Annotated in this window: 54 protein-coding genes and 4 pseudogenes (1 of these 58 only partly in view); 32 read left to right on the top strand and 26 right to left on the bottom strand. The window is 71.2% G+C overall.

What is annotated here, in order from left to right:
• Positions 1-434 carry the end of a hypothetical protein gene (locus ACFU97_RS34850; RefSeq protein ID WP_384264591.1) on the top strand. Its footprint begins 1087 nt before the window's first position, so the window shows 434 of its 1521 coding nt (coding positions 1088-1521); its start codon lies off the left edge, out of view; it ends in the stop codon at positions 432-434.
• A gap of 417 nt (positions 435-851) precedes the next feature.
• Here ACFU97_RS34850 and ACFU97_RS34845 read toward each other — a convergent pair whose 3' ends face one another.
• Entirely contained in the window at positions 852-1832 is a 981-nt protein-coding gene (locus ACFU97_RS34845; protein WP_384264589.1) for a zinc-binding alcohol dehydrogenase family protein, read from the bottom strand.
• Between the two features lie 101 nt (positions 1833-1933).
• On the opposite strand from ACFU97_RS34845, the gene ACFU97_RS34840 reads away from it, so the two are divergent.
• The gene (locus ACFU97_RS34840; RefSeq protein WP_384264588.1) at positions 1934-2599 is read left to right on the top strand and encodes a TetR family transcriptional regulator; all 666 of its coding nucleotides are present in this window, start codon (positions 1934-1936) and stop codon (positions 2597-2599) included.
• A gap of 420 nt (positions 2600-3019) precedes the next feature.
• A pseudogene (locus ACFU97_RS34835) lies at positions 3020-3199 on the top strand (IS256 family transposase); the annotation flags it as partial.
• Between the two features lie 137 nt (positions 3200-3336).
• Here ACFU97_RS34835 and ACFU97_RS34830 read toward each other — a convergent pair.
• Both ACFU97_RS34830 and ACFU97_RS34825 read right to left on the bottom strand, forming a co-directional pair.
• Positions 3337-3666, bottom strand: coding sequence for a hypothetical protein (locus ACFU97_RS34830; RefSeq protein WP_384264587.1), 330 nt, complete (start codon positions 3664-3666; stop codon positions 3337-3339).
• Between the two features lie 846 nt (positions 3667-4512).
• Positions 4513-4746 carry a hypothetical protein gene (locus tag ACFU97_RS34825; protein ID WP_384264586.1) on the bottom strand — a complete coding sequence of 78 codons (234 nt, stop codon included), beginning with the start codon at positions 4744-4746 and terminating at the stop codon, positions 4513-4515.
• A gap of 484 nt (positions 4747-5230) precedes the next feature.
• Here ACFU97_RS34825 and ACFU97_RS34820 point away from each other — a divergent pair, with 484 nt between their 5' ends.
• Entirely contained in the window at positions 5231-6268 is a 1038-nt protein-coding gene (locus ACFU97_RS34820) for a restriction endonuclease (protein WP_384264585.1), read from the top strand.
• Positions 6269-6322: 54 nt separating this feature from the next.
• Here ACFU97_RS34820 and ACFU97_RS34815 read toward each other — a convergent pair whose 3' ends face one another.
• Positions 6323-6469: a hypothetical protein gene (locus tag ACFU97_RS34815; RefSeq protein WP_384264584.1), complete on the bottom strand. Its 147-nt coding sequence runs from the start codon at positions 6467-6469 to the stop codon at positions 6323-6325.
• Between the two features lie 176 nt (positions 6470-6645).
• On the opposite strand from ACFU97_RS34815, the gene ACFU97_RS34810 reads away from it, so the two are divergent.
• Together ACFU97_RS34810 and ACFU97_RS34805 are read left to right on the top strand one after the other, a co-directional pair.
• Positions 6646-7062 (top strand): hypothetical protein, encoded by a 417-nt coding sequence (locus tag ACFU97_RS34810; protein ID WP_384264583.1) that lies wholly within the window; start codon positions 6646-6648, stop codon positions 7060-7062.
• A gap of 802 nt (positions 7063-7864) precedes the next feature.
• Positions 7865-8266: a hypothetical protein gene (locus tag ACFU97_RS34805; RefSeq protein WP_384264582.1), complete on the top strand. Its 402-nt coding sequence runs from the start codon at positions 7865-7867 to the stop codon at positions 8264-8266.
• A gap of 491 nt (positions 8267-8757) precedes the next feature.
• Here the strand turns inward: ACFU97_RS34805 and ACFU97_RS34800 are convergent, their stop codons facing one another.
• Complete coding sequence (locus ACFU97_RS34800) at positions 8758-9504, bottom strand: hypothetical protein (RefSeq protein WP_384264580.1); 747 nt, start codon at positions 9502-9504, stop codon at positions 8758-8760.
• Positions 9505-10023: 519 nt separating this feature from the next.
• Here ACFU97_RS34800 and ACFU97_RS34795 point away from each other — a divergent pair.
• From ACFU97_RS34795 to ACFU97_RS34765, 7 genes and pseudogenes are all read left to right on the top strand, one after another.
• A pseudogene (locus ACFU97_RS34795) lies at positions 10024-10592 on the top strand (HNH endonuclease family protein).
• Between the two features lie 1199 nt (positions 10593-11791).
• Positions 11792-15892, top strand: coding sequence for a tetratricopeptide repeat protein (locus tag ACFU97_RS34790; RefSeq protein ID WP_384264578.1), 4101 nt, complete (start codon positions 11792-11794; stop codon positions 15890-15892).
• The gene (locus ACFU97_RS34785) at positions 15889-17175 is read left to right on the top strand and encodes a hypothetical protein (RefSeq protein WP_384264577.1); all 1287 of its coding nucleotides are present in this window, start codon (positions 15889-15891) and stop codon (positions 17173-17175) included. The genes ACFU97_RS34790 and ACFU97_RS34785 overlap by 4 nt, the downstream gene beginning before the upstream one ends.
• A complete protein-coding gene (locus tag ACFU97_RS34780; protein WP_384264576.1) occupies positions 17154-18173 on the top strand; it encodes an alpha/beta hydrolase in 1020 nt (339 codons plus the stop codon). The genes ACFU97_RS34785 and ACFU97_RS34780 overlap by 22 nt, the downstream gene beginning before the upstream one ends.
• A gap of 343 nt (positions 18174-18516) precedes the next feature.
• On the top strand, positions 18517-18741 hold the full coding sequence (locus ACFU97_RS34775) for a hypothetical protein (RefSeq protein WP_384264574.1): 225 nt from the start codon (positions 18517-18519) through the stop codon (positions 18739-18741).
• 31 nt (positions 18742-18772) lie between these two features.
• Positions 18773-18973 (top strand): hypothetical protein, encoded by a 201-nt coding sequence (locus ACFU97_RS34770; protein ID WP_384264573.1) that lies wholly within the window; start codon positions 18773-18775, stop codon positions 18971-18973.
• A gap of 166 nt (positions 18974-19139) precedes the next feature.
• The gene (locus tag ACFU97_RS34765; RefSeq protein WP_384264572.1) at positions 19140-19694 is read left to right on the top strand and encodes a hypothetical protein; all 555 of its coding nucleotides are present in this window, start codon (positions 19140-19142) and stop codon (positions 19692-19694) included.
• A 1016-nt stretch (positions 19695-20710) separates the two neighbouring features.
• On the opposite strand, the gene ACFU97_RS34760 is transcribed toward ACFU97_RS34765, so the two are convergent.
• From ACFU97_RS34760 to ACFU97_RS34740, 5 genes are all read right to left on the bottom strand, one after another.
• Entirely contained in the window at positions 20711-20962 is a 252-nt protein-coding gene (locus tag ACFU97_RS34760) for a hypothetical protein (protein WP_384264571.1), read from the bottom strand.
• Positions 20963-21178: 216 nt separating this feature from the next.
• Positions 21179-23194 (bottom strand): SpoIIE family protein phosphatase, encoded by a 2016-nt coding sequence (locus tag ACFU97_RS34755; protein ID WP_384264569.1) that lies wholly within the window; start codon positions 23192-23194, stop codon positions 21179-21181.
• Complete coding sequence (locus tag ACFU97_RS34750; RefSeq protein WP_384264567.1) at positions 23187-23729, bottom strand: RNA polymerase sigma factor; 543 nt, start codon at positions 23727-23729, stop codon at positions 23187-23189. The genes ACFU97_RS34755 and ACFU97_RS34750 overlap by 8 nt, the downstream gene beginning before the upstream one ends.
• On the bottom strand, positions 23726-23956 hold the full coding sequence (locus ACFU97_RS34745) for a hypothetical protein (protein ID WP_384264566.1): 231 nt from the start codon (positions 23954-23956) through the stop codon (positions 23726-23728). The genes ACFU97_RS34750 and ACFU97_RS34745 overlap by 4 nt, the downstream gene beginning before the upstream one ends.
• Before the next feature lie 135 nt (positions 23957-24091).
• Complete coding sequence (locus ACFU97_RS34740; RefSeq protein ID WP_384264565.1) at positions 24092-24724, bottom strand: type III effector protein; 633 nt, start codon at positions 24722-24724, stop codon at positions 24092-24094.
• Between the two features lie 127 nt (positions 24725-24851).
• Between ACFU97_RS34740 and ACFU97_RS34735 the strand changes: the two genes are divergently transcribed.
• From ACFU97_RS34735 to ACFU97_RS34690, 10 genes and pseudogenes are all read left to right on the top strand, one after another.
• The gene (locus ACFU97_RS34735; protein ID WP_384264563.1) at positions 24852-25283 is read left to right on the top strand and encodes an Hsp20/alpha crystallin family protein; all 432 of its coding nucleotides are present in this window, start codon (positions 24852-24854) and stop codon (positions 25281-25283) included.
• A 126-nt stretch (positions 25284-25409) separates the two neighbouring features.
• Positions 25410-25765, top strand: a pseudogene (locus tag ACFU97_RS34730) (DUF2267 domain-containing protein); the annotation flags it as partial.
• A 60-nt stretch (positions 25766-25825) separates the two neighbouring features.
• The gene (locus ACFU97_RS34725; protein WP_384264656.1) at positions 25826-26263 is read left to right on the top strand and encodes a DUF2267 domain-containing protein; all 438 of its coding nucleotides are present in this window, start codon (positions 25826-25828) and stop codon (positions 26261-26263) included.
• A 570-nt stretch (positions 26264-26833) separates the two neighbouring features.
• Positions 26834-26986 (top strand): hypothetical protein, encoded by a 153-nt coding sequence (locus ACFU97_RS34720; RefSeq protein WP_384264561.1) that lies wholly within the window; start codon positions 26834-26836, stop codon positions 26984-26986.
• Between the two features lie 264 nt (positions 26987-27250).
• Positions 27251-27376, top strand: coding sequence for a hypothetical protein (locus tag ACFU97_RS34715; protein ID WP_260327424.1), 126 nt, complete (start codon positions 27251-27253; stop codon positions 27374-27376).
• 98 nt (positions 27377-27474) lie between these two features.
• Positions 27475-28341, top strand: coding sequence for a JmjC domain-containing protein (locus ACFU97_RS34710; protein ID WP_384264559.1), 867 nt, complete (start codon positions 27475-27477; stop codon positions 28339-28341).
• Between the two features lie 4 nt (positions 28342-28345).
• Positions 28346-29197 carry a JmjC domain-containing protein gene (locus tag ACFU97_RS34705; protein ID WP_384264558.1) on the top strand — a complete coding sequence of 284 codons (852 nt, stop codon included), beginning with the start codon at positions 28346-28348 and terminating at the stop codon, positions 29195-29197.
• Positions 29198-29211: 14 nt separating this feature from the next.
• The gene (locus tag ACFU97_RS34700) at positions 29212-31248 is read left to right on the top strand and encodes an alpha/beta hydrolase family protein (protein WP_384264556.1); all 2037 of its coding nucleotides are present in this window, start codon (positions 29212-29214) and stop codon (positions 31246-31248) included.
• Complete coding sequence (locus tag ACFU97_RS34695; protein ID WP_384264555.1) at positions 31245-32522, top strand: YcaO-like family protein; 1278 nt, start codon at positions 31245-31247, stop codon at positions 32520-32522. The genes ACFU97_RS34700 and ACFU97_RS34695 overlap by 4 nt, the downstream gene beginning before the upstream one ends.
• Positions 32519-33286, top strand: a complete 768-nt coding sequence (locus ACFU97_RS34690) for a TfuA-like protein (RefSeq protein ID WP_384264553.1) — start codon at positions 32519-32521, stop codon at positions 33284-33286. Before ACFU97_RS34695 ends, ACFU97_RS34690 begins: the two co-directional genes overlap by 4 nt.
• A gap of 73 nt (positions 33287-33359) precedes the next feature.
• On the opposite strand, the gene ACFU97_RS34685 is transcribed toward ACFU97_RS34690, so the two are convergent.
• Positions 33360-33914, bottom strand: coding sequence for a GNAT family N-acetyltransferase (locus tag ACFU97_RS34685; RefSeq protein WP_384264552.1), 555 nt, complete (start codon positions 33912-33914; stop codon positions 33360-33362).
• Between the two features lie 80 nt (positions 33915-33994).
• Positions 33995-35005: an aldo/keto reductase family protein gene (locus tag ACFU97_RS34680; protein WP_384264551.1), complete on the bottom strand. Its 1011-nt coding sequence runs from the start codon at positions 35003-35005 to the stop codon at positions 33995-33997.
• Positions 35006-35157: 152 nt separating this feature from the next.
• On the opposite strand from ACFU97_RS34680, the gene ACFU97_RS34675 reads away from it, so the two are divergent.
• From ACFU97_RS34675 to ACFU97_RS34665, 3 genes are read left to right on the top strand one after another with little or no spacing between them, the layout of a single operon-like run.
• The gene (locus ACFU97_RS34675; RefSeq protein WP_384264550.1) at positions 35158-36483 is read left to right on the top strand and encodes an MFS transporter; all 1326 of its coding nucleotides are present in this window, start codon (positions 35158-35160) and stop codon (positions 36481-36483) included.
• Positions 36484-36536: 53 nt separating this feature from the next.
• Complete coding sequence (locus ACFU97_RS34670) at positions 36537-37247, top strand: thiamine pyrophosphate-dependent enzyme (RefSeq protein ID WP_384264549.1); 711 nt, start codon at positions 36537-36539, stop codon at positions 37245-37247.
• Positions 37248-37286: 39 nt separating this feature from the next.
• Positions 37287-38189 (top strand): transketolase family protein, encoded by a 903-nt coding sequence (locus ACFU97_RS34665; protein ID WP_384264654.1) that lies wholly within the window; start codon positions 37287-37289, stop codon positions 38187-38189.
• A 109-nt stretch (positions 38190-38298) separates the two neighbouring features.
• Here ACFU97_RS34665 and ACFU97_RS34660 read toward each other — a convergent pair whose 3' ends face one another.
• The 3 genes from ACFU97_RS34660 to nadC form a co-directional block, all read right to left on the bottom strand.
• Positions 38299-38592 (bottom strand): DUF1330 domain-containing protein, encoded by a 294-nt coding sequence (locus ACFU97_RS34660; RefSeq protein ID WP_384264548.1) that lies wholly within the window; start codon positions 38590-38592, stop codon positions 38299-38301.
• 106 nt (positions 38593-38698) lie between these two features.
• Positions 38699-39571: a PhzF family phenazine biosynthesis protein gene (locus tag ACFU97_RS34655; RefSeq protein WP_384264547.1), complete on the bottom strand. Its 873-nt coding sequence runs from the start codon at positions 39569-39571 to the stop codon at positions 38699-38701.
• On the bottom strand, positions 39559-40452 hold the full coding sequence (gene nadC, locus ACFU97_RS34650) for a carboxylating nicotinate-nucleotide diphosphorylase (RefSeq protein ID WP_384264546.1): 894 nt from the start codon (positions 40450-40452) through the stop codon (positions 39559-39561). The genes ACFU97_RS34655 and nadC overlap by 13 nt, the downstream gene beginning before the upstream one ends.
• Positions 40453-40920: 468 nt before the next feature.
• On the opposite strand from nadC, the gene ACFU97_RS34645 reads away from it, so the two are divergent.
• The gene (locus ACFU97_RS34645) at positions 40921-41883 is read left to right on the top strand and encodes a LysR family transcriptional regulator (protein WP_384264545.1); all 963 of its coding nucleotides are present in this window, start codon (positions 40921-40923) and stop codon (positions 41881-41883) included.
• Between the two features lie 11 nt (positions 41884-41894).
• On the opposite strand, the pseudogene ACFU97_RS34640 reads toward ACFU97_RS34645, so the two are convergent.
• The 5 genes and pseudogenes from ACFU97_RS34640 to ACFU97_RS34620 form a co-directional block, all read right to left on the bottom strand.
• Positions 41895-42101: pseudogene (locus ACFU97_RS34640) on the bottom strand (transcriptional regulator); the annotation flags it as partial.
• Positions 42102-42571: 470 nt separating this feature from the next.
• Positions 42572-43117 (bottom strand): nitroreductase, encoded by a 546-nt coding sequence (locus ACFU97_RS34635; RefSeq protein WP_384264544.1) that lies wholly within the window; start codon positions 43115-43117, stop codon positions 42572-42574.
• A 259-nt stretch (positions 43118-43376) separates the two neighbouring features.
• Positions 43377-43604 carry a hypothetical protein gene (locus tag ACFU97_RS34630; RefSeq protein ID WP_384264542.1) on the bottom strand — a complete coding sequence of 76 codons (228 nt, stop codon included), beginning with the start codon at positions 43602-43604 and terminating at the stop codon, positions 43377-43379.
• Between the two features lie 32 nt (positions 43605-43636).
• Positions 43637-44863, bottom strand: coding sequence for a cytochrome P450 (locus tag ACFU97_RS34625; protein WP_384264541.1), 1227 nt, complete (start codon positions 44861-44863; stop codon positions 43637-43639).
• A 55-nt stretch (positions 44864-44918) separates the two neighbouring features.
• Entirely contained in the window at positions 44919-45326 is a 408-nt protein-coding gene (locus ACFU97_RS34620; protein ID WP_384264540.1) for a hypothetical protein, read from the bottom strand.
• Positions 45327-45731: 405 nt separating this feature from the next.
• On the opposite strand from ACFU97_RS34620, the gene ACFU97_RS34615 reads away from it, so the two are divergent.
• Entirely contained in the window at positions 45732-46280 is a 549-nt protein-coding gene (locus ACFU97_RS34615; RefSeq protein WP_384264539.1) for a hypothetical protein, read from the top strand.
• A 46-nt stretch (positions 46281-46326) separates the two neighbouring features.
• On the opposite strand, the gene ACFU97_RS34610 is transcribed toward ACFU97_RS34615, so the two are convergent.
• Positions 46327-46875: a DinB family protein gene (locus ACFU97_RS34610; protein ID WP_384264537.1), complete on the bottom strand. Its 549-nt coding sequence runs from the start codon at positions 46873-46875 to the stop codon at positions 46327-46329.
• Between the two features lie 265 nt (positions 46876-47140).
• Between ACFU97_RS34610 and ACFU97_RS34605 the strand changes: the two genes are divergently transcribed.
• From ACFU97_RS34605 to ACFU97_RS34595, 3 genes are all read left to right on the top strand, one after another.
• On the top strand, positions 47141-47467 hold the full coding sequence (locus ACFU97_RS34605; protein WP_384264536.1) for a phosphopantetheine-binding protein: 327 nt from the start codon (positions 47141-47143) through the stop codon (positions 47465-47467).
• A gap of 206 nt (positions 47468-47673) precedes the next feature.
• Positions 47674-48429, top strand: a complete 756-nt coding sequence (locus ACFU97_RS34600; protein ID WP_384264535.1) for a thioesterase II family protein — start codon at positions 47674-47676, stop codon at positions 48427-48429.
• Positions 48426-49358, top strand: coding sequence for a BTAD domain-containing putative transcriptional regulator (locus ACFU97_RS34595; RefSeq protein ID WP_384264534.1), 933 nt, complete (start codon positions 48426-48428; stop codon positions 49356-49358). The genes ACFU97_RS34600 and ACFU97_RS34595 overlap by 4 nt, the downstream gene beginning before the upstream one ends.
• A gap of 144 nt (positions 49359-49502) precedes the next feature.
• Here ACFU97_RS34595 and tnpA read toward each other — a convergent pair whose 3' ends face one another.
• Entirely contained in the window at positions 49503-49739 is a 237-nt protein-coding gene (tnpA, locus tag ACFU97_RS34590) for an IS200/IS605 family transposase (RefSeq protein ID WP_384264533.1), read from the bottom strand.
• Positions 49740-49774: 35 nt separating this feature from the next.
• On the opposite strand from tnpA, the gene ACFU97_RS34585 reads away from it, so the two are divergent.
• Complete coding sequence (locus ACFU97_RS34585) at positions 49775-51007, top strand: RNA-guided endonuclease InsQ/TnpB family protein (protein WP_384264531.1); 1233 nt, start codon at positions 49775-49777, stop codon at positions 51005-51007.
• 13 nt (positions 51008-51020) lie between these two features.
• On the opposite strand, the gene ACFU97_RS34580 is transcribed toward ACFU97_RS34585, so the two are convergent.
• From ACFU97_RS34580 to ACFU97_RS34565, 4 genes are all read right to left on the bottom strand, one after another.
• The gene (locus ACFU97_RS34580; RefSeq protein ID WP_384264530.1) at positions 51021-51809 is read right to left on the bottom strand and encodes an ABC transporter permease; all 789 of its coding nucleotides are present in this window, start codon (positions 51807-51809) and stop codon (positions 51021-51023) included.
• Positions 51806-52828 carry an ATP-binding cassette domain-containing protein gene (locus ACFU97_RS34575; protein ID WP_384264529.1) on the bottom strand — a complete coding sequence of 341 codons (1023 nt, stop codon included), beginning with the start codon at positions 52826-52828 and terminating at the stop codon, positions 51806-51808. The genes ACFU97_RS34580 and ACFU97_RS34575 overlap by 4 nt, the downstream gene beginning before the upstream one ends.
• 392 nt (positions 52829-53220) lie before the next feature.
• On the bottom strand, positions 53221-54066 hold the full coding sequence (locus ACFU97_RS34570) for a DUF4097 domain-containing protein (protein WP_384264528.1): 846 nt from the start codon (positions 54064-54066) through the stop codon (positions 53221-53223).
• A gap of 85 nt (positions 54067-54151) precedes the next feature.
• On the bottom strand, positions 54152-54670 hold the full coding sequence (locus ACFU97_RS34565; RefSeq protein ID WP_384264527.1) for a hypothetical protein: 519 nt from the start codon (positions 54668-54670) through the stop codon (positions 54152-54154).
• Between the last annotated feature and the right edge of the window lie 273 nt (positions 54671-54943).

The following is a 54943-nucleotide window of genomic DNA, read 5'->3' as shown; positions in this document are numbered from 1 at the left end:
CCGTGTTGGGGGCGATGAGCCTGTGGCTGATCGCCCCCGCCCTGCTGGGGCTGGCCCAGCATCTGCACTTCATGGTCCGCGAACGATGGATCGGCTATGCCGCCTTTGCCCTGCTCTCCGCGTGGGGGCTGCTCATGGGCGCCTGGAACTTCGCCTACCTGCCCGCCGTCGACGCCGGGTTCGACGCCTCCATAGCTGCCGCCGAGGGCAAGGCCGCCCGATCCGGTATGGGTGTGCATCCTGCCTGTCGGCCCAGCGCAGAAGGTACCCGTCGACGGGGGCACCCTCGATCCGGCACTGCCCTATCTGAAAGTGGGGGACGCCGATGGCACGGCGGTCCTGGTGCCTCTCGGGAAGGAACCGGTCAAGGTGCGCATGGCATCGGTGCGCCTGGTGCCTGTCGGGACCGCCCCCGGATCCCATACCTGCCGTGAGTTCAGCGCAGTGCAGATCCCCGATTCCTGAGGCTAGGGCGGGGGCGGGACGACCTCGGTGTCGTCCGCACTCCAGCAGGCGAGCCAATCGGGGAAGTCAAATGGTGTGGCTAGGAAATCTCTTCGGCGAGCCGGTGCAGCAGCGAGGCAGCCACGACCGGTGTTGCGGATGTCGCGGCCCTGCTTGCGTTCCCGTTCCTCGACGAACAGGGCGATCAGCTTGCAGCCGGAGCGGCCGGCCGGTGGGCGGTTCATCGGCCCCTGCGGCAGGAGGGGAGCCTCCTCGGCCGGGCAGCGGGCCGGAGAAGCAGAGCTCGGCTGCTGCGACCTGTCCGCCGTCGCGCTGGACCGGATGGGATGGGCCGCCGAGCGCGGCACTGCACGGACGGGCACCTCAACAGCGGGTGGAATGGCCGCTCACGGGGTGAGGACGATGCGGCCGTCGGTGGCGTGGTTCTCGAGACGTTCATGTGCGGTCGCCGCGTCCGCCAAGGGGAGAACTTCGATCTCGGTGTTGACCAGTCCGCCCACGACCGCCTTCAGCGCGGCCTCAGCAGCGGGCTGAACGGCCTCGGGGTGGGCTGGCACGTAGCCGCCGGCGTTGAACCCGGCGACGGTGATGTTGCCCTGCCAGATGCGGTTGCCGTCGATGCCGTGGTCCCACTCGCCGCTGGCGTTGCCGACCAGCAGGAGACGGCCTGAGGGGGCGAGCAGGTCCAGGCTCTGGGTACGGACGAGCCCGCCGACGGGGTCGACGATGACGTCGAACTTCTCGTCGCCGAGCACGTCGGGCAACTGTGCGGAGTCGACGATGGTGTCGTAGGGCAGCTTGCTGGCGGCGGCCGCGCCCGTCCTGCCGGAACGGACTGTGCCGACCACCCGGGATGCGCCGAGCTGTCGGGCGATACCGGGGAAGGCGGCGGCCAGCCCACCCAGCGCGCCGTGGATGAGGACGCTTTCCCCTGCGGACATGCGGATGGTGCGGGTGAGCGCGATGTGGGCCATGAGCGCGTTGGGGACGGCGGCGACCGCAAGGGCGGGATCGATGTCGTGGTCCTGTGTCGACACGACCCGTGCCTGGTCGGTGACGTACACGGACGCGTATCCGCCGGTGCCGTGGGAGGACAGTGACACCACCTTCTCGCCGACGGTGAAGCCGGTGGCGCCCTCGCCGAGTGCGCGCACGGTGCCGGCGACCTCAAGGCCGGGAACGTAGGGCGGCCGTGGCAGTCCGGGGGCGTCCTTGAACAGGCCCTGGCGCAGGTAGACGTCGATGAGTCCGACGGCGGCGTGGGTGACGTCGATCGCGATCTGGCCGGGCCCGGGGGTGGGATCCGGCAGGTCGGTGACGGTGAGCACGCTCGGTGCGCCGAACCGGCTGGCTTGTACGGCCTTCATGGTGGTTCCCTTTCACATTTTAACGCACGTCGTGATGCGTTATCTCGACCGTACCACCGTGGCTGCAGTTAGCGCATCTCGGCGCGCGTTACGCTTCCGGCATGCACCAAAGAGCCCGGTCGGCCCAAGACAAGACACGTCGCTCGGAAGATCTGCTGAAGGCGGCGGAAGCACTCGCGCTCGACCTCGGGGGCGTCCGGTACGTCACGCTGACCGCGGTCACCGAGCGGGCCGGCCTGCACCGCACCGGCGTACGGCGCTATTTCGCCAGCAAGGAGGAGCTGCTCCTCGAACTGGCCGAACGAGGATGGGGACAGTGGCGGGACGCGATCAAGGCCGCGGTCGCCGGCCGCAGCGGGCTCGGGCCGGCACAGACCGCCGTGGTCGTCAGCCAGACCCTGGTCGCACTGCCGGTCTTCTGCGACCTGCTGACCCACGTGCCGCTGCACCTCGAGGGCGACGTCGACATCGAACGGGCCCGCCGGTACAAGACCAACGCCTTCGCCGCGCACGATGAGATCGCCACCGCGCTGGATCGCGCGAGCAGGATGACGCTCGAGCAGATCAGCGATCTGCTGGCCGTGGCGATCACACTGGCCTCCGGCTTCTGGCAGGTCTCCCATCCGACTCCCACCCTCGCGGCGCTGTACGAACAGGAGCCGCAATGGGGGCACGTCGCGCTCGACTTCGCCCCACGGCTCAACCGCGCGCTCAAAGCGTTCGCCATCGGGTTCACCGAGACGAGCACCCCCGACGACGGGGCCTAGACGGACAGATCCTCCAGCCCTACCGCCCCCTCCGTACACCGATGGCCATGCCCCCGAGCGGCCCGCCATGGACGCGAACCCATTCATCCAACTGCCCGGCGGGCAGCGGGCGCTGCCGCAGCGGCTGACGGCGCCGCTGTCCGCCGCCGTGGCCTCCGTGCTTCCTCAGGGCGCCCGTGCCGTGATGCAGACCGAGGATGCCGAGCGGTACACCCCGGTCGCCGGCAGTCTCGTCGCTGAGGTCTTAGCGGGCAGCACACGGCACCGCGTCGTCACGGTCACCCGCCTGCGCTCGGCGACTTGTTCGAACTCCTTACCACCGCGGTCTGCCGGGCATCGGCTCAGCCCTGGATTGGGATACCGCCTCACCGGCAAGACGGAAGCAAGCGGCGAGGCATACACCGACGTAGCGGCGGTGCTGCCCGTGCTCGCTCCAACTTCCCCTCGGAGGCCGCCGCGTTGAAGTGCGTCTACATGGCGCTGATGAGCCTGGACCCGACGGGCAAGGGCCGGCGCCGCTGGACGATGCGCTGGAAGGCACCCCTCAACGCCTTCCAGATCGCCTTCGATGGCCGCCTGACCCCCACCGACCAGCGATAACTCAACAACCAAGATCAGCCGTTAAGTTGACACACCCGGTACCTGGCGGGTATCGGAGCCAGCGCCCGGCAGATCGCCGACCTGTTCCGCACAGCCGAAGGGACCCGGCGTTCATCGTATGCCGTGGCCGTTGTGCCTCAGCACAGCACGATCACCTGAGTGACCAGATTGTTGGGGTCCAGCGGCCGGGTGGTCCACGGGTTGACGCGGTCCCAGGTGCCGTTCACGTACACGACGTTGAACGGGTTGCCATGGGCTGTTGCCGAGCGATAGTAGTCCTGAATCGGGTGGTCGCCGCAGCCGTCGACGTTCCACCACATCCCCCCGACCCGAAGGTGGGAGAGGTAGATGCAGGCCCTGCCGTCCTGGCAGCCGGTGGCCCAGAAGCCGCCGGCTGCGGAGGCCGGGCTGCCGGCGAGGACGACGGCGGTGGCGACAGCGGACACCAAGGCTGCGGCCTGGGCCATGAATCGACTCTTCGGTTGCATCTCGATTCCCTTTTCCTTTAGGGGGGCGGATGCGTCCTGTTCGGCCCCGGTCGGGCCGGCCCAGCACAGGCATCACCGGTGAGATTCGAGGTGGTCTGCCGTGAACCGCACGCCGTGCTCTGACTGGCACCATCGTGCTGACCTGCCGGGCGGCAGAACAGTTCACCAACCATTCACGTATGACCGGTTCGAGCGGGCGGGTCACCATCTGCCCGGCGGGAGCTGACCCCGGTCGCACTCACCGAGGCCCCAGGCTGCCGGGGGAAGGATGATCTCCCACTCCGATGCCGCTCTCCCACTACTGTCGACCCCCTTGAACCGCATCCGTTACAGCCCTGCTGGAGGGCAGCCGTCACCTCCATCCAGCGCGCTCCTCCTGCAGCCCGCAGGCGACCGCGCCCCCTACCGCGACGAGCACAGGCACCAGTGCGCAGAGCGCCATCCACGCCTGGCCCGCTCATCCCGATCACCGGCCTTCGCGACGACAACTGTCCACGCCTCGCCGATCGTTGACAGGCCGAAACGTCTAGGCTGCCGTGCACCACGCAGCCCACGCTTGTCCAGGCCGGGCGCGCGCATCCCGCCAAAGCCCGCCGGGGAGAAGCAGAAGGCCTTCAAAAAGCGGCTGCGGGACTTCGCGGCCTCGCCCGGCCGGTGGATTCGACAGCAGATCACCGACCAGGACGGCCGTGCCGCCGATGCACAGCAGGCAATCGGTCGAGGATCCTGGGCAGTTGTCGCCGGCGGCGTCAGTTATCGGCGGTCATCGTTGAGCACCCTGCGACGGCCTGGATCCGGTTCGATGCGCTCACGGGGCCATTGGGTTCACAACTCGGATTTCGAGATCCTCCACTCAACGCGCACCACCCGGTCCACGGGGATGGACACGACTCGCACATTCGTTGGGCTGGGTTCTTCTTTCACGACGATGTGCGCGCACCCGCCTTCGATGCGGACGTGATCAGAGACGACGAAATTGGCCAGTGGAACGCCCGGAGCGTATTGGATCGTGTCACGAAACGTGACCGTGGCCTTACCCCATCCTTTGAGTAAGTTCATGCCGTCGATTGTTGCATGTACATGCCGATTTGCACTCCTCGGCTCGGGGCAGGCGTTTCGTGCCCGAGCTGTTGGCCCGCCCTGGTCTCAGCGGGTGGCCCGGTCCGGGTCATCGGGCGCTCAAAGGCAGCGGCTCCACCGATCCTGCCCCCTGTCGGGACCGGCGTGCCGCAGTTCACACGCCGGACGGTCCCGACAGGGGAACAGACACGGGCCGTTGACCGTTCATCTATACGTGGCTGCGGAGGGGACAGTGTCCCCGGGCCTCACCTATAGCCCATGGGGACGATCGTCCGGCTGAAGCCCCATGGAGCCTTCCGCCGAGAGGCGACCGCCCTCCGCCAGCCACCACCTGCCGCCCCGGCTGGCCTCCCCCGTCCAGCCGGGGCCTACCTGCGCCCTGCCGCGGGTGCTGCCGGGCGCGCAGGGGCCTGCACAGGCCGGGCCCCTGCGGGCGGGCACCGCCCCTGCGTACGCTGCGCGCATGGGGTTAAGAGCCGTCTACCGCGTGCGCAGCCAGCTCGTCGCTGCGGGACCCCTGCTGCTGGCGGCGGCCTGGTTCTACACCAGTGCCCTCCTGGTGCTTCCGGCTCTGGTCTCGGTGGCCCTGGGCCTGTGGAGTGCGCGGCTGGGGCGGAGCCTGCCCGGCAAGCGGGCGGCGCTGGCCGCAACGCGCGCGCACCTGTTGGAGACGGAAGCGCGCTACCGGGCGGATGCGCCGCTGAGCCATCACGACGCCGGACGCGTCCTCGACTTGGCCCGCCAGGACAGACGTGCCCTGGCCGGGATGCGGGCCTGGGATAGGGCCCTGCTGGAAGAGGCCCACACGCAGGCCGTGCGCGCGGCGGCGTTGCTCGAGGAGTTCGCCGAACAGCAGCACCGGCAGGCCCTCGCGCGCGAGCACGACGAGGCGCAGCGGCGCCAACATGAGACGCTCCAGCAGCGGGCTTACGAACGCCAGGCCGCCGCCCAACTGGCCGAGGACAAAGCGCAGTTGCAGCGCGATGAGATACGGGCGCTGCGGCAAGACCGCGACCGGGCGCTGCGCGCCGCACGCGACCGCGCGAGCCAACAGGCGCACGAGGTGTGGCTGTGGCGGACCGGGCGCGCCATCGCCGCGCAGCGGCGGGACCGGGCCGACCTGCACCGGGGGACTCCGGTCGAGGCCGGTCGGCAGCTTGAGCAGCACGTCGCACAACTCCTTCAACGCGACGGCTTCACCAGGGTGCAGGTCACCGGCGCGCCCGGGGACCTGGGCGCCGATGTGACCGCACGGGCCGCTGGGGACCGGCGGGTGGTCGTGCAGTGCAAGAACTACGCTGGTCGCCGCGTCACCTCCGCCGAACTGCAGCGGTTCGGAGGGACCTTCCAGACTGTGCACGATGCGGATGTAGGACTTGTCGTCACCACCACGGACTTCACCCGAGCCGCCGTCGCCTACGCCCGCCAGGCCGGCATCCTCCTCATCGACGGACACGATCTGAAGCAGTGGAGCCAGGGCACTGCCCTTGCACTCCGCTGACCGGTCGAAGCGGTCGACGGGGAAGTGGAGCCCTGGTAGGCGGCGCGTGCAAGGTCAGCGGCCCCGTTCCTCGCGCAGTGCTTCCAAGAGCTGGCCCACGGCGCTCAGGTTCGGCCCCTGCGCGAGATCCAGGAGGGCTTCGCGCTGCTCGCCGCACAGAGTGTCCAACAGCGGGCCGATCGCGTCCTTCTGGCTTGCCATCAGCTCGCCTCGGCCCCGGTCGCCCCGGCTCGATGCCCCAGAGGAGACGCGAAGCTGACGCGCCCGCTCCTCGAGGATCTCATCTCCGGACATGGAGTGGCCGGACCTGCCCCTTGTGACGGATCCCTAGTGCCGCATCAGGCAACGTTCGCCCTGTCGATGGCTACTCTGACGACGTGGTCGATGAGACGGACAGTGGGAGCAGCTCGATCCGACGCTCTTCGTGGAACCACCCGGTGGTGTTCACCGTCGCGCTGGAACTGGCCGGCCTCGCTGTCTCCGGGTTGGTCGCTTTGGTGGGGTGGCCGTTCGGGTGGCTGCCCGACACCATGTTCGTTGGCCTCGTGACGGGCCTGATCGCGATCGGGCCTGCGGCGGAGTTGTACCGCAGGGCGGGCCCACCGCGTCGGCTTGCTGTTGTTGCCGCTCTCCTTGCGCTGGCAACGGTGAGACTGTCCGTGACTGCAGCAGTGAACTGGGCCTTTCCTGCGCTGGCCGATCCGGGCGTCGGTATCCTCGTCGGCTATCTTGTTGCGCTACCCATCGGCGTGGCTGTGTTGGCTTGGTTCCTCATCAGGGCGAACGTTGCCTGAAGCGGCACTAGGTTCCGACGAGTCGGATGATCGGCTCACCCCGGCCTATCAGCGCCTCTGCACCGCGGCACAGGACTGATCGCCCCGTCACCCGATAGAGCATCCGCGTCTGGGGCACCGCGAGCGAGCCCTGCACGGACTGGAACTCGCGTCGCGTCGAGGCCGCCTGGAGACGTCGTCTACGTGCCCTCGCCCCTGGGGGGCACCATCGATGACGCCTACGGCTTGCACCGGCCTCGATGAGAGGAGCCATGGCATCGTCCGTCCTCGGGGAAGAATCAGCAGCGCGTCGGCCTGGTGGGCAAGGGCGCGCCGGACGGCCGCACCGCACCGCACCGCACCGCCCCTGGGGGTGAGGCGAACAGACCAACGTAGGCAAGCCACCACCTTCTCCAGCGCAGAGTTGTCGCGCACGCCCGGCGCGACAGAAGCCCGTGCGGTGCAGCACCGGCGCTCGGACGGCACCGCTGCGCCACCGTCCGGCAACAGGGAGCCGAGCGGGGACGCGTACGCCGCCTCTGCGGCGGCGCCGTTCACGCTCGCATCCACCGCCGAAGGTCCTGCGGGGCCTGCGTAAGGGGGCCGCTGCCGGTTCCTCTCGGTCTCTGCGACGGGGCGGTGTCTACGATCCGCAAACCACGCCGAAGCCCGCACGGCCGCTTCCCCGTTGACCCCGGGGCTGTGCGGGCTTCGGTGTCCGCCCAGGACTGCCATCTCGCACCGAGGGGAAGTCTCCGGCGACAGCATTCTCACGGCTGGAGGAGTTGCCTTGCGTCCACGCATCCGACGGACAGCATCCAGAATGACCGTATTCGCGGCAACTCTCGCGGCCATCGCAGGACTGACGCTGGCCAGCGCGCCCGGCGCGGCCGCCGAAGACCGAGCCTCGTTCGACCTCACAGTCGGCGCCACCTACTTCAAGGGCACGATCGAGTTCTACAACCGATCCGTCACCGTCAACGGCGTGCTGCGGGGCCTGAGCACCGGATGCCGACGGGGCGCGGCCTGGGCGTTCGCCTCCAGCGGATCAACACTGGACAACCGGTCCACGACCGCGGTGTGCAACGGGGCCGTCTCCAAGACGATCCCGCTCACAGCCGACGTGCCGGGCGGAGCCGCAGAGGTCGAGGTCGATCTCCTCGAAGGCAACGGCTACCGGATCGCCAGCTGTCACGTCCAACGCGGCTTCGAGTACTGCGAGTAGGAGAGGACCAAGCCCAGGTGTCCAGCCTGTCTCGATACTGCCCAGATCCTGACTGGTATGAGCCGTAGTGCCGGTGGGCTCCGCTGGCTGCTCCACTGGACACCTGGGCTTGCCTGCGCGCCGAGTTCGCGCTGGAGGACTGCTCGATCCGTGGCCTGGCCGGCCGCTATGCGCCTTCGAGGTGGCGCGCAATCAGGTACGTCTCGGCGCGCACGAAGTGCCGCTCGCGGGCGAGCGCGACACGGTATTCCAGCTGGCCAGTTGCATCCACGACCTGCCACGGCTTTCCGTGGGCCTACCCGCCCGCCCGTACCGTCACCACCGGGCGCGGCAGCGCCGCCGGCAGGTCGAAGGCGGCCGGTCAGCGAACAAGAGGAGCTGGTGGCGTGTTCGGTGCGCGGGACAGGCGGCGCGCGCCCACCGGACATCGGCCCGCGGCACCCCAGCCCCCGGTCCGGCGGTCCGGCGGTCCGGCGGTCCGCTGGAAACGCCTAGTCGGGCAGGGACCGCACATGCAGGACCACGGAGGCGGCGGGCAAGGTGACCGACAGTCCGACCGCCCCGAGCACGACCCACGAGGCCGTGGTGGTCCAGTAGCGCTGCGGGAAGGAGGCGGCAACGCCGGCAACGACGGCGCTGACGAGGACGAACGCCGCGGAGGTGCGGGAGGCCCATCGGACGGCGTAGGCCCGGTTGACGGCGGGCTTCTTGTAGGCCCAGACGACGATCAGCAGCGAGAGCGCGGTCAGGCCGTACAACGACATCTCGAGCGGGCCGCGCCACGCGGTCGGATACAGCACCGCCTGGGCGTAGCCCTGCGCACTGACAATGATCATGAGGGCGACGATGAGGGACACGGCGCCGCTGACGAGACGGACCAGGCGCAGCGCCGGACCGGTGTAGGCGTAGGAGTGCACGAGCCAGGCCAGGCCGGTGAGCAGTCCGGTGGCGCCGATGCCCAGCACCGCGCCGCACATGACGCTTTCGACGTAACCCCGCGCGCAGACCTGCTCGCCGGAGATCACGCCGTAGCCGTAGGAGTCGTAGGCGAAGGCGAAGAGCGTGGCGACGAAGAGCTGCAGGGTGGCTTCCAATTTCACGTCCTTCGGCGTCACGACGAGCACGGCGATGACGGTGAAGACGAGACCGGCCACGACACCCGCGAACTGGGAGTGCTGCTGAGCAGTGATCAGCGGATTCCAGTCGAGGCCCTTGACGCAGTCCAGCGGCTTGTTCATGATCCCCCCGATGTCGTTTAGATGGAGAATCGGTACCAGTGCTCTTAATGCGCCCTACTGGCAGGTAGTACCGAATTGAGACCCACCGGGGCTCAGCGTCACGACTGTTGCGTCCCGCCTGGCAAGCGGCGCCGCGGCGTGGACGGTTCGGGCGGAGCACCAGGCGAATACGGCGCGGCACCATCCCGACCAGGTGGTGCCACTCATCGACACGATGGGGCGCCCTGTTGCCGGAACCTGCTGGAAAGCGCGGTAGCTCCGGTGCGCAAAGACTGGTGTGACCTGCCGCCTGTACGGGCAAGCACCCAGCCGATCGCTTGGCACACGGCAGGCTTTGACCGCTACGAAGATCACAACCCGCCTGTGATCTCCGGAAGGACGCTTCGTGTGCTTCACCCGCACCCTGCACGCCGCGGCGGTCGTGCTCGCTTCGCTGGGCCCTCACCCTCTCCCCCCACCCCCGCCAGCGCCGCACCCCATGCCACCGCCCTCACGGCCCCGGCCGCGCCCGGCGACACCATCACCCTGCCGGTCCGCGACGCCCTGGCCGCGCTGCCCGTCCAGGACGAGAGCCGCACCGGCTGCAGCCGCGACAAGTTCCGGCACCGGATCGACGCCGACAAGGACGGCTGCTCCACGCGCGCCGAGGCTTTGCTGGAGGAGGCGGTCACCGCCCCAGAGGTCGGCCCCAAGTGCGCGCTGACCGGCGGGCGCTGGTACTCCCCTACGACGACCAGTACATCGACGAGGCCCGCCGACTCGACGTCGACCACCTCGTCCCGCTCGCCGAGGCCTGGGACTCCGGCGCCTCCGCCTGGACCGCCAAACAGCGCGAGAACCACGCCAACGACCTCGACGACCCGCGCGCCCTGATCGCCGTCTCCGCCGCCACCAACCGCTCCAAGACCGACCAGGACCCCGCCACCTGGCTGCCACCCGCCACCGGCTACCAATGCGTATACGTCACCGACTGGATCGCAGACAAAACCCGCTACCAGCTTGCCGTCGACCCCGCCGAACAGGCCGCACTCACCGGCGAGTTGGACGCCTGCCCCAACACCCCCATCACCGTCACCCTCACCCACTGACCCGCCCAGCACATAGCCGGCCCGCCGCTACGGGGGAAGCGACGGGCCTGCCAGCCCCCACCGTGCAACAGCCCCTGGCTCCGGCGCAGCGGCTCACGAGGCGCTGCACACCGGGACGTTGGTGGCGGAACGTCCGCGGGTGCGCGGGCACGCGGACGGGTCCTGATGACCTGCGCAGGGCCCGCCTCCTCGCCCGCCGAGCCGCGGACACCGTCATCGGCATCTCTCTCTCCCCCCGGGCAGGTGACCACGCCAGTACACCGGTGCGGGCGTGGGACGGGCGCGGCCCCGCCCCCACCGGACGCAGACGACAACGCCCGCCACGCCTCCCTGAGGCGCTCAGCCCCGGCGCCGCACCCCTCCCGCCCAGACCACCAAGACCATCGAGCCGCCCACCGTGGTCATCGCGGCGGGCGACGACGCCACTGGCCCAACGCTGCGGCCGCGCACCTTAGCTCGCCCTGGCCGCCACCACCAACGCGTCGGCCAGCCGGCAGCAGTTGCCGGCAACGACCGGCCCGGAGTCATCTCCGGATGCATGCTGCCGCGCCCTTCACGGCCGCATCGTCCGGGCCTGGCAGCCTCAGGCAGGCGCCGTCCTCGGTCAGAAGGGACTCCCCGTCTCATCTCACTGTGTATGCACCGGAGTCTCGGCACACCGCCAACCGGACTCCGCGGCCAGCGTTGCATCCCCACGCCAGGCAAGAGTCCCGTCAAACCACTGCGCGGTGCGGTCGCCCTTGTGATCCTGCCAGGGCCGGCGTTCGCACACGGGCGCCGCCTGAGAAGACGTCCGCCGCGTCCTGCGCATCACAGCGGTGCCTGCCGGTGCTTTGCCAGTGGCCGGAGGTGGGCAGCTGCGGGCGGGCGTCTCGCAGCCCCGCCCGGCCGGGGTGGGAGTCGCAGCTCCCACCCCGCGCTCCGCGAGCCCCACCACCCGACAACCGTCGCCCGGCAGCCGCCGGATAGCGACACGTCCGCGGGCAGGTCTTCTCGCTGGCATGGCCATCGCGGCCGTTCGTACACGGTGCTCGCCCTTCGATCCGTAGCCACGTTTGTGGGCGGGACGCGATCGGGCCACCAGTGATATCGGCGGTGGCTCCAGGCCTGGAGCCGGAGTTGGGACAGCGCGTGTCCGGCATGTGATGGAGATATGGTCCGGGGATCTCACCGAGGCAGGGCGCGTATCGTGCATGCGCATGGGGGATGTACGTGGTGTGTTGCGACGCCGGCCCCGAATAGTTCGGATCACGGACGCCCAGGGGCGCTTCGCCGCTTTCGGTTTTCTGTTGGGCCGGGAGTTTGTGCTGACCACCGCCGAGGGAGGACGGCACGGGACCCAACTGTCCTTCGGTGTCGGCCCGTTGGACTCGCACGATGCCATCCCCGTGCGGGCCGAGCAGGTCGTTGTCGAGGCCGGTGTGGCCCTGCTGCGTCGGGCTTACGGCGGCGCGGACGAGCCGGGCGTATGGCTGGGACGGGATGTTCTCCTGGCGCGCGGGGACGTACTGAATGTGCTGCTGGACGACCTGAGGGTCCCTGTCCGGATCGTCGGTGTGGAGGGGAGCCGATACCTCCTGCAAGCGCAGGCGCCAGGTCTGCCGGACGACGTCTCAGGAGCACCGGTCGTGGCCGGTGCGGACGACTACGTGGTCGGGCTGGTCGTCGCCGGCGAGACCGACGCTCTGGCCATGGCCGGAGTCGACGACGTCCTGACCTGGTTGCCGCAGACGGTCCGTTGGCGGGCGCCCTCCCCGTTGCCCGATCATGTCCTCAGCAGATCCGCAGCACTGGGTGCCGCGCTTCAAAAACCGCTCGACCGCATCATCGACGCCGATGCGGTGGCGCCCCGCGTGGGCCAGTGCCCGGCGTGCGGAGAGGAACGCGACCGCGCTGATCCGGGGCAGCCTGAGCGGCAGGAGGGGTACTGCCCGGCGTGCGGTACCCCCTTCTCCCTTCTCCCGGACCTACGGCCCGGCGAGGTACTGGCCGGGCGCTACCGGGTGAAGGGGTGCCTCGCACGCGGCGGGCACGCGTGGATCTACCTGGCGCAGGACCTGCGGCAGCCCGCGAAGTTCGTCGTCCTCAAGGGACGGCTGGACTCCCGGGCCCCACGCAGCGACCGCCTGCGCAGGGAGGCGGAGTGCCTGGCCCGCCTTGACCATCCAGGCATCGTGAAGACCTCGGGACTGGTGACCGGCGCCGAGGCCGAGTACATCGTATTGGACTACGTCCCCGGCCCATCCCTGCGTGAACTCCGGGACCGGAGAGTGGCGTTACACGAAGTCGTGGCCATCACCATGCAGATCCTCGACGTGCTGGACTACATCCACGGCCGGGGGCTTCTCTACTGCGATATGAAGCCGGACAACGTCATCCTGTCCGGCGGCCGCGTCAAGCTGATCGATTTCGATGCGGTCCGTGCCGAAGGCGACCAGCTCAGCCCCTTGGTCTACACCCCCGCCTACCGGGCTCCCGAGTACAGCTCCCGAGAACTCGGTCCGACCGTGCGATCCGACCTCTACTCGGTGGGGCGGGTCCTCCAGGACCTCGTCGTCTGGGCCAGCAGCACAGCCGACCCGGTCATGCAGGACCGGCGCCCGCTGACGGCCGTGCTCGGGGTCGTCGCACGAGCAACGGCCGACCACGACGAGCGTTTCGCCACAGCGGCCGAGATGGCCGAACAACTGGACGGCGTACTGCGGGAGATCCTCGCACTGGAGGAGGCAACGGGCTTTCCGAAGCGGTCGCTGTACTTCGCGCCTCCCGACGAGCCGCTGGATGCCGGACTCGGCGAGGCACCGCCACTCGAGGCCTGTGTCAACGGGATCGACGAGATCACCGCTGCTCCGCCCGCACCCCAGGTGATCGCGGGCGGCCTGCCCGACCTGTACCCGTACGCCGAAGCGAGCTTCGGTGCGGCGGCCCCGGCGCTCCAGGAGTGCCGAAGGCTGATCAGGGACGGGTATCCCGAGCGCGCGGAGCATGCCCTCGACGACGCCCTCGTCCATGGCCGCGCCTCGATCGAGAGCGGGGGCGATGCCCGCTGGGTCCTGACCTGGCACCTCGGCCTCATCGCCTTGGCGAAGGGCGATCCACCGAAGGCGAGGACACACTTCGAGGACGTCGTCGCCGCCCTCCCGGGCGAGGCCGTGCCACAACTGGCCCTCGCGCTGTGCCTCGAGCACCAGGGGCGCCACTCGGACGCGGAGAAGTACTACACGGCGGTTCGCCGCCGTGAGCCGGACTGGGGTGTGCCTGTTTTCGGGCAGGTCCGCGTTCGTCTCGCGGGCGGGCAGCGTGGGCAGGCGCTGGCGTGCCTGGATCTGGCGGCTCTCGCCCGCCCGGGCGGGGCCGCTGCGGTGGCCGCGGTCCGCCTGGCATGCACAACCCGGATCCCGAACCCGGACGGCTCGCCGGTACGGCCGGGGCCTGCCGACATCGGCGCGGCCGTGGGCCGGCTGACAGCGCTTGCGCCAGCCGGTGACACCGGGGAGGCCCTCGGACGGGACCGGCTTCGCAGTGTTGTGTGGCAGGCGGCATACCAGCATCTGGCCCTGTCCGATCCCGGCACCACGCTGGAGGGGACTCCACCCGTCCTGGGCCCGGTCGACCTGGACCTCGCCCGCAAGCAACTCATCGACGCACTCGTGGCATTGGTGCCACAGGCGCGATCCGCCGAAGAACGCAAGGCGCTCACCGAACAAAGCCGCAAGACCAAAGGGCGCCGACTGCTGCGCCTGCCCGACTCGCTCCGCCACCCCAAGCCGGCAGCCCCCCGGGGCCACGCGGCCCTGGTGGTGACGGTGAGCCAGAACCCGTTCCTGGCGCACGGTGACACCGAGATGCACGCAGTCGTGCAGATCCACCAGCCCGCTGGCCATACCGGTCCACTCGACGTGATGCCCTGGCTCAGGCTGCAGACGCACCCGAACGTGACGGTGAAGCTACTGCGTGAACTCCACCCCTTCGCCCGGGACTTGACCAGCTCGGTCCTTCGGCGCGGCGACCGTGTGCTGGAAGCCCCTCTCGGACCGTGGCGGCACGCGGACGGCACCAGACTCGATCTTCACCTGTGCCTGGCGATGGACCCGCCCCTGGGACCGGCGGGTGAAGACCTCCAGGCGGCGGCGATCGATGTCGTCGCTCGTCCGGACGATGACGCGGCTGCCGGGACGGCTGCGGTGTCGCTGTCCGCGGCCGTACCCGTCCTGGTGCACACCCCGGCTCAGGCCCCCACCGATCGGCGGCGCCTGAGCGATGCCGTGAATGCCCTGCTCGACGCCCGTCGTTCGGGACACCCCGGACAGGTCCGCCACCACGCAGCACTCGCCGCATCGCTCGCCCGCACCGTGGGCGACGACACGGTCTTGCAGCTACTGGAAGCCCTGGACCTGCCTGCCCGCACCTCCTCCCCCACCCCTGTCGACCTGCCGAGCCGGTCCGAGCTGGTGAGCCGGTCCGAGCTGGTGAGCCGGTCCGAGCTGGTGAGCCGGTCCGAGCTGGTGACAGGCACGCCCGCCTCGCAGCGGCAGAGCCAGGCGAGCCGGTCCAGCCGGTCGGCCGACCTCACGCGATCCCCCCGCACGCACGAGCAGCGTCGGACCCACGCCGAGCACTCCCTCCACTCCCGCTTCAGCACAATGTCGCTCACCGCCCGCCGACACGGCCCGGGACACAACTCTCGCTCTGCCGGCGTCGGCCGGACCCGCAGGAGGCGCGGGCCTACCGCGCTGCGGCACTGTCCGCGGTGCGGCTGTCTCGTGGGAGCGGACGACCTGTGGTGCATCGACTGCGGCCTGCGGCTGGCACTCGTCGACGAGCCGGCCGTCGAGCCGCCGCCCGGCCGCTTCTGCGAGCGGTGCGGGCATCGTGCCGAGCCCGACACGCGCTGGTGCGCCTGCGGAGCACCCCTCGGGCCAGGCGGTCCGCGCATGTGGTGCCTCTCGGACGAACCAGCCCGGGTGGGGCAGACGACCTCCGTCGCCTTCGCGGTGATCGCGGGTGACGGCCCGAGCGCCGGGCCGCCTCTGCCGCAACCGGTCAAGGTTCGGGTGCTGCTGGAAGCCTGGGATGCCGCGGTCAGCCCGATCACGCAGGTCACGCTGCTCAAGGCGGACCGCACGATCGACCAGACGATCTTCGATGTGGTCCCCGAACAAGCAGGCGTGATCACACTGACCCTCCGGGTGTATCTGGAGCCCGGCGGCCGCCTGCTGCAGGAAACCCAGGCGGAACTGTCGGTCGAGGCGGCCGACAGCGTCAACGAGAACAGAGGGGAGGTCGACGAGCCGCAGTGATACAGGAGTTGAAGGGTGTGGTCACCGTCGACCACACCGACGGCATGCGCACTGTCCCGGACGGGCGCTACGACCGGGAACGCACGGTCTATCTGCGCTTCGCCAAGGACCCCCGCGACAACGGCTATCTCGTGCAGGCGTGGGGCAGCGCGTTCCCGCCGGACGGCTACGGCGGCTACCAGGGGCGGCTGCCGCACCCGCCCGCCGTACTCGCCGGCGCGATCCAGGTGCTGCGCGCCACCTGGCAAAAGCACGTCGTCGAGCACCAGCACGTGGACAGCCAGACCCGCAGGACCACCTACCCCTTCGTCGACCACTGGGACGTGGCCCGGACAGCGCCCTGCCCCCACTGGGACGACATCATCCGCCGCCTCGCACGGGCCGGATACACCCTCTTCCGTACGCTGTTCCTCACCGGTGACGCCGGCCTGAACGAGATCGCACGCCATCTGCTGCGGGCACTGCGGGACGGCGAGCACGTCATCACGGTCGAGTCCGACGACCTGTTCGTCCCCTGGAGCATGCTCTACGTGCCCGCGGAGACCGACGCGTTGGACGGAGCATCCTCCTTCGACGGTTTCTGGGGCTACCGTCACGTCGTCGAACACGGCTTCTCCCGTGGCCCGCACGCGTTCGACAGCCGCATCACGGTGCCGGGCAACACCGTCACGGTGGGACTGAACGTGGACGAGCAAGTCGACCAGGAGTACCCCGAAACCCCGTATGTGGAACGGGTGATCGACTTCTTCAGCAGACATGCCGAGGTCGTCGTACGCCGTAACAAGGACGAACTCCAAGACGCCCTGACCAACCCCGAATTCGCCGACCTCATCACCTACTTCGGCTGCCACGGCGAAGTCAGCGGACCCGGCAGCGGCGGCCAGAGCGAACAGCCCTACATCGTGCTCGGCACCGAGCGGATCTACGGCGCGGAGCTGATGGGCTGGCTGGCGGGAGTGGTGCTGCCCTCACAGCCCCTGGTCTTCGTCGGGGCGTGCCAGGGCGGGCAGTTGTCGTCGCTGTTTTATCCGAGCTTCGGCCGGTACCTGCTCAGCTGCGGCGCCCGGTCCCTGCTCGGTCCGCAGGTCGATCTGCCCCGCACGTTCGCCTGCGAGTACACCACCAGGCTCTTCGGCTGGTTCCTCCAGCGCGGGATCAAACTGGGGGACGTGGTGCGGGAACTGGCCCGCCTATATGCCGACGAACACCGCAATCCGCTCGGCCTGAACTTCTCTCTCTACCGAGGCATGGACGTCCACCTATGGCCCGACGCAACATCGTGACCACCTCCCGCACCACGCCGGCGACGCCCACCATCGTCGATCTCGACAGCAACGGCAGTCCGCTGGACCCGGCCACGATCAAGCCCCTGCCTGCGAGGGCCGTCGACGGCTTTTGGGCGAAGCATCTGCAGATACCCGACGACGCCTCCGACATCGTGGTGTTCGTCCACGGCTGGCGCAACAGCCCTGCCCAATCACTCGCCCGGGCACGGCAGTTCTTCACGCTGGTCGAATCGACCTACCACGCAGGCCGGGACCGCTACCCCGCCCTCAACACCTGGCGGGGGCACTACGTGCTCGTGCGCTGGCCCTCCATGAGCAACCCCTTCCTGACCGGATACCGCCGTATCCGCGAGCGAGCGCACGCCATGACCACCCAGGGCCACGCCGCAGACGTGCTCGCACAACTTCTGGGCTACCTCAACAGCACACGCCGACGCCCCGGCGGGCCACCCACGCTGCGCACCGCAACCGGTCAGTATCTGCACGCCGTCGGGCACTCCTTCGGCGGGCGCTTTCTCGTCGAGGCCGTGCAGGCCGCCGCCGACGAACGCCCGGCGGTGCTGGGCTGGCAGCGCCCCGACCCCCGGTACCCCTACGCCCTCGACACACTGCTGGTCTTTCAGATGGCCGCCTCACCGCAGGTCTTCGCGCAACGGTTCGAACGCATCCTGCACGACGCGCCCATCAACGGGCCCATCGCCCTGACCACATCACGCGCCGACCGGGCCACCGGCCTGTGGCACCGCCTCGCCGAGGGCACGCCCGGTATCGGCCGCATCGGCGCCACCCAACCCGCCGAGCACATCACGGCCACCCCTCTACTCGCCCCCACCACCCCATACCGCCACGAGGATCTCGACCGCCGCATCGTCAATATCGACGCATCCTGGCGCTTCCGCCGCGGCCGCCTGTGGAACCCGGCCGGCGCCCACTCCGACATCTGGTACCCCGAGTCCGCCCATCTCCTGCTGTCCCTGGCAGACCTCGCCCGATGACCGCACACGACATCCGGTAGAGCCGTCAGTGCCCGTCTGGCGGCATGTCCAGGCCCTTGCGGAGAGGAGAACAACTGGATGGACACCCACAGCCCACAGGTCTGCTGCTTCCCTCTAAGCACTGGTGAATGGGGGCGGCCGATCGTCGAGTCGCTTCCAGGGTGATCGAATTCGTAGACGCTGCGAGGTACCCGTTGCAGGGTTGGCGAGGGCGGCAGCGGCACGACGGGAGCCAGCTCCGACCGGTCACACGTGAACGGTCCGTGATCTGTCAGCCCGCCAGGCACGTCAGCACGATGGTCGTGCTGTCTCTTGATGCGCCCTATCAATCCTCGGGGGAACAATGCGCAAGATCGGTATTGCTGTCGCGGCCGGAATCGCCGGGGCCGCCGTCTTCATGGGATCCGGCTCGGCCCAGGCCCTCACCTTCAACAACGACGCCTGTCTGGATCTGCGCCAGGTCCAGGTCTGCGACAACCACACGCTCTACCGGTTCGTCCAGCCGGCCGGCCCGTCACTCAACCCGTGCGGCATGCCGTGGCAGGCCGTCAGGATCGGCACCTGCTAAACCACCCCACCACCCAGAAGGAAGAACACAGATGACTCTGCGCAAACGCATCCTGGCCGCAACCGTCCTCACAGCGACCGCGTTCGGCGCCCTCGGTGTGCCAGCCATGGCAGCACCCATGCCATGGGAGACCAGCAAGACCCCCACCGCCATCACCCACCACACCGCCTCCACGTCAGCCGGCAGCATCGGCACGGTCACCGTGCGGTGCGGGGCTCCTTGCTTCGAGTAGGCGAGGATGCCGCTTGGATGCCTACGCGTCGGCGAGCGGCGTCCATGGGGCTGTGGCATCGCCGTCGCGGGTGGCCGTCCGCACGGCCACGGCCCTGGCATCGTCCGTGGTGGAACAGAACTCCGCTCGTCGGACTGGGGGTTGGGGTTGTGGTGTGCTCGTGTGCATGGTCCGGCACGTTTCGACGGCCTTCGAAACGCTGACGGTTGTCCTTCGGACAGCCTGCGTTCTAACACGACATGAAGACAGGCCGGTCGCGGTGATGGGGGCCTGTCGCCGCGGCCGCAGGAAGCCAACGCTGGAGGATCTCACCCCGGCACCCACTTCCAAGGGATGCGGCGGTGAGAGCCCCGGACAGGAAGAGACCACGATGCAGTCGATCAAAAGGATCGTGTCCCGTACCGCTGTCGCTGCCGCTTTGGGGACCGCTGCGCTGATCAGCGGCCCCGGCACGGCCTCCGCAGCCGGTATGCATCCTCAGTACTGGACTGACCGGTGCGACTACGGCAGGGCCTGCCTCTACCGCGAGGACGGAAACGTCTTCAACGCCGGCCACTGCGGATCAACAGCTGGCCTCTTCTACAGATTCGACTACGCGAAAGCCAACGGAAACTCCTTCACCGTCTATTACAAGGACGGCAGGTGGGACTTCGTCGCGGCATGGAGCGAGCGGATCCTGGACGTCACCAACGTCGTCGTCCAGGTGAACGTGCACTGCTGAACACCGGCAACGGTGTGGTGCGGACACGGGAGTGGGAGTCGTCCGTCCTCGACCTCGGAAGCCGGTTGCCGACGCTGATGCTCTGCCGATCACAACGAACCTGACGTCACCGCAGCCGCCATCGTGCCCGCCCGCAAGAAGCGTTCGTCATGGACGGTGACCGTACAAATCCGTGCCCCCGGGTCCTCGTGCGTAGCGGGCCCGGGGGTGTCACGCGCACCGCAACTGAGCAGCCAGCCGTCCGGCCTGCCCCGAGCAGTGCGCCGGCCGATGCACTCACCCACTGATCCTCGACCAAGGAGTGTCAAGATCGTCTACGCCGGCGCGCAGTGGCCGCCGTGGTCGTGACCAGCGCAACCTTCATCGCCCTTGCTCCTCAGGCCATGGCCGCCCCCGTGCCGTGGGAGACCGGCAAGACCCCCACAGTCATCACCCACCACGCCGCCTCCTAGGCAGTCGGCGACAGCGGCACGGCCACCGTGCTGTGCGCGGGCAGCTGCTACGAGTGGGCCGCCGTCACAGGGATCTGAAGACCGCACGAGGGCTGGGGCTTGACCATCCCTGGCCCCGTCCGTGGTCAATGATTCGGTAGGCCGCCTGCGATGCCGACGCCGGTAAGGCGCGTCGTGTGGCTCCCGGGCACATGCATCGCTCTACGCGCCCCATCTTGGCTTCGATCACTTCTTGCGACAGCGTTTGTTGACGAGTTCTGACGTCGTCGTCCGGCCGAGGACTCCGCGGTTCGTCACGAGTTTTGAAGGCACCTGCCCATGCAGCCGAGTCGTGTGGGCGGCTCGCAACAGGGCTGCCACAAGGTTTCAAGATCGCTTGACCTTGCCCCAGAGGGAAGGGCGACAGTGTCTCCGTAGATCACACGAGCGAGGGAGTACGCGGCATGGGCTCAGGATGATCCCGAGGGGATTTGCCGGTCCTTGTGAACGGTCCTACGACACTGCGGGCAGGGCCGCTTTCGACGATCCCCATCAGGGTGTGAGTTGGCCTCCAGGGTGCCTGCGTCAGCCGGTCGCCTCGACGGAGGAGGCCGGGTTGGCCGGCGAGGAGGCGATCCCGGCCTCGTGGACCGCCTGACCGATGCCGGGCGGCACATCCGTGCGGTGACGTTCACCTCGGTTCTCGTCGGCGGCCGTGAGATGCCACGTCATCGTCATGGCGCCCGCGTGCGAGGGGAAGTCGGCCTCGAGTACCGCCCGCGGCACCACGCGCTCGGGTGACATCAGGTCGGCGAAGGCAACGTCGACGGCATCCACCGCATCCGATGTCTTGCCGGGGCTGGCCCGTGGGGTCGAGGGCGGTGGACCCGGCCGCGGCCATGGCCGTTTACCGCCCCGCAGGCCGTCGGGGCACGCCTGCGAGTGCCCAGGGGCAGCGGTAAGGATGAGGCCGGATCGGCGCCGTTTGCCCGTGCTCTGCGCCTCCTGGCCTCGGCCCGATTGCCGGCCGTGCCAGGCGGAGGTGCTCCTGTGTCACGTGGTGATGTTGAGTTCGAACCAGACCACCTTGCCCCCACTCAAGCGTGTGGCTCCCCACCGTCGGGCGAGCCGGTTGACCAGATACAGTCCGCGGCCGCCTTCGTCGGTGGTCTGGGCATGGCGGAGCCGGGGCAACTGCGGTGCGTCGTCGGTGACTTCGCAGCGCAGTACGTCGGTGCGCAGCAGGCGCAGGCCGACTGGCCTGGAGGTGTGACGCACGGCGTTGGTGACGATCTCACTGATGAGAAGCTCGACCACCTCGCTGTGCTCGGCAAGTCCCCACGCGGTCACGGTCTGCCGGGCGAGACGGCGTGCGCGTCCTGGGGCGGTGTCCTCGGCCTCGAGGCTCCAGCAGGCGACGTCGTCGGGCGCGATGCCCTCGAAGCGGGCCGCCAGCAGCGCGATGTCATCGTCCCGGTCGCCGGGGTCGAGCAGGTCGAGCACCTCGTCGCACAGCGTCTCCAGCGGCGGCGGCACATCCGAGCCGGTCAGCTGGGCGGTGGCGGCGAGCTTGTCCCGTACGAGTTCGATGCCGCTCCACACGTCGCGCAGCCGTGATTCGACCAGGCCGTCGGTGTAGAGGAGCAGGGTTGCTCCGGTGGGTGCTTCGAGCTCGACGGCCTCGAAGTCGATGCCGCCCACGCCGATCGGTGCGCCCGGCGGCACGCGCAGCACCTCGGCCTGGCCGTCGGTGTGCAGCAGGAGGGGGGGTGGATGTCCGGCGTTGGCGACGGTGATGCGGTGCACGACCGGGTCGTAGACGGCGAACAGGCAGGTGGCCATGCGGTCGGTGCCGAGGCGTTGGGCCTGTTCGTCGAGGTGGTGCAGGACCTCTTGCGGGGGCAGGTCGAGTCCGGCCAGGGTCTGGGCGGTCGTGCGCAGCTGGCCCATGACGGCGGCGGAGGTCATGGAGTGGCCCATGACGTCGCCGACGACCAGCGCGACGCGGCTGCCGGGCAGCGGGATGGCGTCGTACCAGTCGCCGCCCACGCGGGTGGTCTCGGCGGCCGGGAGGTAGCGGGAGGCCAGGTGTACGCCGGTGGAGTGGGGCAGCGTCTCCGGCAGCATGGTGCGCTGCAGTTGGTCGGCGATGTAGGCCTCTCGGCCGTACAGGACCGCTTTGTCGATGCCCAGCGCGCTGTGCGTGGCGAGCTGGGCCGCCACCAGCAGGTCGTCGTGCTCGAAGGGGTCACGCTGCTTTGCGCGCAGGAACAGCACGGCACCGATCACGCGGCGCCGGCCGCGCAGTGGGGCGAGGATCGCCTGCCACCCGCCGGACAGCAGCACTTCCAGTTCCCGTTCGCCGCCGAGCAGTTCGGCCACGGCGGCGCGGGCCGCGGGGGTGTCGGTGAGGACCGGGCGGACGGCGCGCAGGACCTCATACAGGGCACTGCCAGGCACGACCTCGCGCAGTGCGGCGCCGAGCGCGTCGGGCTGCGGCCGGCCCGCCGGCTGGGTGGGGGCGTCGCCTGCGCCGGCGATGTCGCGTTCGGCGGCCGGGATGCGGTCGGTGTGCCGCGGGCGCAGCAGCAGCCGGTCGGCGGGCCGCTCCTCGCCCACGGGCAGGGGATCACGTAGGTAGACGCCGATCGCGTCGCAGAAGGTGGGCACGCTGGCCCGGCTCAGTCCCAGCACGATCTCGTCGAGGTCCATGCCGCGGGCGATGCGCCGGGTGGCGGCGCCCACGAACCGCAGCCGGTCCTCGTGCCGTGCCGGCCGGTCCTGCGGTGCGGCTGGCGCCGGGGATCGTGCTGCGCGGGCCGCAATGTTCTCCTTGAGTCTGGCCAGGGAGGCTTCGACGTCCACCAGTGGGGACATGGCCTCGGCGACGGCCGTCTCGGACGCCTGGGTGATGGAGGTCAGCGCGGTCTCGTCCTCGCTCCGCGCCGGGGTGGGCCGGGGCGGGGGCGGTGCATCGGCGGGGGCGAACGGGCCGTGCCGCGGCGGGCGGGGGGCGTCGCCGGGCGGTGCCTGCCCGGCGGCCGTCAGGTCGGCTGGTGTCTCAGCCACGGCCTCCTGCCTCCTTCTCGTCGCTCACGATGCCCAGTTGCTGCAGTTCCACCCGCAGCGGCTCCAGCGCCCGGCGGGCCTCGGCGATGTACACCCGCACCGTCGCCTGGGCGATGCCCATCTCCTCGGCGACCTCGGCGGGACTCAGTCCCGCGATAAACCGTAAGACCATGGCCCGGCGTGGCCGTTCGTTCAAGCGTGCCATCTCGGCGCAGGCTCTGCGGTAGACCTCCTTGAGGTGGACCTCCACGGCCAGGTCAGGCACGGCCGGCGCGCTGTCGTGGTGGCCGAGATCGAACAGGATCTCCGTGCCGCGCCGCCGCAGCGCCTCGCGGACCGCGGTGACCGACAGCCACCTGCCCCAGTGCTCCACCTGCGGCTTGGCGGGGTCGTTCATCCGCCGCCAGCACTGGATGAAGGCCTCCTGCACGGCGTCCTCCGCCACCTGGAAGCGGCTGCCCGCGGCCAGGAAGGCCTTGGCCAACAGTGCCTGGTAGTGGGTGCGGTAGAGCGTGTCGAAGTCGTCCTCGCTCACCCCGCCCCGTCCTCCTCCCACCCGCCGGAGCGCACCGCCCAGGTGATCCCGTCCTCGTCGGTGACTTCAACGCTGCCGCCTCGTCGCGGCATTCGGTACAGCACAGCCGTCATTGTGGTGCGCCGGCTGCGCTCACGGAGTTGAAAAGCCAAAGCCCGCAGCACCGCGGTCAGTCCGACGCCGCCCGCTGTCGCCAGTGCGCCGCACACGGCCGACCACATCATCACCGTCCGTCCTCCTCGGCCACCCAGCCTTCCCGACGGCCTTTAGAGGCTCCCGCTCCAAAAACCGCTTGGCCCCCGACGCCCGAGCAGGAACGGAACAGAGGAATGGGCGGGTTCAGGGGTGCATAACGGGCGGGTTCAGGGGTGCATGAGGGTGTCGAGTTGTGCTGCGAGGGCGGGGTGGGTGGTGGTCAGGTGGGGGCGGGTGGCGTTGAGAGGGCGGATGAGTTCGGCGGGGTCGTCGTGGGCGAGGGCCGCGTGGAGCTGGCGGAGCGGGAGGCGGGCCGCGGCGGGCAGGTCGGTGAGGGCGGTGATCTGGCCGGCGATGCGGCGCAGGTCGGCTGCGTTGCGTCGGGCCCAGGTGGCGGAGGTGCGCCTCGCGGCGCGGCGTTCGCGGGTGGCCTGGACGCGTTGTTCGCCGGTGGTTCCGGCGGGGCCGGGACGGCCGCGCAGGTAGCGGCGTTCGGCGGCCTGGCGGCTGGCGACGCCGAGCGGACGGGCAAGGTCGGCCCAGCTGGCGCCCGCGTCGCGGGCCGTTTCGATCAGGCCGGTCTCCCATCCGGCGAGCTGCTCGCGCACCTGCCGCAGCAGCAGCAGGGAGGCCAGCGCCTGCTCCGGCCCGGGGCCGGGGGCGCCGGGGGTGTCCGGGGAGTCGTGCTGGGCGTCGCGTAGGGCGTCGTCTATGGCGTTAAGGGCCGCCGCGGCGGCGAGGAACGACGCCGGACTGTGGGCGTTCGTGCTGGTCGTGGGGGGCTGGTCGGCCGGGGTCATGGACACCTCCCTCTGTTGTCATCGCATGGACGACAACGCTGTTGTCATCCATTGGATGACATGTTACAACGGTGCCAGTGAGGCGCATTGGCAGCAACTGCCTGAACCTGCTGGAGGTGTTTTCACGATGTTGATGCGCACTGACCCCTTCCGTGAGCTGGACCGGCTGGCGCAGCAGCTGATGGGTCCGGGCACCTGGTCGAGGCCGTCGGCGATGCCGATGGACGCCTACCGCGAGGGTGACGAGTACGTGGTGGCCTTCGACCTTCCCGGCGTCACCGCGGACGCGATCGACATCGACGTCGAACGCAACATGCTCACCGTCAAGGCCGAGCGGCGGCCGGTGACGAAGGCCGACGACGTGCAGATGGAGCTGTCCGAGCGGCCGCTGGGTGTCTTCTCCCGCCAGCTCGTGCTCGCCGACACCCTCGACACCGAGCACATCCAGGCCGACTACGACGCGGGCGTGCTCACCCTGCGCATCCCGATCGCCGAACGCGCCAAGCCCCGCAAGATCTCCATCGGCGTCGGATCCGGCCGCCAGGAGATCTCCGGCTGACACCAGCCGACGGCACGGAGGGCGGGCACTGGTCTCCCCCGCACCCCGCCCTCCGCCCCCCCGTGGGCAGTCCGCAAAAACGGGGCAGCCGAGACGACTTCGCGACGCGAAGCGCTCCTCACCCGCGTGAAGGAACGCGGCGCGTACGGCACTTGAAAGGAAGCCGAGCGCGCGGCCTGCGTGGTGCTCGCCCTGCTCGGCGCACCTGGTCGGCGACGTCCGCACCCAACTCGCGGCGCGCCTGCCGGAGAAGCGCGCCCTGATCCTGCTCGGCCCGCTGCAGAGCGCACGAACCGCCCTCCCGGAGCGGTTCGTGCGCGCAACCGCCACGTCGATCGAAGGCGCCACCGAGCAGACCGCGGCCTGGGACGTCGGCGCCCGTCCTGTCCACCGTCACCGACGCCGCCGGCGAGGGCCTGCTGGGCCCATCCTGCTCCAGCCCCCCGCCCGGCTACGACCTGTTCTTCGGCCGCCCCAGCCCACCTGACCATCCCGCACCCGGTGCCCGAACACCGGCCACAGCAAGAAAGGCAACCACCCCCGTGATCTCCGACCGGCGCGCACCGCACCAGCAGCCGTACGGGACGGCATACGAGCAGATGCTGGAGAAGGTCCGCTACGAGGGCGCCTACCCCACCCGGGAAAAGGCCGAGGAAGCCGTCCGCCTGGTCCTCGCCGGACTGGGACGCCAGCTGACCGGCGACGAACGCGTCGACCTGGCCGCCCGCCTGCCCCTGGAAGCCGCACGCGTGCTGACCGCGCAGATCCCCGACACCCAGCAACTGACCGGCTGGGCCTTCGTCAAGGACCTCGCCGCCCGCACCGGCGCCTCCCTGGCCACCACCCGCTGGGACACCGGCTCCGTCTTCTCCGCCGTCGCCGCCCACGCGGGCCCCGAGCTGATCACCCGCATTCTCCACCAGCTCCCCACCGGCTACGCCCTGCTGTTCGGCCGCGCCGAACTCACACCCGCCGCGTAGGCGGCGACGTCTGCGCTCGGGGCGGCGCGGCGACCACCGCGCCGCCGTCCGCCCGGCGCCTCCGCGGCGTTGCTTTCCCGACCGGGGTCCCGCCCCCAGGGGCCTATCACGCGTATCTGGATCACACACCCACCACAGCCGAGCCGCGGCGGGACTCATCCAGGTCCGGCCATCAAGCAGGCGTCCGCCGACCTTCGGGGTCAGCCCACCGACCTGCTTGACGGACAGAGCCACCCGAAGATCGACACACCGGTCTCGGATGTCGCGGACCCAGGCCAGTCCAGCGCCCGGTGAGCCGGGCCGCTCCCGCCGCCGACGATCACCCCGTCGATCCGCGACAGTCGGGACTGACCACGCGAACGACACGCGCCCCCTTACCCGTGTCGACGTCCCACACCTCGCCCTTGCCGATCACCACAGGGCGTCGCCCCGCCCCTCAGGCCCGAGGAAACCCAGGCGTCCGCGACATGTGCTTGACCGGTCGTCCACGCGTCCTCGAGCAGGCGGTGTCACGGTGTGCCGGAACAGTTCTGCCCTGCTGGACGCAGCCTGCCGGAAGGAAGCCGACCCATGGCCCATGCACCGTGGAACGCACCGTTCGAGGACTACGGGTTCACGGACCACGGGTTCGACGACTACGAGTTCGAGGACTACGGGTTGGAGGGCCACGGGTTCGAGGGCCACGGGTTCGAAGCGGCGCCCGGAGGGCGTGTCGTCGGCTGAGCCGGCTGATTCCCCCGAGTGCGGTTCGCTGCTTTCCTCCCGTACTCCTCCCCCGGTGAACAGGGGCCCGAAATACAGGTCGTGGCATGTATTCGGCATGCCCTGATTCAGTCCCGGAAATCGGGTACGAAAATTCTGGTGTCTCGCTCGAGCCGTCTTGGAGCGGCCCGGGGAGCGTATTGACTGGCGTAGGCCGGAAAAATAGTGTGACCGGCGCCTGTCAGCGACAGGAATCATCGAAACAATTCCGAAAGAGGTATTGGAATGTCTCTCGACGACAAGCTTCAGGCCACCGACGACGAGAGCCTCCTCGAGGCTGCTGACGCCGAGGTCGAGGAGCTCTCCAACCAGGCGCGTCCCATGCTGATCTCCGAGATCAACGAAGCCTGACCGGTCTGCTCCGCACAGATCCCGGGGGCGGCAATGGCGGCGCTCCCGGGGCTGTCCGGAATCGTTCGTCGTAATCGGGCGTCTTTTAAGGATCTTCCGTGGGTACTGAACATCCGCTCATTCGTCTGATCGATGACGAGGATTTGCTGGGCGCGTACTGGAACAAGAAGCACGGATTGTTCAAGCGGGCGTGTCCGGTGGACGGGTTGATCCGCGAGTCCGATATTCAGGACATGCTCGACACGGGGCTGCTGCGATGGCCCTATTTCACGCTCCTCAAGGAGGGGCAGCAGCCGGAGATCACCGCGTTCACGACGACGCGGACGGTGGCCGGGAGTCCGGTGGCCGGGTTCGCCGACGCGGCGAAGGTACGCGCGCTGCTGGCGGCCGGCGCGACGATGAAGATGAATCAGCTCGAGGACTGGCACCGCCCGTTGGGCACGCTGATGCGCCGGATCGAGGCGCGTTTGCCGGCCGAGCTCAAGACGTACGTGTTCTACACGCCGCGCGACAACACCGGCATGCTCCCCCACCGGGACGGCTCGCACGTGCTCGCGGTGCAGATCGCCGGCGCCAAGGAGTGGCGGATCTACGACGAGCCCCGGGAGATCGACTCCCGCTCCGGCCTGAACGTGGACGTGGACAGCCACGCGCACTCCTTCGTGATGGAGCCCGGTGACGTCCTGTACCTGCCGCACGGCATGCCGCACGTCGCCACCGCCCGCGAAGGCACCTCGCTGCACGTGACGTTCACCATCACCGAACCCACCCCCCGCGACCTGGCCCAGTCCCTGATGACGCTGTTCGCCGACGCGTGCGGGCGCATCGGGGAGAACGATCCGCGCGCGACGCCGGAGGAGCTGGCCGATGCGGTGACCAAGTCGCTTCTCGATCACGTCAGTTGTGTGGATGCGGACCTCCTTGTCGAGGGGGCCGTGGCCGCGATGCGGGACAGGACGGTGTGACGCCATGACCACCGCGAACGGTGCCGGGCGGCTGGGTGAACTCGTCGGCGACGTCGACGCCTTCAGCGCCGGTGTCTGGGGGGTGCGCGCCGCCGTGTTCCGGGGCGTCTCCGTGCCCGCGCTGCTGTCCGCGCAGGAGATCTGGGACGCCTTCGACTACGGCCTGCTGGTCGCCCCGTACTTCGGCGTCGCCCGTGACGGGGTGGGCGCGCCGGCCGCGGACATCACCGTGACCCGCAGGGTGCAGCAGAAGCCGCGGGCCCGTTACGCCGACGCCGCGGGTGTGCGCAGGTGGTTCGCGGCCGGGTACACGGTCGGTCTGCGGCAGCCCGATCACTGGCATGCAGATATCAAGGGGCTTGTCGGCGCGCTGCGTGAGGAGTTGCGGGCCGACGTGCGCTCGTCGGTGTTCCTCACCCCGCCGGCCTCGGACAGCGACAGCTCCAAGGGCGGGGCACGGGTGCGGGCCGAGGCGTCCCATCTGTTCGTGCTGCAGGTCGAGGGTGCAACCCGGTGGAGTCTGGGGGACCAGGAGCACCGTACGCAGTTGGCGCCGGGCGACGTCCTGTACCTCCCGCCGGGGCACCGGCACGGCGTGGCCGCGCACGAGGACGGCGCCCTGTATCTCGCCCTGAGCGTGCGGCAGCCCGGTCCCCGTGACCTGGCCGAGGTGGCGCTGGCCGGGTTCTTGAGGAGTGCGCCGGCCGAGGCGATCGCGGGCCGCCATCACTACATGTCCCTGGAGGAGAAGGTGAGTTGGCTGCGTCGCGAGCTGACCTCCTATCTCGCCGGGCAGGACGTCGACGGCCTGGTGGCGACGGCGGTCGGGATGCATCAGCGGGCCGGACAGGCCTGACGACGATGGCGGGGGTGGCGCGGAGCGGGGGGCCGGGCGCGGCCGTCCTGGAGGTGCTGCTGGCGCAGCCGCGCGTGCAGGCCGCCCACCGTCTCGGCTCCGCCCTGCTGGTGGAGGCGGAGCTGCGGCGGGCCGGCCGTGCGGATCTCGTGCCGTTCGTGCTCGGCTACGTTCCCGGGCCCGGTGGTGAGCTGGTTCTGGAGCATGCGCATGCCGCGGCGTCCTCGGTGACCCTTACCGGTGACGGCGGTTATCTGTTTCTGTCCGACCGGCGTGCCGGTCGGGCGGCGGCGCGTGGGCATGGTGGCCGGTCGCTGTGGTGGCATCGGCCGCAGGCGCCGCGTGAGCCGCGGCTCGTGCTGAGCGCGCCGCGTGGTGTCGTCTCCTACGCCGCCTCCCGGTACGGCGACGTCGCCGTCGCCGCCGTCTGGATCCGGGACGGGGCCACGTCCCTGGCCGAGGACCAGCTGCGGCGGGAGGCCGATGCGCCGGACCGGGCCACGGTCACTTGGGTTCGTGGTGATCTGTGGCCGCGCTCGTCGTACCACGTGCCCGGCGAGACGCTGCGGCTGCTGCACCTCCCGCTGCCCGGCAGCCAACTGCCTTCTGCCGCGGGTGAGTTGCTTGCGCTGCCGCTCGGGGAGGATGTGCGGCTGACCGGTGAGCTGGCGCTGACGCCGGACGGGCTGCGGTGTGCCGCCGGGGTGGCGCGTTTTCTGCCCGGCGGGCACCGTCGGCACGGGCTGCTGCTCTTCTCCCCCACGGATCCGGCGGGCGCGCGGGCGGTGTGGCCGGACGGCGACGACCTTTCGGAGCCGGTCGCGGGCCCGGACGGCGGATGGTTCGCGTGCACCGCGGAGCGGATCGCGCGTCCCGGGCTCGGTCCGCGGCAGGAAGCGGTGCTGGTCGCCGCCGACGGCTCGGCCGTCGTGCGTCTGGCCCCCGAGCATGCCGACTGGCTGCGCCCGCGCGCCTGGTGCGGCCCGGATGCGCTGCTGTGCACCGGGGACCGGGCGGGCCGCAGGCACCTGTGGCGCATCCGCACCGGCGGCGCCGGCCGCGTCGAGCGGGTCGAGGCCGGGGGCTCGGTGCAGGCGGTGACCGTCTCGGGCGGCGAGGCGCTGCTCGTCCGCTCCCGGATCGATCTGCCGCCCGAGGTGGTCTCCCTCCCCCTGAATGCGGGCGGCGCGTCCGCTGCGGGAAAGGTGCGTGTGCCGGGCCTGGTGGCGGCTCCGGCCGCTGCCGCGACGCCGGCCGGGCGTATGGAGCGGCTGGAGTACCGGGCGCCGGACGGGTCGACGTGGCACAGCCGGCTGTGCCTGCCCGCCGACGACCCGGCGGGACAGCTTCCGCTGCTCGTGTGGTGTCACGGCGGGCCCTTGCTGAGCTGGACGGACTGGTCGTGGCGGTGGAACCCGTGGCCGTTCGTCGCCGAGGGCTACGCCGTTTTGATGCCCGATCCCCCGCTGTCGACCGGGTACGGCCAGCAGGCGGTGGAACGCGGCTGGGGCCGCTGGACCTCCCAGGTGGCCGCCGTCGCGGCCGACCAGGTGCGCAACGCGCTGGCCCACCCCCTGCTCGACGCCGACCGCATCGCCGTCATGGGCGGCAGTTTCGGCGGCTACCTCTCGCTGGCCCTGGCGACGCTGCTGCCGGGCGTTCGCCTCGCCGTCAGCCATGCCGGCTGGGCCGACTTCGCGGCCGTGGCCCGCGTCTGTGACCTGCACTGGCACTGGCTGCGGGAGTACGGGGTGGTGGATGAGGCGCCCGGCTACCGCCGCGAGAGCCTCTCGCTCGACGCGATCGGCGCCGGCACCCGGGTGCTGCTGTCCCACGGGTGCGGTGACACGCACGTCCCGGCCGGCGAGTCCCGTGCGATGTACCGGTTGCTGGAGGGCCGGGGTGTCGACGTGGAGCTGATGCTCCTGCCCGACGAGGGACACAGCATCCGCAGGCCCGCCAACGCGGCGGCCTGGTTCCGATGGGTCCTGGAGGCGTGCCATGCCGCCCTGGACCACCCGTCCATGGCGAAGGGATCCCTTTCACGATGACCACAGCCGTGCTCAAGTCGCCGGTCAGTGCCGCGCGCCGGCATTGGTTCCCCGACGCGTCGGACCATCCGTCGACGGCCTGTCACACCTCGCTGCGCACCCGCACCCTGGAGGAGACCGAGGCGCTGGCGCAGGCGTCCTTGGAGCGGTGCGGCATCACCCGGATCGCCGACGTCACCGATCTCGACGTGCTGGGCATCCCGGTCTTCCACAGCACCCGTCCGGCGGCGGCCCCCGGTCTCAACACCGTGACCAGCGGCAAGGGTGCGACCCCGCGGGCGGCGCGGGTCTCCGCCATGATGGAGGCGATCGAGCGGACCTGGTGCGAACCGCCCACCGATCCGGCGCCCTTGCCGGCCTCCTACGCCCAACTGCGCCGCCAGGGACGGGCGGTGCTCGACCCGCGCCGGCTGATCCTGCGCCGCGGGCACACCTGGACCGAGGACGCGCCCATCCACTGGTGGCCGGTGCGGGAGCTGTTCAGCGACACCGAGGTGTGGGTGCCGGCCCTCGCGGTGTTCACCCCCTACCCCCACGAGTGCCGGATGGCCAGCTCCAACGTCATCGGGCTGGCCGTGGGCAACAGCCCTCAGGAGGCTTTGCTGCACGGGCTGTTGGAGGCCATCGAGCAGGACTGCACGGCGTTCGGGGAGACCCTGCGGCGCGGCCACCGCGTCCGCCTGGAGTCGCTGCCGGAGCTGCCGGCCGCGCTGGTGGAGCGGTTTCGCAGCAAGGGCGTCAACGTCCAGGTCTTCAGCTACGTCAACGAGATCGGCGTTCCGGCCATGTTCGCCACCACCGACGACACGCACGCCGAGGACGGCATGCTGATCAACGGGGGCGGCGGGGCCCACCTCGACCCGCTCGTGTCCGTCACCCGCGCCCTGACCGAGGCCGCCCAGTCCCGGCTCGCCGTCATCAACGGGGCCCGTGAGGACCTCAACAGCCAGGCCTACCGGCGCCACGCCTCGTACAAGGCCATGCGGGAGATGCTGACCGCGTGGAGCGCGGAGCGTACGGAGATCGACTTCGGTGAGCTGCCCAACACCAGTACCGGCACCACCCAGGGCGATCTGGAGCGCGTCCTGGACGGGCTGGAGCGGGCGGGTCTGTCCCTGGTGTTCGCCGCCGAACTCGCCCCGGAGGACTTCCCCTTCTCCGTGACCCAGGTCATCGTGCCGGGCCTGGAGGTCTACCACCACGACTTCGCGCGGCTGGGCACCCGTCTGCGTCGCGAGATGGTCGCCGCCGGGATGGCGAGGCCGCGACGATGACCACCACCACCGCCGCCGAAAACACCGCGGCCACCACGCCCAACGAAAACACCGTCGAACAGAGCGCGGCCGCCGAGCTTGTCGTGTTCACCGGGCCGTCCCTGCGCGAGCACGACCTGACGGACCTGCGGGAGCTCGCCGCCCGCCGCGGGCGCCGCCTGCGACTGCGGCCGCCGGTGCGCCGGCTCGACCTGCTGGAGCTGACCAAGTCGGGCGCCGCGCAGGAAATCCTCATGCTGGACGGGGAGTTCGGGCAGCGGCTGGCCGTCAGCATCACCGAGGTGCGCGCGGTCCTGGCCACCGGGCAACCGCTCGCCGGCGCCAGCTCCATGGGCGCGCTGCGGGCCGTGGAATGCCACACCCTGGGCATGACCGGCAGCGGCTGGGTGTACGAGCAGTACCGGTGCGGGGCCATCGACTCCGACGGCGACGTGGCGCTGCTGTACGACCCGGAGGACTTCACCCCGGTGACGGTCCCGCTGGTCAACGTGCGCTGGCTGCTGGCGCAGAAGCGGGCCGCGGGGCTGCTGTCGGCCGGCGCGGTACAGCACGCCCTGCGGGTGGCGAAGGACCTGCACTTCCGCGACCGGCGGCCGTCCTTGCTGCGGCGGCGCTGGCAGCAGCAGCTGCCCGCGGGCACGGCGGAGGTGCTGGGGCCGGAGCTGGACGACGAGCGGCGCGACGGCTGGGACCGCAAGCGGCTGGACGGTCTGCAGGCGGTACGGGCCGCACTGGGTGACGGTGACCGGGCGGCGGCCGCATGACACCGTAACGGCGGCCGTCCCCCGGCGCGTTGGGGTGACGGCCGCCCGCGTCCACCACGCAGTCGCTACGGGGTCACTGCGGGGGTGCGTCGCTCAGGGTGCGTTCCCAGAACAGTTCGTCGCGCCAGGTGCCGCCGATGTGGATGTGGGCGTGGGCGACGCCCCAGGGGGTGAAGCCGTTGCGGCGCAGGACGGCGTGCGAGGCCAGGTTCTCCAGCTGGGTGTGCGCCTCCGCGCGGTGCAGGCCGAGCTCGTCGCGCATCACGTCCAGCACCTGGGCCACCGCGGCGGCGGCGTGTCCGTGGCCTTGGGCGGTGGTGGCCAGCCAGTAGCTGAGGAAGCCCTTTTGCAGCGGCCCGTGCAGGACGGTGCTGACCGTGACCTGCCCGATCACGGCGCCGCCGGCGACGATGACGCCCGGCCAGCCGCCGCCGGCGCGGTGGGTGGCCAGCAGCTGCTCGATGCGGGCGGCCTGATGTTCTGCGGTGTGGAAGCCCTCGGGCCGGGCCGGCTGCCAGCGCGCGAACTGTTCGGCGTCACGCGTGAGATGGGCCGCCAGCGCCGGGGCGTCGGCGGCCTCGATCAGCCGTACGGCGGTGGTCGCGGCGGTGGGGGGTGTGGCGGGCACCGGGCGGGCTCCTTGTGCGGTCGTACTCGATCGATGTGCCTGCGGGCGTACTCGAGTGCGGGTCCGCGGGCGTACTCGATCTATGCGGCGTGCTCGGTCTGTTTGGCGTAGTCGGTGGGGTGGGCCGGGGTTCTGGCCGGGTCGCGTTCGACGATCGGGCCGAGGACGGTGTCGATGCGGGCCAGTATGGCGTCGTCCAGGGTGATGCCGGAGGCCGCGGCCGACCCGGTGATCTGCCCCGGGGCGGTGGCGCCCACGATCGCGGACGACACGTGCGGGTTGCTCAGTACCCAGGCGAGTGCCAGCTGCGGCATCGTGATGCCCAACTCGGCCGCGATGGGCGCGAGTTGGGAGATCCGGGTGAGGACGTCGTCGGTGAGGGCGCCGGTGGCGAACTGTGAGCGGGCGGGGCCGCCGGCCCGGGAGGCGGGCGGCAGCGGCGCGCCGGGGCGGTACTTGCCGCTCAGCAGGCCCTGCGCCAGGGGCGACCAGACGAGCTGGCCGATGCCCTCGCGGGCGCACAGCGGCAGCACCTCGGCCTCGATGACCCGCCACACCATGTTGTACTGCGGCTGGTTGGCGACGATGCGGTCGAGTCCCATGTCCGCGGCGGTCTTCAGGGCGGCGGTGATCTGGTCGGCGGTCCACTCGGAGACGCCGACGTAGCACACCTTGCCCTGGCGCACGAGGTCGTCGAAGGCCCGCAGGGTCTCCTCCAGCGGGGTGCGCGGGTCGTAGCGGTGGGCCTGGTAGAGGTCGATGTGGTCGGTGCGCAGCCGGCGCAGCGATGCGGCGGCCGATTCCATGATGTGCTTGCGGGACAGGCCGCGGTCGTTGGGGCCCGGTCCGACCGGGGCGCACACCTTGGTGCTGATGACCACCGCTTCGCGGCGGGTGGCGGACAGGACCCGGCCCAGGACCGTCTCGGCGAGTGTTCCGGCGTAGGCGTCGGCCGTGTCGAAGGTGGTGATGCCGGCGTCGAGGGCCTCGCGGGCGATGGCCTCCGCCGCGTCCTCGGTGGTGCTGATCCAGCTTCCGTAGGCGATCTCGCTGACCTGCAGACCGCTCCTGCCCAGCGTCCGGTGTCTCATGCTGCGGCAGCCTAGGCGCCGTGCGGGCGGCCGTGTACGGATCGCGAGCGGGGCTCCAGCCGGTCTCGACCCGGTCTGTTGCGTACGCCCATAGCGTCTCAGCCGGGTCTGTGCCGCAGGCGCACGGCGGATGCGTTAGGAGCGTACGAGCGATGCCCTCCCTTCAGCGCGTGGCCGCCGCGGTGATCCCGCGGCCCGGACGTGAACGGCTGCTGTCGTGCGTCAATCTCGCCTACGCGGTGGGCCGGGGGGTCTTCCTCAGCGGCAGTGTCGTCTACTTCACCACCGTCTCCGGGCTGTCGCCGACCCAGGTGGGGCTGGGCACATCGGCCGCGGCGCTGTCGGGGTTCGCGGCGTCCTTCCTGTGCGGTGCGGCCGCCGACCGGTTCGGTGCGGGCCGCATGCTGGTGGTGCTGTTCGCGGCGCAGGCGGCCGGGTTCGCGCTGTATCCGGCCGTGCATGGCGCGGCCCCGTTCTACGCGCTGATCGTCGCGGTGGGTTTTGTCGAGTACGGGGTGGGGCCGACGTTCGGCGCGTTCGTCGGCTCGCTGATCGCCCCGGCGGAGCGCGTCCCGGTGAGGGCGATGCTGCGCACCATGTTCAACATCGGCTTCAGCGCGGGCAGCGGCATCACGGCGCTGGCCCTGCTCGGCGGGCACACCCTCGTGAGGGTGCTGCCCTGGCTGAGTGCCGTGCTGCTGCTGGGCACCGGGCTGCTCATCCTGCGCCTGCCCCGTACCCCCGGCGCCCCCGCCACCCCGGCCCCGGGCCCGGCCTCCGGTCGGGTGCGCCGGTTCGGTGCCCTGCGCGACGTGCGTTTCGTGGCCCTGACCGCGCTGTCCGCGCCGCTGGCCCTGCACGCCTCGCTGCTGCTGGTCGTGCTGCCGCTGTGGACCGTCACCCGCACCGACGCCCCGCACGCCCTCGTCCCGCTGCTGCTGATCGCCAACACCGTTCTGGTCGTGCTGTTCCAGGTGCCCGCCAGCAAGGGCGCCGAGACGGTGGCGGGGGCCGCGCGGCTGGCCCGGCGCTCCGGCCTGTGGCTGGCCGCCGCCTGCGCCGTCGCCGCCTGCGCCGCCTACGGCAACGCGCTGACGGCGTCCGCCGTCCTGATCGCGGCGACCCTGCTGTTCACCCTGGCCGAGCTGCAGCAGTCCGCCTCCGGGTGGGGCCTGTCCCACGGCCTGGCACCCGACCACGCCCAGGGCGAGTATCTGGGCACGTTCCAGCTGCACATGGTGGCGCAGGGCGTGCTCGGCCCCGGCATCGTCTCGGCGGCCGCCCTGTCCTGGGGGGCGTGGGGCTGGGCCGCGGTCGCGGCGGCGGTGCTGGCGGCCGGCGTGCTGATCGTGCCGCTGGCGGCCGCCACGCAGCGGGCCACGACCACCCCCGACGCCCCGGATGCCACGGACGGCCCTGACGGCACGGACGCGGATGCGCCGGCCGCCGGTGCGGGGCAGCTGTCCGCATCCGCCTGAGCGGCCGGACGCATCATCTACAGCTGGACCTTGTGGAGTTGGAGCCCCCAGCCATGACACAGACGAAGACGCAGACGCAGACCACGGCCCGCTACGACGACCTGCGCGCCCTGATGGCGCGCATGACCGGCGACGAGAAGCACGCCAAGGCGGCGACCTCGGCCCTCGACGTGCTGTGGGTGCTCTACGACCGCGTGCTGCGGGTGAGCCCGCGGATGGCCGAGGACCGCGACCGGTTCTACCTGTCCAAGGGGCACGGCCCGATGGCCTACTACGCGGTCCTCGCCGCGCAGGGCTTTTTGGATCCGGCCGAGTTCGAGCAGTTCGGCGCCTTCCGCTCCCCGCTGGGACACCACCCGGACCGGATGCTGGTCCCCGGCGTGGAGATCTCCAGCGGTTCCCTCGGGCACGGGCTGCCGCTGGCCGTCGGCACCGCCCTGGCCCTGCGCGCGCGGGGCCTGCTCGAGCCGCGCGTGTGGGTGCTGCTGGGCGACGGGGAACTCGACGAGGGCTCCAACCACGAGGCGATCGCCTACGCCGCCCGGGCCGGCCTGGACCGGCTGCGGGCCGTCGTCATCGACAACCACTCGGCCACCCAGGGCTGGCCGGGCGGCCTGGAGACCCGCTTCGCCGTCGAGGGCTGGTCCACCGCCCGGGTGGACGGCCGCGACCACACGGCCCTGGAGGCGGCGCTGACCGCCCCGGGCGGCGGCCGGCCCCACCTGGTGGTGGCCGAGGTGGACGAGATCGCCGACAACCACTGACACCCCGATCCTTTTTGAGGAGGGCCCGTGCCCGGAGTCATGCGTGAACGCTTCGTCGAGGTCACGACGGACCTGCTCACCACCCACGACCGACTCGCCCTGCTGACCGCCGACCTCAGCGCCAAGCTCTTCGACGACGCCCGCGCCGCGCACCCTGCCCGGGTCGTCAACCTCGGCATCCGCGAGCAGCTGCTGATCGGTGTCGCGGGCGGCATGGCACTGGCCGGGATGCGGCCCATCGCCCACAGCTTCGCCCCGTTCCTGATCGAGCGGCCCTTCGAGCAGATCAAACTCGACCTCGGCCACCAGGGCGTCGGCGCGATCCTGGTCAGCGCCGGCGCCTCCTACGACATCGCCGGCGGCGGCCGCAGCCACCAAGCGCCCGGCGACGTCGCCCTGCTGTCCACCCTGCCCGGCTGGACCATCCACGTGCCCGGCCACGCCGACGAGGCCGAGACGCAGCTGCGCGAGGCGGCGGCCGGGGACGGGCTGGTGTACATCCGGCTGTCCAACCAGGCCAACCGGCAGGCCTACGCACGCGCAGGAGACGCCCTCGGCGGCGGGCTGCGGGTGCTGCGCCGCGGCCGGGCGGGCACCGTCATCGCCGTCGGCCCGCTCGCCGACACCGTGCTGGCGGCCACCGAGGGCCTGGACGTGAGCGTCCTGTACGCCGCGACCGTCCGCCCCTTCGACGCCACCGCCCTGCGCGCGGCGGTGGCCGACCAGCGCGACCCGTCCGTCGTCATCGTCGAGCCCTACCTGGCGGGAACGTCCGTCGCGGAGATCGGCAAGGCGCTGCAGGACCTGCCGCACCGCATCCTCGGACTGGGCGTCGGCCAGGAGGAGTTGCGCCACTACGGCACCCCGCGCCAGCACGCCATCGCGCACGGCCTCGGCCGCGCCGGGCTGCGCCTGAGCATCGCCTCGTTCCTGGGCAAGTGAGAGGGTGGTACGTAAGGTGATGCCCGTTTTGCTCGTTGCGAGCAGGGGGCGTTCACGCGGCCGTAGCCTCCCGGCAGAGTCCTTCAGCGAAGATCTGACCGGACCTCGGTCAGTCGATGCCCTCGACGATGCGGAAGTCGCGCTCGACGCCGTCGCAGAGGGTGACCAGCGCCTCCTGGTAGGCCGCGCTCTCGCGCGCCGCGACGGCCTGCTCGAAGCTGTCGAACTCGATCAGGACGGTGCGCTCGGCGATTCCGGCGTCATGCGCCACGACCCGACCGCCACGGACGAAGGTCCGGCCGCCCGCGGCCTTGACGGCCGGACCGGCCAGCTTGTTGTAGGCAGCCAGCTTCTCAGGGTCTGAAATGGTGCGGTAGACGCTGACCCAGTAGCCCTTGGGCATGGAACCCCCAGTGTCGGGATGAGTACATCTGACTTACGGGTTGGTCTTGGACGAGCGTCGGCGGCCGTCCTCGTTGGTCTGCTGACCGCCGCGAGTCGCCTTCGTATCAGGTGAGCCGGGGAAGGCGGACGGCGCGCGCGATTTCTGCGGCGCCGCCCAGGCGGATCAGGGTGCCGGACGCGCTGCGTTGTGCGTCGGCGATGATCGTGGACGGATGGCCGAGGTGATCGCCCATGTCGACCGCGATGCCGGTGACGCCCTGATCCGCGAGATACGCGGCCAGACATGCGGTGCTGTTGGCGTTGGCGACATCCTCGGGCACGCCGATCGACGGGGCGAACATCCGGGCCGCCGCCCGACCCTCCGCATCGGGCATCGAGTAGGCGTAGCAGCCCAGCAGTCCGTAGCGGTCACAGGCATGGCGCAGTGCCGTGAAGTCCGGACGGAGTTCGGCCAGCACGGCGCGCGATCGCACGGGTACCAGGAGCCGTGGCCGGCCGGGTGAGGCCACGCAGGCGCCGTCGGGAAGGGCTTCGCTCATCAGGCCGAGGGCGGTCGCGATCGCCCGGAGTTCGGGTTCCCCGGCGTCCCGCAGGCTGATCGGGCCCGGGTCGAAAGTGGCCGTCAGTTCGTCGTGTTCTCGCCTCGCCCAGCCCTCGAATACGCGGCGTGTGGTGTGCAGCGCGGCCCGGTAGTCGGTGTCGCCGCTGTAGCGCAGAGCGAGCAGCGCCAGTGCGGCGACTGTGCCGTGACCGCAGGCGGGCAACTCGCCTTCGCCGGTGAAGAACCGGAGCCGATACGAAGGTCGAGCCTGATCCTCGCCGTCCACCGCAGCGATGAAGACCGCGTGCGAGGTGCCTGTCGCAGCGGGGATGCGCCGTCGCTCGGCATCGGTGAAGGGCGCGTCGTCGAGAACGGCGGTCGGACTGCCGCCCTGGCCCTGCCGCCGGCACGCGTCGACGATCGTCACCTCGGGCATGGCGCCGCGTCCATCGTGATCAGCATCGTCAGGTCGAGCGCGGGCGCGCTGTGCGTCAGGGCGCCGATCGAGATGAGGTCGACACCGGCATCGGCGAGGGCGCGAACCCGGTCCAGGGTGACGTTGCCGGAGGCCTCCAGGAGGATCTCCGAACCGCCGCAACGGCCGGCCCTCATTCGCGTCACTTCTTCGATGTCGGCCACCTCCATGTTGTCGAGCATGAGCCAGCCAGCTCCCGCTTCCATGGCTTCGCGGGCCTGCGCGACGCTCTGCACCTCGACGTCGATCGGCACGCTCGTCCCGGAATCGGCCATTCCCTTCCGGGCCGCATTGATCGCCGCGGTCACCCCGCGCGCCGCGGTGATGTGGTTCTCCTTCAGCAGGACCATCGCCGCCAGGGTGAGCCGGTGGTTGCTGCCGCCGCCCGCGCTGACGGCGTACTTGTCCAGCGCCCGCAGCCCCGGGGCGGTCTTGCGGGTGTCCAGGATCCGCGCCGGGGTTCCGGCCACGGCTTGGACGAAGCCGTCGGTGACGGTGGCGATGCCGCACAGGCGCTGCAGGAAGTTCAGCACCGTGCGCTCGGCGGTGATCAGGCTGCGAGCCGATCCGGTCAGCCGCACCAGAACGTCCCCGGCCTGTACCCGCTCGCCGTCCGCGACCAGCGTCTCGACCTCGACCTCCGGGTCGGTCTGGGCGAAAACTTCGTGGACCACGGGGATTCCGGCGGCGACACCGGGCTGGCGGGTGCTGATCTCGGCGGTGGCGATCAGATCGGCCGGGACGCTCCACAAGGTGGTGATGTCGTCGGCGGCCCTGTCCTCCGTCAAGGCGGCGGCCACACCGGCCCGCGCTGACGACGCGGGGAACTCGGCGATCTTCATGGGTGGTCACTCAGCTCTCAGAGATTGGTCATCGGACCGGCGAGGCCGTGGATGGCTGCCCCGAGCGTCGGGTGGGCAGGGATGTTCCCGGCGATCCCGTGCGCTGTGAGATCCCACATCCGTGCCGGCGTCAGCTCGGGCAGGAGCGCTGGAACGCCACGCGGTAGTCGAGGCTGATGGGCTCTCGGAGCGGATGCCGAACGGGCCGGCCTCCTTGGTGATGTTGTGTGCCAGTTCGGCGTTGCGCAGCAGGGCCTTGGAACCGAGGACGACGACGTCATCGTGGGTGGTGGCGGCAACGACCCCGACGCCGGCGTGGGAAGAGGGATCGTCCATGACGTGTTGCTCCGTTCAACAGGACCGGATCGAATCTTCGGCCCCAGTAGAACCCCCGCGATCCAGTCCACGCCAATAGCCCCACGAGGCCGGCCCATAGGCTCGGACCTATCGCGAGAGCTAGGAGCGGACATGCACGACCACCAAGGCGTCGAACTTCGTCATCTCCGCTACTTCGTCGCCGTCGCCGAGGAGGGCACGATGACGAAGGCCGCACGGGTGCTGCGGATCGCGCAGCCCAGCCTGAGCCAGCAGATCAGCACCCTGGAACGCCGAGTCGGGGCCAAGCTGTTCCACCGCAGGCCCAAGGGGATGGAGCTGACCGAGGGCGGCCGGATCCTGTACGCGAGCGCCAGTCGTACTCTGGCCGAGATCGAGTCGTCGCTGGTGCAGGCGCGCGACGGGCGCTGTCCGGTGCACGTAGGGGTCTGCGGCACCGTTCCGGAGCACTTGCTGGCGCGGGTCGAGCGGGTCCTGGCCGAAGACGGATACCCGGACGTCGAGTTCGCCGAGGCCGACTCCCCGCAGCAGCTCGACCTGTTACGGACCGGCACCCTGGCCTTCGGGGTGATGCGCGTCATCCACGACATCGACGACCTGGCCATGCTGACCCTGGCCGACGAGCCGCTCGGCGTGCTGCTGCGCCCCGACCACCCGCTGGCCGACCACGCGGCCCTGTCCTGGGCCGACCTCGCGGGCCAGGAACTGCTGTGGTTCCCGGCCGAGCGCAACCCGCACTTCGTCGAAGGCGTCCTGGCCCACCTCGCCGGCCACGGCTGGTCACCACGGCTACGTACCGTCGACGCGCACAGCCGGGCCCTGTACCGCCACCACCTGCGCAACAGCCAGAACCTGATCACCCTGCGAGCCCGGACCGCCGTCACGGCGGATAGCGGAATGGCATGGCGACCGTTCGTGTCCGACCCGCCGCGCGAACGCTTCGCCCTGGTCACTCCCGGCGACAGCCCTTGGGCGGGGTTGTTGGCCCGCTCGGGCGGCCGGTCATCCGATGACGGCGTCATCGGTGGACCCGGTCGGCGCGCGGCGAGCTTCCCGAGCGCCGCCTCGTCGGCGCTGCCGGGCTCGGCCGGGTAGACCGTCATCCGCCGGCCGTCGTCGCCGAATCGCATGACCTCGATGACCAGCGTCAGGCCGCCGGCCTCGGGGCCCCGGAAGTGCTTGGGTTCGCCGCGCCGCACCGGTACCTCGTGGCGGTCCCACCTCGCGCCGCACTCCGTGCACTCGCGGCGGAACTCCTCGACCCGTGCCCAAAGTTCAGGCGCGTCGGGATCCTCGGCGGCAGGGGCGCGCATGCTCGCCACCGAACTGCGTCCCCGCAGATCCCAGTCGGCGAACAGGCCGCCCGCACCCGCAGCGGGACGCCGGCCGCGGCGAGCACCGCCCTGATCTGCCGGCAGGCCGGATGGTCCGGCAGTTCGGCCTCCGGCGGTGGGGGTGGCGGCGGATCGGGCAGGTCCAGCAGCGTCATGCGGGTGATCCGGAGCTCCTCGGCCTCCCGGCCGTACCCCTCCAGCAGCGCGGTCAGCAGCGGTCCGCTCCGCGATCTCCTCGCCGGCCTGTTCGGCCTGCGCGTGATCGGCGGGGAGCCGACCCTGGGCGCGGTGCCTGCCCGGCTGGAGGAGCGCGAGCGGGAGGTCGCCGGGCACCAGCCCGCCTCGTCCGTCTCCCGGGTGCACCGGGCCATGAGTGACCGGATGTCGCGAATGCTGACCGGCACCTCCACCCCCACCCGACGGTATGGACGGCTCCGCTCAGCGGGACGTCACCGGGACACGGCCCCCGCCACCGGCGCGGCGCGCCGGGAGACCAGGTCGGCGATGTCGGCCAACGGGCGGCGCACCAGGGCCTGCGGTGCGTCCGGGCGGCCGATGGTCAGCAGGCCCAACAGGCTTTCCCCGGCGCCGAGTTCGGGCAGACTGCGGGTGGAGGCGGTGCGGGTGGCGAGGTCGGCGGGCTGCCAGGAACTGGCGTAGCCGCGGGCGTGCAGCAGCAGTTCGAGCGCGTTCAGCGCCGTGTAGACGCGGCGGGTGCGCTCGCCGTCCGACAGGTGCGGGGCGCGGGCGGGCACCAGGACCAGCACGGCCCGCAGCGGCCCACCGCCGGCCGCCGCCCCACCACCGCTGCCGGCGCCGGGGTTGTCGCCGGTGACGTCGCCGGTGCTGTCGAGGATCCAGTGCCAGGGGTGGGGGCCCTCGCCGCAGGCCGCGGCCGCCCCCTTGAGCAGGTAGCGCAGTTCCTCGTCACCCGGTGCCGGGCCGGACAGACGGGCCGGGGCGGGGCGGGTGAGCAGGGCTGTCATGACGTCCACGTGGCACCTCCGGGTTCGGTGTGGGCCGTGTAGCCGACGGCGTGGGGTGAGCGCCGGGGCCGTGATGACGCTCCATGCTCCCAGGGGGCGGCTGCCGGGGCTGAGCCAACCACCCCCGTCTGGACCAGGAGTCGAAGCGGCCTCGAGCGGCATTCCGTCCTCCGGGGCAGGGCCCCGCCCCCACCGGCGGCGGCAGATGACATACGTGTGCCCGCCCGCCCCGGATGGGCGGACGGGCACACGGCCGGGACAGGGCCGGCTACACCTCGTCGGTGGCGAACAGTTCGAGGTGGCCGCACTTGGGGCACCGGTAGGCCTCTATCCGCCGGCGGGGCCGGCCCATCCGTTTGGCGCCGCCGAAGATGCCCCGCTCCAGCGCGCCCTCGATCCAGCGCGCGTACCCGCGCGCATGCTCGCCGGCGTCCTCGATGAAGCCCTCCGCCAGGCCGGGGGTGGCGCAGTGCGTGCAGGTGAGGTTGATCGTCATCCCGGTGAGTGTAGGGACCAGGTGCTACGGGACTACGGCTCGATGTCGCTCCAGGTGACCGGGAGTTCGTGGACGCCGTAGATGTTCATGTTGGTGCGCAGCCGCACGTCGCCCGCGGGGACGGCGAGTTGGAGGGTGGGGAAGCGGCGCAGCAGGCCGGTGAGGCCGGCGCGCATCTCCAGGCGGGCCAGCTGGCCGCCCAGGCACTGGTGGATGCCGTGGCCGAAGGAGAGGTGGCCGCGGGCCTGGCGGTGCACGTCCAGGGTGTCGGGGTCCTCGAACCGCTTGGGGTCGCGGTTGGCGGCCAGCAGCGAGACCACGACGGTCGCCCCCCTGGCGATGCGCTCGCCGCCCAGCTCGATGTCCTCGGTGGCGTAGCGGAAGAAGATGTCGGCGACCGAGAGGTAGCGCAGCAGCTCCTCGACGGCGCCGGGCATCAGGCCGGGCCGGGCGCGCAGTTCGCTCATCTGCCCGGGGTGCTCCAGCAGCGCGAAGGCGCCCAGGCCCAGCATGTTGACGGTGGTCTCGTGGCCGGCGAGGAGCAACAGGAAGGCGATGCCGGTCAGTTCCTCCAGGGTGAGGTCGTCGCGGCGGGCCAGGTCGGAGAGGATGTCCTCGCCGGGGGCGGCGCGTTTGCGGGCGACGAGTTCGGCGAGGTAGGTGGTCAGGCCGGTGTAGGCGGCGATCTTCTCGTCGAGCGCGACGTCCTTCTCCATGAACGTGGCCGAGTTCGCCTGGAAGCTGTGGCGGTCCTCGTAGGGGACGCCGAGCATCTCGCAGATCACCAGCAGCGGCACCGGCAGCGCGAACTCCTTGACCAGGTCGACCGGCGGGGCCAGTTGGGCCATCCGCTCCAGCTGCCGCTCGGCGATGTCGGTGACGTGCTGCTCGAGTTCCTTCATGCGCTTGGCGGTGAAGGCGCCGATCAGCATGCGCCGCAGCCGGGTGTGGTCGGGCGGGTCCATGCTGATGAACAGGCCCGGGATCTGCGGGGAGGGCTCGGTGACCGCGGGCATGCCGGGCACCTCGTAGGGGATGTGCAGGGGGCCGATGTCCTGGCGGGAGCTGAAGCGGGTGTCGGCCATCAGCGCGCGGACCGCGCTGTAGCCGGTGACCAGCCAGCCCTCGTGGCCGTCGGGGAAGACCAGGGGGCTGACCGGGCGTGCCTCCCGCAGCCGGGTGAGGGCGCGGGGCGGGTCGAAGGGGCCCGCGTCGCGGTCCATGGGCAGGCCGTGGGGGACGGGAGGCGTCTGGCTCATCGGTTCGGCTCTTCCTTTCGTCGGGGCCGGGCTGCGGCCGCGCACGGGTGCGGGGTCAGGCGGCGTCGAGGGCGCCGGTGATCTTGCGGGCCATGGCCTCCAGCGCGGGGCCGGGTCCGCCCTTGCCCGCACCGGCGCCGGCCTCGACGGCGACCAGGACGGTGCTGCGGAAGTTGTCCGCCTCCTCGGGCGCCTGCTTCTTCAGCAGGGCGACCGAGGCGGTCAGCGCGGGCAGCACCCGGTCGGCGAGCTCCGCCGCGGACTTGCCGCCCAGATCCCCCACCGAGGACTTCTCCGCCAGCACGTGCCCGACCAGGCCGGTCGCGGAGGTCAGCGCGATGCTGCCCTGGGTGGCCACCTTGTGCGGCGAGGCCGCACCCGCGGCCGCCGACATCAGGGCAACCGCACCGTAGGCCGCGGTGCGCAGGGTGGTCTTGTCCTGGTCGCTGAGGGTCACAGACATGAGGAACTCCTAGAAGAGAAGAAAGGGGTGGCGTGAAAAGAGGGGCGTACGCCGTTGTCGGCGCCGCTCCGATTCCGTGGCTCCAGCATGGCACATGCATGGCGCCATGGCGAGCCATTTTCCGTCAAGCCGCGGCGACGGGAGGGCCACCGCCCGGCAAAACCGCGCGGAGCGGCAGGTCAACGACCCCCTTCCGGGCCCGGGACGGTTTTGCGCCACGGCGCGGCCGGATCCCGAACCGCCGCCGCGTGCAGTGCTGTTGACGGTTCTGCCTGCGCCTTTACGACCTCTCCCCCGCCGTGGGGCCATGGATGGCACCGGCGGTGCCGATAAGGACTACACGTGACACACATTGTGTGCCATAGTGGCGCCATCGAGAGGACGGCGATCACAAAGGGGCGGGTCATGCAGACAGCACGGAACCAGCAGCAGACGGCGCCCGGCGCCGTCGCCGCGTTCGCCCGCTTCGTGCTCTGCGGCGGCGGCGTGGGGCTCGCCTCCAGCTTCGCCGTGGCGGCCGCCGCCTCCTGGATGCCCTGGGCACTGGCCAACGCCGTGATCACCGTGGCGTCCACCGTCCTGGCCACCGAACTGCACGCCCGCTTCACCTTCGGTGCGGGCCGGCACGCCACCTGGCGCCAGCACACGCAGTCGGCCGGGTCCGCGGCGGCCGCGTACGCGGTGACCTGCGCGGCGATGGCCGTCCTGCAGCTGCTGGTCGCGGCCCCCGGTGCGGTGCTCGAGCAGGCCGTCTACCTGAGCGCCTCGGCCCTCGCCGGTGTCGCCCGGTTCGCGGTGCTGCGCGTGGTGGTCTTCGCCCGCGGCCGCGCCCAGGCCGCGGCCCCCGCCGCCGTGACCGGCCCCGCACTCGCCCCCGCCCCCGCCGCCGCTCCTGTGCCCGCCCCCGCCGCCGCGCTCGTCGCCTCCCCCGCCGTGCTCTGCCCCGCCGCCTGACCTGCGCACGCCGTGCGCGGCCGGGCGGCCGGGGCGCCGGGGGGCGTCAGTCCCCCTCCTCCAGCTCGTCCAGGGTGAGTTGGCGGTGATGGAAGTCGAAGTGCCGGGTGGGATAGCGGTAGAGGTCGGCGAGCGTCATGAAGTCCCGGAAGAGGGGGTCCCAGCGGACCGGGTAGTGCATGCCGCGCACGAGCGCGGCCTCGGGCTCGGCCGCGAGTCTGCGCTCGAGCCGGCCGGTGACACGGTCGAACTTGGCGGCCATCCGCCGCGGCCCGTAGACCTTCGCGGCGCCCACCGGGCCGAGGTAGTTGACGAGGTCGAACGGGACCGTCGCGGCGTTCAGCAGCCGGGCGAACCACCGGCCGGCCCCGTCGGGAAGGCGCCCGAAGACCCGGACCAGGACCAGCAGCCGCAGGACGATCATGTAGCCGAAGAGCATGTGCCACAGCAGCTGCTTGTTGGTCCAGCGGGTGCCGTCGGTGCGCCGGGCGAGGTCGGCTTCGCCGGCCTGCTCCAGGAGCCGGTGGAAGGTGCGCCGGGCGCGGTCGTAGTCGTCGTGGACCGCCTGCCGGTCCATCGGGTCCGCGTTCGCCATGGTCCTCCGCTCCCGCCACCGGCCCGGATGCGTCCGGATGCGTTCCGGGGCTGTCGATGATGCCCGCATTCCGGGCCGGCGGCGCCCCTCCGGTGCGGGATCGGCGACGCGTTCGCCACCACGCCGGACGGTGCGCTCACCCCCGGGGGCGGACGCGTTCGAACGGCGGTCGACGGCCGCTCGAGCGGAGGCGGGCACCGTGGCAACGGCCCGCAGCCCTCTGCGCGGCCGTCGACCGTACCGGCAGCAGGAAGGAAGTCCGCCCATGGGCCAGACTCCGTGGAACGCGAGGTTCGAGGCCATCCTCCGCCAGGGCCTGCCCGCCCTGGGCAAGGACAAGGCACCCGCCGCCGACGTACCGATGGAGACCTACGGGCTGGACTCCATGGCCCTCATCGGCATCGTCAGCGCCCTGGAGACCGCCTACGGCGTCAGCCTCGCCGGCCAGGTCACCGTGCCCGTACGCACCCTGACGGCAGGTCAGCTGTGGGGCATCGTCTCCGGCGCGCTGCAGCCGGCCTGGGACGCCGGCCCCACCCCGACCCCCTCCGGTCCCGCCTCGCGCGGCCCGGCCCCCTGGGTCATGGCCTGACAAACGGGCCACAGGCCCCGGGCGGCGGGCGGCGGGCAGGCGCCGTCCGGCGCGGCCCGCCTCGAGAACGCCTGCACAGGACATCGAGAACGACTCGAGACGGCGGCCGGCCCGGCCGCCGTCCGGCTATCGTCCCCACTGCCCCCTTCCGCTCCGCGACCAGGCCGCCGGGCCGGATGCCGGGGCGTCTCGCTCCTGGAGTCGTCATGCCGAAGGCCGAAGAGCCTCAGCTGCGCCTGTTCGTCTTCCACCACTCCGGTGGCTCGCATCTGATGTACCGCGACTGGCCCTCCGCCTTCCCGGCCGGCTGGGACGTGCAGATCCCCGACGCGCCGGGCCGCGGCCCCCGCGACGAACGCCCCGCGCTCAGCGACACCGGCGCCCTCCTCGACCACTTCCTGGCCGAGCTGGAGGACCGGCTGACGGGCCGCTTCGCCTTCTTCGGGCACAGCATGGGCGGGATGGTCGCCTACGAACTGACCCGCCGGCTCCTCGAGTCGGGCCGCACCCCGCCGCTCTGGCTCGGCGTGTCCGCACGCGGCACACTGCACCCCGAGGGCGACCCGGCACGCCGCTACCTGCTCTCCGACGACGACCTGCGCCGCGAGCTGATGGCGATGGGCGGCTCCTCGTCCTCGGTGCTCGAGCACGAGGAACTGTGGGAGCTGTTCCGGCCGATCATCCGCTCCGACCTGCACCTGAGCGAGAGCTGGCGCACGCCGCCGCTGACCGCGCCGCTGCCGGTGCCGCTGTCGGTGTTCGGCGGCACCCGGGACCACGTGGCGCCCCCGCACCGCCTGGACGGCTGGGCCGCCACCACCGCGCACTTTTTGGGCCGGCACCTCTTCGACGGCGGCCACTTCTACTTCCACGACCACCTGCCCCAGCTCGCCGCACAGATCCAGGACGACGTCCGCCGCGCCCTGCTGCTCGCCCGGGCCCCGTCCGGGACGGCCCGATGAGCGTCCTCGGCCTCGCCGCACCGGCCCCGGCCCCGGCCCGCGGCGGGGCGACCGAGTTCCGGCTGCTCGGCCCGGTGGCCGTGCACGACCCCGCGACCGGGGCGGGCATCATGCCCTCCGGGCCCAAACAGCGCGCCCTGCTCGCCACCCTGGTCGTCCACGCCGGCCGGCGCCTGCCCGCGGAGCGCCTGGTGGAGGAGCTGTGGGGCGAACGGCCCCCCGCCAACGCCCCCAACGCCCTGCAGTCCCACGTCGCCCGGCTGCGCCGGCTGCTGCCCTCCCCCGGCGGCCACGAGTGGATCAGCACCCTGCCCACCGGCTACCTGCTCGCCCTCGGCCCCGCCTCCACCGACGTGCAGCGCTTCACCCAGCTGTCCGCACAGGGCCGCGCCGCCGTCCCCGACGACCCCCGCCACGCCGTCGAACTCCTCGGCCGCGCCCTGTCCTTGTGGCACGGCGCCGCCCTCCAGGACAGCTGCCACGGCCCGCTGTGCACGGCCGAGGCGGACCGCCTGGAGGAACAGCGCCTGACCACCCTGGAGGCCCTGTACGAGGCGAGCCTGAACTGCGGCCGGCACACCGAGATCACCAGCGACCTGGAACGGCTGACCGCCGACCACCCGCTGCGCGAACGCTTCTACGACCTGCTGATGGCCGCCCTGTACCGGTGCGGCCGGCAGGCCGAGGCCCTCGGCGTCTACGAACGCGCCCGCCGCCACCTGGTCACCACCCTCGGCATCGAACCCGGCCCGGCCCTGCGCTGCCGCATGGAGGCCGTCCTCACCCACGCCCACTCCCCCGCCCCCGGGCGGTCCGCCGCGGCCGGCATGGCGGCGGAGCTGGCCCAGCTGCAGGCCCGCATCGACCAACTGGTACGCGACCAGCAGGACTTGCTGCGCAGGATGCGGCAGCACCGCCCCGGCCCCTGACACCGCGGCGCCCGCCCGCGGACGGCGGGCGGCTACCGGGCCTATTCGCAGTGCACCGGGCTTCAGCCCGGTAGTGAAGCGAATCTGAGAACTCCTCTGACCTCGGCTGTGTGCACGGATTCGCACTGTTGCCCTCAGCCCGGGTCAGAGCGGCCCACTCTGTTGCTCGATGTACTGCTTCACGATGCTGAGCGGCGCACCGCCGACCGACCCGGCGAAGTACGAGCCGGACCACAGACGCTGTGCCCGCCAGTAGTGGCGGACGAGGTCGGGGAACTCCTGGCGGAGCCTGCGGGAGGACACGCCCTTGAGAGAGTTCACCAGCCTGGACACGGCGACCTTCGGAGGGAATACAGCGACGACCCGCACGAACGTTCCCATCGATACCCATAAACCAACTGCGTACCGTGATCCTCGTGCAGCTTCGGTACAGCTTCCGCTTGTACCCGAGCACCGGTCAGCGCACGGCGTTGGCGAAGGCGTTCGGGTGCGCGCGGGTGGTCTACAACGACGCACTCCGCGCTCGGGAGACCGCCCGCAGCGAAGGAATGCCGTTCCCGAAGACCGGCGACCTGTCGAGGCTGTTGATCACCGAGGCGAAGAACACTCCGGAGCGGGCCTGGCTCGGCGAGGTGTCGGCTGTGATCCTTCAACAGTCCCTGCGGGACCTGGACGCCGCGTACCGGAACTTCTTCGACGGGCTTAAGGGCAAGCGTCCCCGCATGGGCGCACCCCGATACAAGTCGAAGAGGGACACCCGGCAGGCGGTCCGGTTCACCACGAACGCCCGCTGGTCGATCACGCCGGGGCAGAAGCTGCGCCTTCCGAAGATCGGCGACCTGAAGGTGAAGTGGTCCCGCACGCTGCCCTCGACGCCGTCCACGGTGACGGTGGTCAAAGATGCGGCCGGGCGGTACTTCGCGAGCTTCGTCGTCGAGACGGACGCCTCCGAGGTGCTGCCGGAGACCACACCAGAGCTGGGCATCGGCCTCGGCCTCCGGCACTTCGCCGCCCTGTCGGACGGGACGAAGGTCGACAGCCCGCGTTTCCTGCGCCGGGCCGAGAAGCGCCTGAAGAAGGCGCAGCGGGCCCTCTCCCGGAAGGAGAAGGGCAGCAACAACAGGAGCAAGGCCAGGGTGAAGGTCGCTCGCGCTCACGCACGGGTCGCCGACGCGCGCCACGGGTTTCACCACCAGCTCTCCACGAAGCTGATCCGCGAGAACCAAGCGGTCGCAGTGGAAGACCTGTGCGTGAAGGGGCTTGCACGTACGCGCCTGGCCAAGTCCGTGCACGACGCCGGGTGGTCGGCGTTTGTGGACATGCTGGAGTACAAAGCCGCCCGGTACGGGCGGTCGTTCATCCGGATCGGCCGCTTCGAGCCCACCTCCCAGGTGTGTTCCGGGTGCGGCGTCAAGAACGGCCCCAAGCCCCTCAGCGTCCGCGTGTGGACCTGTGGGGCGTGCGGGGCCGTCCTGGACCGGGACATCAATGCGGCGGTCAACGTCGCCAAGGCCGCCGGGCTGGCGGTTACAGCCTGTGGAGCGCAGGTAAGACCGGGACTCGTCCCGGCGCCGCGCAGCGAAGCAGGAACCCATCCGAAGCGACCCACACGACTTGTGTGCGAGCAGGCGGGAATCCCCGGCCTTTAGGCCGGGGAGGATGTCAATTCGGGCCCGTGTTGAACTTCGCGGCCGACCAGAAGTAGCCGAGGACGGCCAGGCCCGCGCACCAGGCCAGGGCGAGCCAGCCGTTGTGGCCGATCGCGGTGCCCAGCAGGAGGCCGCGCAGGGTCTCGATGGCGGGTGTGAAGGGCTGGTACTCGGCGACCGGCTGGAACCAGCCCGGCATGGAGTGCAGCGGCACGAAGGTGCTGGAGATGAGCGGGAGGAAGATCAGCGGCATCGCGTTGTTGCTGGCCGCCTCCGCGCTCGGGCTGACCAGGCCCATGCCGACCGCGATCCAGGTCAGCGCCGTCGCGAACAGGGTGATCAGGCCGAAGGCGGCCACCCATTCCAGGACGGTGGCGTCGGTGGAGCGGAAGCCGATCGCCACCGCGACCGCGCCGACCAGGACCACGCTCAGCACGCACTGCAGCACGCTGCCCACGACATGACCGATGATCACCGAGCCGCGGTGGATCGCCATGGTGCGGAAGCGGGCGATGATGCCCTCGGTCATGTCGTTGGAGACGGACACCGCGGTGCCGATCGTGGTGGAGCCCACCGTCATCAGCAGCAGCCCCGGCACCAGGTAGGCGACGTAGTCGGCGCGGTCGGCGCCGCCGCCCAGGCCCGCGCTCATCGCGTTGCCGAAGATGTAGACGAACAGCAGCAGCAGCATGACCGGTGTCAGCAGCAGGTTCAGGGTCAGGGAGGGGTAGCGGCGGGCGTGCAGCAGGTTGCGGCGCAGCATCGTGGACGAGTCGCGCACGGCGAGGGAGAGGGAGCTCATCGCAGGGCCTCCTTGGCCGGGTCGGAAGCAGTGGTGGCGGTGGTGGTGGTGTCGGTCAGGGCGAAGAACACGTCGTCGAGGTCGGGGGTGTGCACGGTCAGTTCGTCCGCCTCGATGCCGGCCGCCTCCAGCCAGTCGAGGATGGAGCGCAGTTCGCGCTGGCTGCCGTCGCTGGGCAGTTGCAGGGCGAGCGCCTCGTCGTCGCGGCCGGCCTCGCCCAGCGCGGCGGCGGCCGAGCGGTAGGCGGCCGGGTCGGTGAAGCGCAGCCGGACGTGGCCGCCCGGGATGAGCCGCTTGAGCTCCTCGGCGCTGCCCTCGGCGGCGATCCGCCCGTCGTGCAGGACGGCGATGCGGTCGGCGAGTTCGTCGGCCTCCTCCAGGTACTGGGTGGTGAGGAAGACGGTGACGCCGCCGGTGACCAGCTCGCGGATGATGCCCCACATGGTGTGGCGGGAGCGGGGGTCCAGGCCGGTGGTCGGCTCGTCGAGGAAGATGATCCGCGGGCTGCCGACCAGGGTCATGGCGATGTCGAGGCGGCGCTTCATGCCGCCGGAGTAGGTGGAGGCGGGCTTGCGGGCGGCGTCGGTGAGGTCGAAGCGCTCCAGCAACTCGGCGGCCACGCGGCGTCCTTCGCGCCGGGAGAGGTGGTGCAGGTCGGCCATCAGGAGCATGTTCTCCTCGCCGGTGATCAGGCCGTCGACGGCGGAGAACTGCCCGGTGACACCGATCGCGGCGCGCACGGCCTGCGGGTCGGCGGCGAGGTCGTGGCCGCCGACCCGGATCGGGCCGGAGGCGTCGTCCGCGCAGATGAGGGTGGACAGGATCTGCACGGTGGTGGTCTTGCCGGCACCGTTCGGGCCCAGCAGCGCGAACACGGAGCCGGCCGGGATGTGCAGGTCGATGCCGTCGAGCACGGTCTTGTCGCCGTAGGACTTGCGCAGACCGGTGGCGGAGACGGCGACGGGCGCGGGCGGGCACCCACCCGCCCGTGTGGACGTGGGCATGACAGAAGAAGGCATGGCGGCCTCCCTTTCGACGGTTGGGGCGACGCGGGTGAAGTGGATGAGGTGGGTGCCGGGAGGCCGGGGCCCGGGGGGCGGGGCCGGGTGCCCGGGTGCCCGGGAGCCCGGGGCGAACGGCCGGGCTCCGGCGGCGAGTTGGCCGTCACGGCCGGCGGGCCAGGGGCCCGCAGGACGGGGCGAGCGGCCCGGCCCCGGCCCCGGCCCCGGCCCGGGAGGGGTGAACCACCAAGGCCGGTGGGCGCGTTGGCCCGCACAGTCAGGGTCAGGGGGCCGGGGGCCGGCCGGTCGAGGCCGACGGTCGAGGCCGACGGTCGAGGCCGACGGTCGAGGCCGACGGTCGAGGGGCCTGGACCGGGGGCCTGGACCGGGGGCCGAGAAACCCCGGAGGGTCAGGACTTGGCGCGGCGGACGTCGATGTTGCCGTGCCGGGTGCGGGCGCGGATGTTGACGGTCTCCTCGCTCTGGTCGGGGCTCTGCGACGCGGTGAGCGTGTTGCGCACCTGCCCGGAGCCCGCGCTGACGTCGAGCCAGGCGGCGGTGCCCTCCCGCACGCCGACCTCGATGGCGCCGTAGGAGGTCTCCAACTGCACGGTGCCGCGGGCGACTTCGGCGACCCGCAGGGTGCCGTGGGCGGTGGTCGCGGTGACCGAGCCCTCGGCGCGCGCGATGTCGATGTCGCCGTTGGCGCCGCTCACCCGCAGCTCGCCGATGGCGGCGGCGACGGTCGTGGTGCCGTGCGAGTTCTTCAGCACGGCCGGCCCGTCGACGAGGCCGACGCGCATGCTGCCGGAGCTGGTGGTGATCTCGGCCATGCCCTCGACGCGGTCGACGGTGATCGAGCCGTGCGAGGCGGTCAGCTGCAGCGGGCCGGTGGCATCCAGGCGGACGTCGCCGGAGGAGGTCTTCACCCGCACCTCGCCGAGCCGGCCCTCGCCCAGGACCTGGGCCCAGGCGCCGGTCATGTCGATGCGCGAGCCGGCGGGCAGCTCGACCGTCACGTCGACGGTGCCGGTGCGGCCCAGCAGGTAGCGCTGCTTGGGGGTGCGCACGGTCAGCGCCCCGCCCGCGAAGGAGACTTCGGTCTGCTCGGCGGTGCGGGCGTCCTGGTCCTTCTTCGGGTCGCGGGGCCGTACCTCGACGACGGTGTCGGTGCGCTCGCTCGCGGTGAACTGGATGGAACCGGCCTCCACGCGGGCGGTGACCGCGATGGGTTCGGGCGTGTCGAAAACAGGCATGGCTGTACCGTCCTCATGGGTCCTTGGGTCGTCCCCGCAGGTGGGACGTGGTGTGGGTGGCGTGGTGGTGCGGGCGGGGGCGCGGCTAGCGCACCCAGCCCGTGAAGCTCTGTCCGACGGCCTGGGTCTTCTCCGGCGTACGCGGCCGGGTGGTGCCGTCGACCGCGGCCGACACGGCGCGCACCAGCCAGGCGTTGACCGACAGGCCCTCACGGCCGGCGGCCTCCTCGGCGCGTGCCTTGAGGTGGGCCGGCAGGCGCAGGTTGACGCGGGCGGTGCCGCTGTCGTCGCCGTCGGCGGGCAGCGGGGCCCTGAGCACGTCGGCGGGCTCCGGCGGCTGCGCGGCGCTGCCGCTGTCGGTGGGCGGCGGCGTCACCACGAAGTCGGGGTCGAGCCCGCGCAGCCGTACGTCCACCGAACCGGGGGCGAGCTCGCGGGTGATCTCGTCCATCGCGGCGGAGAGCACGTTGAGCAGGGTCAGACGGGTCGCCGACTCCAGCGGGGCGGTGAGCCGCTCGGCCAGCTCGCGGGCGTCCTCCCCGCCGGCCTCGGCGGCCACCGCGAGTTCGCGGCGGAGGGTGTCGACATACGGCGTGAGATCCATGACGCCATCATTGCACCACAATGGCGCCATGCGCAAGGAGGAATGGTGCCGCGGGCGGGTGGAGACCCTCGTCGACCGCTCTACCTGCGTAAACGCGGAAAGGGCGACGCGGTTCGCCGTGTCGCCGTGGCCGTCCGGGCGCTGCCGGGAGCCGGGAATGGTGCCATGTGGTGCCGGACGGTGCCGCTTGGTGTCATCCGGCATCAGGGCGGGAGCAGCGGGGGCGAGGAGGGAAGCCAGGGGAACGCCCCCCTCCGCGCCGCCCCCCCCCCC

The organism is Streptomyces sp. NPDC057616 (genome assembly GCF_042800575.1).
GTDB lineage: Bacteria > Actinomycetota > Actinomycetes > Streptomycetales > Streptomycetaceae > Streptomyces.
The sequence above is the reverse complement of the archived record's forward strand: the minus strand, read 5'-3'. Positions and strand labels throughout refer to the sequence as shown.

What these genes read in the sequence shown, in the direction of transcription:
- ACFU97_RS34665 (WP_384264654.1), top strand. Translation starts at nt 37,287, where the DNA reads ATGCGTGAACGCTTCGTCGAGGTCACGACGGACCTGCTCACCACCCAC.
- ACFU97_RS34775 (WP_384264574.1), top strand. Translation starts at nt 18,517, where the DNA reads ATGCGCAAGATCGGTATTGCTGTCGCGGCCGGAATCGCCGGGGCCGCC.
- ACFU97_RS34720 (WP_384264561.1), top strand. Translation starts at nt 26,834, where the DNA reads ATGGCCCATGCACCGTGGAACGCACCGTTCGAGGACTACGGGTTCACG.
- ACFU97_RS34655 (WP_384264547.1), bottom strand. Translation starts at nt 39,571, where the DNA reads ATGCCCGAGGTGACGATCGTCGACGCGTGCCGGCGGCAGGGCCAGGGC.
- ACFU97_RS34780 (WP_384264576.1), top strand. Translation starts at nt 17,154, where the DNA reads ATGGCCCGACGCAACATCGTGACCACCTCCCGCACCACGCCGGCGACG.
- ACFU97_RS34735 (WP_384264563.1), top strand. Translation starts at nt 24,852, where the DNA reads ATGTTGATGCGCACTGACCCCTTCCGTGAGCTGGACCGGCTGGCGCAG.
- ACFU97_RS34620 (WP_384264540.1), bottom strand. Translation starts at nt 45,326, where the DNA reads ATGTCTGTGACCCTCAGCGACCAGGACAAGACCACCCTGCGCACCGCG.
- ACFU97_RS34575 (WP_384264529.1), bottom strand. Translation starts at nt 52,828, where the DNA reads ATGCCTTCTTCTGTCATGCCCACGTCCACACGGGCGGGTGGGTGCCCG.
- ACFU97_RS34565 (WP_384264527.1), bottom strand. Translation starts at nt 54,670, where the DNA reads ATGGATCTCACGCCGTATGTCGACACCCTCCGCCGCGAACTCGCGGTG.
- ACFU97_RS34570 (WP_384264528.1), bottom strand. Translation starts at nt 54,066, where the DNA reads ATGCCTGTTTTCGACACGCCCGAACCCATCGCGGTCACCGCCCGCGTG.
- ACFU97_RS34705 (WP_384264558.1), top strand. Translation starts at nt 28,346, where the DNA reads ATGACCACCGCGAACGGTGCCGGGCGGCTGGGTGAACTCGTCGGCGAC.
- ACFU97_RS34820 (WP_384264585.1), top strand. Translation starts at nt 5,231, where the DNA reads ATGGGGTTAAGAGCCGTCTACCGCGTGCGCAGCCAGCTCGTCGCTGCG.
- ACFU97_RS34675 (WP_384264550.1), top strand. Translation starts at nt 35,158, where the DNA reads ATGCCCTCCCTTCAGCGCGTGGCCGCCGCGGTGATCCCGCGGCCCGGA.
- ACFU97_RS34830 (WP_384264587.1), bottom strand. Translation starts at nt 3,666, where the DNA reads ATGGCCCAGGCCGCAGCCTTGGTGTCCGCTGTCGCCACCGCCGTCGTC.
- ACFU97_RS34815 (WP_384264584.1), bottom strand. Translation starts at nt 6,469, where the DNA reads ATGGCAAGCCAGAAGGACGCGATCGGCCCGCTGTTGGACACTCTGTGC.
- ACFU97_RS34595 (WP_384264534.1), top strand. Translation starts at nt 48,426, where the DNA reads ATGAGCGTCCTCGGCCTCGCCGCACCGGCCCCGGCCCCGGCCCGCGGC.
- ACFU97_RS34825 (WP_384264586.1), bottom strand. Translation starts at nt 4,746, where the DNA reads ATGAACTTACTCAAAGGATGGGGTAAGGCCACGGTCACGTTTCGTGAC.
- ACFU97_RS34790 (WP_384264578.1), top strand. Translation starts at nt 11,792, where the DNA reads ATGGGGGATGTACGTGGTGTGTTGCGACGCCGGCCCCGAATAGTTCGG.
- ACFU97_RS34805 (WP_384264582.1), top strand. Translation starts at nt 7,865, where the DNA reads ATGACCGTATTCGCGGCAACTCTCGCGGCCATCGCAGGACTGACGCTG.
- ACFU97_RS34690 (WP_384264553.1), top strand. Translation starts at nt 32,519, where the DNA reads ATGACCACCACCACCGCCGCCGAAAACACCGCGGCCACCACGCCCAAC.
- ACFU97_RS34645 (WP_384264545.1), top strand. Translation starts at nt 40,921, where the DNA reads ATGCACGACCACCAAGGCGTCGAACTTCGTCATCTCCGCTACTTCGTC.
- ACFU97_RS34630 (WP_384264542.1), bottom strand. Translation starts at nt 43,604, where the DNA reads ATGACGATCAACCTCACCTGCACGCACTGCGCCACCCCCGGCCTGGCG.
- nadC (WP_384264546.1), bottom strand. Translation starts at nt 40,452, where the DNA reads ATGAAGATCGCCGAGTTCCCCGCGTCGTCAGCGCGGGCCGGTGTGGCC.
- ACFU97_RS34580 (WP_384264530.1), bottom strand. Translation starts at nt 51,809, where the DNA reads ATGAGCTCCCTCTCCCTCGCCGTGCGCGACTCGTCCACGATGCTGCGC.
- ACFU97_RS34715 (WP_260327424.1), top strand. Translation starts at nt 27,251, where the DNA reads ATGTCTCTCGACGACAAGCTTCAGGCCACCGACGACGAGAGCCTCCTC.
- ACFU97_RS34670 (WP_384264549.1), top strand. Translation starts at nt 36,537, where the DNA reads ATGACACAGACGAAGACGCAGACGCAGACCACGGCCCGCTACGACGAC.
- ACFU97_RS34600 (WP_384264535.1), top strand. Translation starts at nt 47,674, where the DNA reads ATGCCGAAGGCCGAAGAGCCTCAGCTGCGCCTGTTCGTCTTCCACCAC.
- ACFU97_RS34680 (WP_384264551.1), bottom strand. Translation starts at nt 35,005, where the DNA reads ATGAGACACCGGACGCTGGGCAGGAGCGGTCTGCAGGTCAGCGAGATC.
- ACFU97_RS34845 (WP_384264589.1), bottom strand. Translation starts at nt 1,832, where the DNA reads ATGAAGGCCGTACAAGCCAGCCGGTTCGGCGCACCGAGCGTGCTCACC.
- ACFU97_RS34615 (WP_384264539.1), top strand. Translation starts at nt 45,732, where the DNA reads ATGCAGACAGCACGGAACCAGCAGCAGACGGCGCCCGGCGCCGTCGCC.
- ACFU97_RS34660 (WP_384264548.1), bottom strand. Translation starts at nt 38,592, where the DNA reads ATGCCCAAGGGCTACTGGGTCAGCGTCTACCGCACCATTTCAGACCCT.
- ACFU97_RS34610 (WP_384264537.1), bottom strand. Translation starts at nt 46,875, where the DNA reads ATGGCGAACGCGGACCCGATGGACCGGCAGGCGGTCCACGACGACTAC.
- ACFU97_RS34770 (WP_384264573.1), top strand. Translation starts at nt 18,773, where the DNA reads ATGACTCTGCGCAAACGCATCCTGGCCGCAACCGTCCTCACAGCGACC.
- ACFU97_RS34800 (WP_384264580.1), bottom strand. Translation starts at nt 9,504, where the DNA reads ATGAACAAGCCGCTGGACTGCGTCAAGGGCCTCGACTGGAATCCGCTG.
- ACFU97_RS34605 (WP_384264536.1), top strand. Translation starts at nt 47,141, where the DNA reads ATGGGCCAGACTCCGTGGAACGCGAGGTTCGAGGCCATCCTCCGCCAG.
- ACFU97_RS34840 (WP_384264588.1), top strand. Translation starts at nt 1,934, where the DNA reads ATGCACCAAAGAGCCCGGTCGGCCCAAGACAAGACACGTCGCTCGGAA.
- ACFU97_RS34625 (WP_384264541.1), bottom strand. Translation starts at nt 44,863, where the DNA reads ATGAGCCAGACGCCTCCCGTCCCCCACGGCCTGCCCATGGACCGCGAC.
- ACFU97_RS34765 (WP_384264572.1), top strand. Translation starts at nt 19,140, where the DNA reads ATGGTCCGGCACGTTTCGACGGCCTTCGAAACGCTGACGGTTGTCCTT.
- ACFU97_RS34695 (WP_384264555.1), top strand. Translation starts at nt 31,245, where the DNA reads ATGACCACAGCCGTGCTCAAGTCGCCGGTCAGTGCCGCGCGCCGGCAT.
- ACFU97_RS34740 (WP_384264565.1), bottom strand. Translation starts at nt 24,724, where the DNA reads ATGACCCCGGCCGACCAGCCCCCCACGACCAGCACGAACGCCCACAGT.
- tnpA (WP_384264533.1), bottom strand. Translation starts at nt 49,739, where the DNA reads ATGGGAACGTTCGTGCGGGTCGTCGCTGTATTCCCTCCGAAGGTCGCC.